This is a genomic window from Bacillus sp. S10(2024) (assembly GCF_050473865.1).
Lineage (GTDB): Bacteria > Bacillota > Bacilli > Bacillales > Bacillaceae_G > Bacillus_A.
Genome location: NZ_JBFLUR010000002.1, coordinates 3400001 through 3456527 on the forward strand (window position 1 = coordinate 3400001; position 56527 = coordinate 3456527).

The following is a 56527-nucleotide window of genomic DNA, read 5'->3' on the forward strand; positions in this document are numbered from 1 at the left end:
TACTTTTTAATGAAAAATTCTTTTTCTTATATACCTTGTACAATCTTCAGGTGGAGCTATTTTTGTAAATAAAATAAACAACAATTTATATCGCTCTTCCATCGTCTTTTTTACAACATGATGAATTCGCTTATCTGCGAAGTCAAATAACAATTCGTCTAATTCTCTTTTTAATACATATTCTAGCTCCTTTTGTTCCTGAGCTGTAATCAGCAATCCAATCATTCCGTCACCTCAGCTGTTTTCTTATCTACATACCGTTCAGTATATCCTTTTCTTACGATGTTAATCGTTTAGTTCTCTTTTCTTCTTTTTCTGCATATAAGTAACTGAAACGGATTGGACAAAGGGGCGGAGAAACGATGTTTTTCTTCTTTATAACGAGTAAACATAAGTTTAAACAAATTAGTCTTATTATTGTGCTTTCCCTTTTTACGGCATGGCTGCTTTTTGTAAAAACATATTCTTATCAATCAGTTTTTTCAACAGCTACTGGTCCAAAAGCAATTTATAAAGGAGACACGACAAAAAAACAGGTTTCTTTAACATTCGATATTAGTTGGGGAGATGAGAAAGCTTTACCTATACTAGATACATTAAAAGAAAAAAAAATTAAAAACGCTACCTTCTTCCTTTCTGCTGCATGGGCAGAACGTCACCCTGATATTGTAGAACGTATTATAAAAGACGGGCACGAAATTGGGAGCATGGGATACAATTATAAAGACTATACGTCTTTAGAGGCTAACGAAATTCGAAGAGACCTCCTAAAGGCACAGGACATATTTACAAAACTTCAAGTAAAACAAGTTCAACTCCTACGTCCTCCTAATGGTAGCTTTAATAAAACGGTATTAAAAATCGCTGAATCTCTTGGATACACAATTGTACATTGGAGCAATAATTCAAATGATTGGAAAAACCCTGGAGTCAATAAAATTATTACCACTGTTTCAGAAAACTTGCACGAAGGAGATATCATTTTACTTCACGCTTCTGATTCAGCACTACAAACAAATCAAGCATTACCGATGCTACTTCAAAAATTAAAAACAGATGGATTTGAAAACGTCCCTGTCTCCCAGCTCATCTCAAATACAAAAGCCAAAAGTAAAGACATAGATTAAATTCATTCTTATCCACTAAATAAAAGCTGATTCCAATATAGGAATCAGCTTTTTTGTCCTATTAAACGATGCAATATCAAAACCTGATATGCATTGCAAATGAGCAACGGAACAACCATTAAATATAACCAATTCGTATCATTAATACGTAACGCCGGAACCCATTCAATAATCGTTACAACAATCATAAAGAATAACGCTGGAACAAACGCCTTCTTGTTCGTCTCTTTGCTTTTTATATAAGCAACAATTACTCCAAACAAAAAGAGAGCCGCGGCCACAAAAATATTCATACCCAGTGATTCGTTCCGATTGGCAATTATTACAGAGCGTAAATATACAAAATCGAATAATACAAAAGCAATTAAGAACATTTGTATTGCATTCCAAAGAGTGGGAGAACGAAACATCCCTAGTCCAAATCGATGAATTGTTAAATATGCAAAGAACCCCATCTGACTGATTACACTAAAAATAAAACCGACTCCAAGCAACCAAAAAGAAATCATTAAGATTTCCTTTCCGTCGAAATTTTGAAAAAATTTATTGTACTTGTCCCACTCTAAAACAAAACCGATAAAGATTGTACTGCTTCCCCCAAGAAATAAAGTCGTCAAAAAGAGTCGTACCCAATTTCGGCTATTCACAGACATATCCCCCATTATATATATTTCTAATTAAATTGTAACAATGTCAATTTTAAAAAGCTAGCCATCAATATGTATAAATTCTCCTAAGAGATTTATATTAAAAAAGAGAAACACGTGAAAGGAGCCCCGGCTGATGAAACGGATTCTACTCATTTCGGTCTCTTTCATCCTTTTTATCGGAATCGTTGCATGCGCACAGGAAAAAGAAGCGAAATCCCAATTAGATTATGATCAAACGAAAAAAATGATTATTGATATTTTAAAAACGGATCAAGGAAAAAAAGCGATTCAAGATGTACTAACCGATGAAAAAATGAAACAAGCTCTTATTTTAGACGAATCTGTAGTAAAAAAAACGATTGAAGATACTATGATATCAGAGAAAGGACAGCAATTTTGGGAAAAAGTATTTAAAGACCCTGAGTTTGCCACTAAATTTGCAAAAAGCATCGAGAAGGAACAAACAAATTTAATGAAAACTTTATTAAAAGATCCTGATTATCAAGCTGGTGTTATAGAAATCATGAAAAATCCAGAAGTGGGAAAAATCATGATGCAAACAATGAAAAGCAAAGAGTACCGTCAATATTTACAGCAAGTCTTAACTGAAACTGCCGAAAGCCCATTATTTCAAGCAAAAATGATTGATATTATTAGTAAAGGTGTTGAAAAGGCACAAAAAAGTGGTAGTGAACAGAAAAAAGAAGGCGGATCAGAAGAAGGCAAGAAAGAACAAAAATAACCCTCGTACTGAGGGTTATTTTTGTGCAATTGCCGCTCTCTCAATTACTTGCTGAGCAATTTGTTTATAGATTACTCCATTTTTATGATCTTCATCGTATACAGATGGAGCAAATTCTTCTGTATTCCAATCTGGTTGCTGAAGCGGAATTTGACCCAGTACTTCTGTCTGTAATTCTGTTGCTAATTTTTCCCCTCCGCCTTTTCCGAATACATATTCCTTTTCACCAGTTACTTTACTTTCGAAATAAGCCATATTTTCTACAACACCAATAATCTCATGTTCTGTACGAAGTGCCATTGCACCAGCTCTAGCTGCTACAAAAGCTGCTGTTGGATGCGGCGTTGTTACAATAATTTCTTTACATGCCGGAAGCATTGAATGCAAATCTAATGCTACGTCACCTGTACCTGGAGGTAAATCTAATACTAAGTAATCTAAGTCCCCCCACTCTACTTCTGTGAAGAAATGATTTAACATTTTGCCAAGCATAGGACCTCTCCAAATAACAGGCGCATTATCTTCTACAAAAAACCCCATAGAAATAACCTTCACACCAAAACGTTCTACCGGAATGATTTTATCACCGCGTACAATAGGACGTTTTTCAATTCCCATCATATCCGGTACACTAAATCCGTATATATCAGCATCAATAATCCCAACCTTTTTTCCTAAACGGGCAAGAGAAATTGCTAAGTTTACAGAAACCGTTGATTTTCCAACACCGCCTTTCCCACTCGCTACTGCTAAGAAAGTTGTTTTCGAATGTGGTGATAATAAAGATTCACTCTGTTCTTCTTGCGGAGTAAATTGTAATCGTTCCTCTTCAGTAAATTCTGTAAAGCGCAATCCTACTGTCACTGCTCCTAGTTCTTTCACTAATTTTACAATTGTTGCTTGCAATTGCATTTGCTCCGCTGTTCCTGTTTTCACAATTGCAACTTTAATGCTAACATGTTCTTTTTCCGGTTTTACTGTCACTTCTTTAATAGCGTTTGTTTCTTTTAATGTTTTATTTAGAAACGGATCTATTATCCCTTCAAGTGCTTCCATTACTTGTTCTTTCGTTACCATAATCTGTCCCGCCCCCTGGATAAAATTAAGTTCTTACGAGCATGTAATTGCCTTTAAAACAAAATAAATGCGTTTTCATTGTAAGTATAGCATATTTTCGGAAAACTCCGTTACAAAGAAACCCTCCTTAATTAGGAGGGTTTCCTTTTTCAGTAAAATATCGCAAAACCCCGCGATATATAGCAGCAGCAACCTTTTGCTGATATTTCTCGGAGTTCAATAAATATCTTTCATTTACATTTGATAAAAACCCAGCTTCAACTAATGCACCTGGCGTTTTTGCATACTTTAATAAGTAAACATGCGAAATTGTTTTCGCCGACCGGTTCGTATTCTCAAGACTTGTTCGTAATTCAGCTTGAAGAAATTTCGCCGCTCGTTCGTTTTCTACTAAAGAACGATAATAAAATGTTTGTGCTCCTTTTGAGCTACCACTTGGGAGGGCATTCAAATGCACACTAACAAAAAAATCAACATCGGGCTTATTAATAATCTCTACGCGTTTTTTTAAATCCTCTGCTTTACGGCGACTATATCCCTTCGTGCTTTTGTCAGCTAGATCATAATCTCCATTGCGCGTTAAAATAACAAGTGCTCCTTGTTCCTGCAAATAGTCTCGTACCTTTTTGGTAATTTCCAGTGTAATATCTTTTTCAATAATGTCGTCCCCGCCAACCGCGCCTCCATCCGGGCCACCATGACCAGCATCTAACACAATAATTTTTCCAGACAAAGGCAAATTCCATGCTCTCCATGATTTTGTAATTTGAAATTCCTGCTTTACTAAAAAAAAGAGTATCACCGCTGCTAACATAAAAGAAATAATCCGAATTTTTTTCATACCTTCCCCCCTTCAGCTAGTCCCTCTACTTACTTATATGGGACAAGAGGAAAGTTTATGATTTTCTTAATGCAGCTTCATGCGATATCTTTTCTCCCCCTTCTCATATCCTTGTTGCCACCAAGCACTAATAAAGTGCTGGCACGATTGATATAGTTGCTCATCTTCACTTTCTTCCAAAGTACGTAAAGGCACACTTGTCAAAAAATGAAATAGCATTTCCGTTAATTGAACTTCTTCATGAGATGCTCTGTTTTTTACATCTAAAAGCGATTCTCCATAATATCCAAACTTACTATACCTAGCTCCTAATAAATAAGACTCAATGCCCAGTTCTATACAATAATCTTCATAATGACGATGAAATGTATCCATACAAAAGCAATTACGAATATTTTCTCTAAGTGTTTGTAATGATAATTCACGCAATATTTTACGTTCATACTTCAGTTGCTTTTCTCTTTGTTTTTCTTTCAGACTCACAATAACATTCATAGTACTTAAAACCTCCCTATGTACGTATTAGTCTAAACTTCTCAGTAGGAAGCATACACAAGAAGGTAGCACTAAAATATTCCAAGGAAGAGGATGCTAACAGAAGCTATTGAAGAACATAAAAAAACCCCAGCCAAAAGGCTGGGGTTTGAAGTTCGCAAAAATTAACGTTTTGAGAACTGAGGTGCACGACGAGCACCTTTAAGACCGTATTTTTTACGCTCTTTCATACGTGCGTCACGAGTTAATAGACCTGCACGTTTTAATGTTAAACGGTATTCTGGATCAGCTTTTAATAAAGCGCGAGAAATACCGTGACGGATAGCACCAGCTTGACCAGTGTATCCACCGCCATGTACGTTTACAAGTACATCGTAGTTACCTAAAGTTTCTGTTGCAACTAGAGGTTGTTTCACTACTTCACGTAATGCAGCAAATGGGATATAGTTTTCAAATTCACGACCGTTAATGATAACGCGTCCTTCGCCTGGAACTAGGCGTACGCGTGCTACTGAACTCTTACGACGTCCAGTACCATTGTATTGTACCTGTGCCAAAGTAAGCCCTCCTTTAATTAATTATCCGCGAAGTTCGTAAACTTCTGGTTTTTGTGCTTGATGTGGATGCTCAGATCCAGCATACACATTTAATTTTTTAGACATTTGACGTCCTAAACGTCCTTTTGGAAGCATGCCTTTAATAGCAAGCTCTAACATTTGTACAGGGTAGTTTGTACGCATTTCTAGAGCTGTTCTTTGCTTAAGTCCACCTGGGTGGTTAGTGTGACGGTAGTAAATTTTATCGTTTAATTTATTACCTGTTAAGTGAATTTTCTCAGCGTTAATAATAATTACATGATCACCCGTGTCAACGTGTGGTGTAAATGTTGGTTTGTTTTTACCACGTAAAATGGATGCTACTTCACTAGCAAGGCGACCTAAAGTTTGACCTTCAGCGTCAACCACATACCATTTACGCTCAACTTCGTTAGCTTTTGCCATAAAAGTCGTACGCATTTGTTTCCCTCCTACTCGTTATCTTTTCCATAGAAAAAATCTATTGTTTATCTTAAACACGATTTCCTTCCGGGGCTAATCGTGGTTTTAGAAACAATACCATATGTTATGATATACTTTTGAGTTTCTAATGTCAAGCGAATGTTACACCAGGATTAGTTGTTATAGTTTACCTCCCATAAATAAAGGCCTTGCCCCGGTACCATCTTCCCAGCAAAACGGCGGTCTTGTTTTTGTAAAATGTCTGAAATGCTTTCAGGAGCAATTTTCCCTTGACCGACGCTAAGCAGCGTACCGACAATAATTCGAACCATGTTATATAAAAAACCATTTCCAACAAAGCGAAAGACTAACTCATCGCCCTGTTCTATTAAATCTATTTCATAAATTGTTCGCACTTTATCTTTTTTATCAGTTTTTGCCGAACAAAATGAAGTAAAATCATGTGTTCCAATAAAATAAGGAATTGCTTTTCGGATAGATTCTATATCTAATGCATACGGATACTGATATACGTAATTTCTACGGAATACATCAGCTTTTTTAGATAATAATACCCGATAACGATATTCTTTTTTCACAACGCCATACCTTGCGTGAAAGTCTAACGTTTTTTGCTCAGCCTGCTCCACAACAATATCATCTGGCAGCATTGTATTCAAAGCCGCCATCCACTGCTCTCCTGTTAGTGATAGCGGTGTATCAAAATGAATAACTTGGCCTTTGGCATGAACGTTGGAATCTGTTCTTCCTGACGCTTGTACACGAACAGCTTCCCCTTTATGCACCTTTTGCAGTGCTTTCTCTATTTCTTGTTGAACAGTACGTTGATTCGGTTGAATTTGATATCCACAAAAGTTAACTCCATCATACGAAACAGTGCATTTTATTCTTTCCATACTTATACTCTCCATTACGATCGAACTAAAATTAAAATACACGCTAAAGCAAATAAGCTTAAGAGCGTTAATGTATCAATCCATTTCCATTCTAACTGCCGGAATTTCGTACGGTATCCGTTGCTTCGATAACCTCGTGCTTCCATCGCAATCGCTAAGTCTTCTGCACGTTTAAACGCACTAATAAATAGTGGTACAAGTAACGAGATAATCGCTTTCAGCCTGTCTTTCATTGGACCACCTGCAAAGTCTATACCTCGAGAAGCTTGTGCTTTCATAATTTTACTGGTTTCATCCATTAAAGTTGGAATAAAGCGTAAGGATATAGACATCATAAGTGCGATTTCGTGAACAGGAACTTTTATACGCTTTAAAGGATGCAACAATGTCTCCATGCCATCTGTAATTTCAATTGGTGTTGTCGTTAATGTTAATAGGGTTGTCATTAAAATAATGACAAAAAAACGAATAGAAATATAAATCCCCTGTTCAAGCCCTTTCTCATATATAGAAAACCATCCAAATTGAACGAGTACAGCACCTTCTTTTGTTGTAAAAATGTGCAGAAAGAACGTGAATAAAAAAATCCATAAAATAGGTTTTAACCCAGAAAGAATATAACGAATCGGCACTTTTGCAAAAAACAAAGCAATGAGTGCATACAAAAATAGCAGGCCGTATGAAATTGCATTATTTGCTAAAAATACAACAAATACATATAAAAAGACCATTAACAGTTTTGTACGAGGATCCAATCTATGAATAGCAGATTCTCCCGGAATATATCTCCCAATAATTAACTGCTGCATGCTGAATCCCCACCTTTTCTAAACAGTTGTATGACTTCATCTGCTAAATCTTCTAAAGACAAGGTGGCTTTTGGTATAGTAATTCCTAATTTCTCTTCAATTTCTCGCTTATACTTTAGCGACATCGGAAGAGATACACCAATTCGTTCAAGCTCATCTGCATGCGTAAAGACTTCCTCTGATGTTCCTTGCAAAAAGACCGTTCCTTTATGCATCACAACAATGTTGTCTGCATATTTTGCAGCATCCTCCATATTATGTGTCACAAGAATCACCGTAAGATTTTTTTGCTTGTGAAGATGATAGAACATCTCCATAAGCTCATTTTGGCCCTTAGGATCAAGTCCTGCTGTTGGTTCATCTAATACTAATACTTCAGGCTCCATCGCGAGTACACCCGCTATAGCAACGCGTCTCATTTGTCCACCGCTTAACTCAAACGGAGAACGTTCTAATAGCTCCTCTGACAGCCCAACTAACCGAATGGTATCTTTTGCCTTTTGTTTCGCCGCTTCTTCAGATACGCCAAAATTTAAAGGCCCAAAGCAAATATCCTTTTCTACTGTTTCTTCAAATAATTGATGTTCTGGAAATTGAAAAACAACTCCTACTTTTTTTCGAAGAGGTTTTAATTTTTTCGCTTTCTTTTGAGATGAAATGCTATATTCCCCAATTTGAATAGTGCCACTCGTTGGTTGCAATAAGCCATTCAAATGTTGAATCATCGTTGACTTACCCGACCCTGTATGACCGATAATGGCATAATAGCCACCACTAGGAAACGAAATATCTATATCGTAAAGGGCTCGTTTTTCAAATAGGGTTTTATATTGATAACGATGCTCTACTTTTTGGAATTTAATCTCCAAAGTTCGCTCACCAAACTTTCCATTGTAAGATGCATTGATTGTAAAGGAATTTTATTGCTTTTCAATAATTCTGCCATTTTTACTGAAAATGGTACGTCTAAACCAATTTCTTGCAACATTTTCGGTGATTGAAAAATGTGTTCAGGTGTTCCCTCTTCTAATAATTCTCCGTGATTTAAAATAATAATCCGATCGGACTGCGCTGCTTCTTCTAGGTCGTGAGTAATCGAAAGAACTGTAATTCCCTTCGTGCGAACAAGTTCTCTAACCGTTTCTACCACTTCTTTACGACCTTGAGGGTCAAGCATAGATGTTGCCTCGTCTAATACCAATATAGACGGCTGAAGTGCTAGCACGCCAGCAATTGCAACGCGCTGCTTTTGTCCACCTGATAAATAGTGAGGTTCTTCATTTTGAAACTCTTCCATTCGTACGAGCTCCAAAGCGTGTTTCATACGTTCTACCATTAGTTCTCTAGGCATTCCGACATTCTCAAGCCCAAAGACAACATCATCCTGTACAGTTGTTCCGACAAATTGATTATCTGGGTTTTGAAAAACCATTCCAATCTGTTTTCGAATATCCCATACAGTTTCTTCTGATAAAACAAGTGTTCCATTTACAGTAATTGTTCCTGCTGATGGTAAAAACAAACCATTTAATAACTTTGCAAGCGTTGATTTTCCTGACCCATTTTGTCCAATAATAGATACCCATTCCCCTTCATATAAAGAGAATGAAACGTCACGTAGGGCGTAAGAAGCAGCTTGAGGGTATTGAAATGATATGTTCTCAGCACGAAGCTTCTCTTTTTTCATTTGTGGACACCCTCTTCCATTATTCAGCCAATTAAAGTGAAATTCCCATCCACTGGAGGCGAAAAGCTCACCAATTGAGCGCATGCCAACAGTTATCTCTCACTTCTCTCTGAATCTTGAAATGTGAGTCTTACTGTTTGCAAATAATAAGATTAACGTTTTCTTCTATACTTAAAAAAAAAGGGCCATGACCAGTTACTTAAAAAGTACTGTCCTGCCCTTTTGCTTGTCATTATACTAACTCGATAATTACCATTGGTGCAGCATCACCGCGACGTGGACCAATTTTTGCAATACGAGTGTATCCGCCTTGACGCTCAGCATAGCGTGGAGCTACATCAGCGAATAATTTTTGTAATGCATCTTGACCAGTCTCAGCATTAGCAACTTCATTACGAATGTAAGCAGCTGCTTGACGACGAGCATGAAGATCTCCGCGTTTACCTAAAGTGATCATTTTTTCCACTACAGAACGAAGTTCTTTTGCACGAGTTTCTGTCGTTTGGATGCGCTCGTTGATAATTAAATCAGTAGCTAAGTCACGTAACATAGCTTTACGTTGCGCACTTGTACGGCCTAATTTTCTGTATGCCATTCGTAGTTCCCTCCTTCGTTGATGAATTTAAATCCTCAGTCGTCTTTACGTAAGCCTAAACCTAGTTCTTCCAGCTTATGCTTAACTTCTTCTAAAGATTTACGTCCTAAGTTACGAACTTTCATCATATCTTCTTCAGTTTTATTCGCAAGCTCTTGTACAGTGTTAATACCTGCACGTTTTAGGCAATTATAAGAACGAACAGAAAGATCAAGTTCTTCAATTGTCATTTCTAGAACTTTTTCTTTTTGATCTTCTTCCTTTTCGACCATAATCTCAGCATTTTGTGCTTCGTCAGTTAAACCAACAAAGATGTTTAAATGCTCTGTTAAGATTTTGGCACCTAAAGAGATAGCTTCTTTTGGCCCGATGCTTCCATCCGTCCATACATCAAGCGTAAGCTTATCATAATTTGCCACTTGTCCAACACGTGTCTTTTCCACTTGGTAAGTCACACGTGATACTGGAGTATAAATAGAATCAATAGGAATTACACCTATTGGTTGATCCTCGCTCTTATTTGCATCAGCTGGCGTATACCCACGGCCACGCTTTGCAGTTAAACGCACGCGGAAATGCGCATCCTTTGCTAACGTTGCAATGTATAAATCTGGATTTAAGATTTCAACATCACTATCGTGAGTAATATCAGCAGCTGTGACAACACCTTCGCCCTGTACATCGATTTCGAGTGTCTTCTCTTCTTCAGAGTAGATTTTGAGAGCTAACTTTTTCAAGTTTAAGATGATCGTTGTAACATCTTCTACTACACCCTCAACTGTCGAAAATTCGTGTAATACGCCATCGATTTGAATGGCAGTAACAGCGGCACCAGGGAGTGAGGATAAAAGGATACGACGTAAGGAGTTACCCAAAGTAGTACCATATCCACGCTCAAGCGGTTCAATAACGAATTTACCATACTTAGCATCTTCGTTAAGCTCAACCGTTTCGATTTTCGGTTTTTCAATTTCAATCATTAACTAAACCCTCCTTCAAAACGTCGAAACCTCGGCTAAACAAAGGAAAAACCTTTGTCTAACCGAAAGTCCCCCTTAGGCAGTTCCCGATTGTGCACAACAAGCGATGTTTCTGTACGAAATTTCTCGATAATGCATCATATCCATTATAGACAAAAGGGAAAATTCTATACAGAAAAATTAAACACGACGACGTTTTGGCGGACGACATCCATTATGAGGAACTGGAGTAACATCTCTGATTGCTGTTACTTCTAGACCTGCAGCTTGAAGCGCACGAATTGCAGCTTCACGACCAGCACCAGGACCTTTTACAGTAACCTCTAAAGTTTTTAAACCGTGCTCCATTGCAACTTTAGCAGCAGTTTCAGCAGCCATCTGTGCAGCGAATGGAGTAGATTTACGAGATCCACGGAAACCAAGTGCACCAGCACTAGACCAAGAAAGCGCGTTACCATGAGTATCTGTAAGTGTTACGATTGTGTTGTTGAAAGTAGAACGAATATGAGCTACACCAGCTTCAATATTCTTTTTCACACGTTTTTTACGAGTGTTTGTTTTACGTGCCATTGTTAGTTCAACCTCCTTTACTTATTATTTCTTTTTATTTGCTACTGTACGACGTGGACCTTTACGTGTACGAGCATTGTTTTTAGAATTTTGACCACGAACTGGTAAACCACGACGGTGACGAAGACCACGGTAAGAACCGATCTCCATTAGACGTTTAATGTTAAGGGATACTTCACGACGAAGGTCTCCTTCAACTTTGATACGATCGACGATATCACGGATACGTCCTAATTCGTCTTCAGTTAAATCGCGAACTCGTGTTTCCTCAGAAACACCAGCTTCAGCAAGAATTTTTTCAGCAGTTGTACGACCAATGCCGAATACGTAAGTTAAAGAAATAACAACGCGCTTGTCACGAGGAATATCTACACCTGCGATACGTGCCATTCCGAATGCACCTCCTTCTGATTAACCTTGTTTTTGTTTATGTTTAGGGTTTTCACAAATAACCATTACTTTTCCACGTCTACGAATAACTTTACATTTTTCGCAGATCGGCTTAACTGACGGTCTTACTTTCATGTCTCGAACCTCCTTAAAGATTACGGAGTGCTATATTATTTAAAGCGGTACGTGATACGACCACGATTTAAATCGTACGGAGATAATTCTACCGTAACTTTATCTCCTGGTAAAATACGAATGAAGTTCATACGAATTTTACCAGAAACGTGAGCCAATACAACATGCCCATTCTCTAATTCTACTTTGAACATAGCATTTGGCAACGTTTCAATAACGGTACCTTCGACTTCAATTACATCATCTTTAGCCATTCAATGTTCTCCCTTCTTCAAATCAGTAACATTCTACACTGTTCTGAAATTCCGGAGAGCCAGCTACCTATAAAGTGGTAAGGATTTCGTATCCTGCTTCTGTAAGAGCAATCGTGTGCTCGAAATGTGCACACCATTTACCATCTACCGTTACCACTGTCCAGTCATCAGATAGTGTTTTTACATATCGTCTTCCTTGGTTCACCATCGGCTCAACACAAATGACCATTCCCGGTTTTAATCTAGGCCCTTGATTTGGTGGGCCATAGTGCGGGATTTGTGGGTCTTCATGTAAGTCTTGCCCGATTCCGTGACCGACATACTCCCTAACGATCGAGAATCCACTATCTTCAACATACGTTTGAATCGCATGTGAAATATTAGATAATCGCTCGCCCGGTTTTGCGTGTTCTAGACCAAGATACAACGATTTTTCTGTGACATCAAGTAGCTTTTGAACAGATTCAGAAATGTTTCCTACTGGATATGTCCATGCAGAGTCTCCATGGTATCCATTGTATTTCGCACCAATATCGATACTAATAATATCGCCTTCTTGGAGCTTGCGCTTTCCTGGAATCCCGTGTACAAGCTCTTCGTTTACCGAAGCACAAATGCTTCCCGGAAATTCGTTATATCCTTTAAAAGATGGCATAGCACCATATTTTAGAATCGTTTTTTCCGCTATTTGATCGAGCTCTTTCGTTGTAATTCCTGGGGCAATATGCTTTTTTAACTCTTGATGAGTTAAAGCAACAATCTTGCCAGCTTCTCGCATAATCTCGATTTCGCGAGGAGTTTTGCAAATAATCATTACGCTAAGCCTCCGATGAGAAGATCGACATCAGCAAATACTTTATCGATATCTTGCTCACCATTAATGCTTTTTAAGTAACCAAGCTCTTCGTAGAAATCAAGCAACGGCTTTGTCTGCTTAATATTCACTTCTAAACGATTTGCTACAGTTTCTTCGTTGTCATCAGAACGCTGATATAACTCGCCACCACATTTATCGCACACGCCCTCTTTTGCTGGCGGATTGAATTCTAAGTGGTAAGTCGCACCGCACTCTTTACAAATGCGACGGCCTGTTAAACGTTTTAACAGTAATCCTGAATCCACATTAATGTTTAAAACATAATTGATCTTTTTGCCAAGATCTTTCATGATTTCTTCAAGAGCTGAAGCTTGTGCAACTGTTCGTGGAAAACCATCTAATAAGAAGCCTTTTACACAGTCTTCTTGACTCAAACGCTCACGCACGATTCCGATTGTAACTTCATCTGGTACAAGTGCTCCTTTATCAATAAAGGACTTAGCTTGTAAACCAAGTTCAGTTTCATCTTTCATAGCAGCACGAAACATATCTCCTGTTGAAATGTGAGGGATGTTATACTTGGCAACAATCTTTTCGGCCTGTGTACCTTTACCGGCACCTGGAAGCCCCATTAAAATTAAGTTCATCTGTATTCCCCCTCATGAATGAGCATATAGGGAAGATGAATCTTCCCGCTTACTCACTGTTTGATAAACCCTTTGTAATGGCGTTTTACTAATTGACTTTCGAGCTGCTTCATTGTTTCTAAAGCAACACCGACAACAATTAGTAAACTTGTTCCACCTATCTGTGCAGATTGTGGCAGGTTTGCAAATTTAATAAATAAAACAGGCAGGATTGCAATCGCTGCTAAGAAAATTGCACCTACAAAGGTCAAGCGATACAAGATCTTTGTTAGATACTGTTCTGTATTCTTACCCGGACGAATACCAGGAACATATCCACCTTGTTTATTTAAGTTCTCAGCCATCTGTTCAGGATTTACTTGAACAAATGCATAGAAATATGCAAAGGCAACAATTAGTGCAACATATACGATCATACCTACTGGATGAGAATAGTTAAAGTTTTTAATAATCCACTGCGATATTTCATGTTTCGGGAAAAACTGTGCAATAGTCGGAGGCGTAATTAAGAATGAGACAGCAAAAATTACTGGAATAACACCAGCACTATTTACCTTAAGTGGCAAATGAGTGTTTTGTGCTCCAGTATAACCACCGTTTCCAGTTACGCGCTTCGCATATTGAATCGGGATTTTTCTAACAGCTTGTTGAATGTAAATAACACCAACAATAACCGCTAACACAGCTAACAAAATTAAACCGACTTTTACGATACGAATGAACAATTGATCTCCGGCATCTTGGAACTGCTGTGCGTACACTTGATTTATAGTATTTGGGATAGCTGCGGTAATACCTGCAAAGATGATAATGGAAATACCATTTCCTACTCCCTTTGCTGTAATTAACTCACCTAACCACATTAAAAATGCAGTTCCGGCAGTTAGTACCGTAGCAATATATAAATAAGTTGACCAGCTAGGATCCAAAATTAATTGCCCACCTGCCATACCGTTAAAACCGATTGACATACCAATTGCTTGAATAAAAGCAAGAACAATTGTAAAGTAGCGGGTAAACTGAGCTAGTTTACGACGACCCATTTCACCTTGTTTTGACCACTCCGTAAATTTAGGAACAACATCCATCTGCAATAATTGCACGATGATGGATGCTGTAATGTACGGCATGATTCCCATCGCGAAGATGGAAAAGTTTTTTAAGGCTCCGCCGCCAAATGTATTCAGAATGCCCAATACATTCAACTGGTCTTGCGCTCTCAGTACATCTGCATTTGTATGAGGCACTGGGATGAACGTGCCAAGTCGAAACACGATTAACATCGCTAAAGTGAATAATATTTTATTTCTTATCTCAGCAACGCGCATAAAGTTGGAGATTGTGCGAAACATTAGATCACCTCAACTGTTCCGCCAGCTGTTTCAATAGCTTCTTTTGCACTTGAAGAGAACTTATGAGCTTTAACAGTAAGCTTTTTCTCTACAGCGCCGTTTGCAAGAATTTTAACACCGTCGTTTAATTTGCTGATAACGCCAGTCTCAAGCAATAATTCAGGTGTTACTTCTGTACCGTCTTCAAAACGATTTAATGTTGTTAAGTTAACGATAGCAAATTCTTTACGGTTGATGTTTGTGAAGCCGCGTTTTGGTAAACGACGGAATAATGGAGTTTGACCGCCTTCAAAACCAAGACGAACACCGCCACCAGAACGTGCGTTTTGTCCTTTATGACCTTTTCCAGCAGTTTTACCGTTACCAGAACCGATACCACGACCTACACGATTACGAACTTTACGAGAACCTTCTGCAGGTTGTAATTCATGAAGTTTCATTCCCAGGCACCTCCTTATATTGATAAGTTATCATTAAGCTTCTTTTACAGTTACAAGGTGAGAAACTTTGTTGATCATACCGCGAATAGCAGGAGTTTCTTCCTTAACTACAGTTGAATTCAACTTCTTAAGACCTAAAGCTTCTACAGTCGCACGTTGATCTTGCGGACGACCAATTACACTACGAGTGAGGGTAATTTCTAACTTTTTCGCCATTATGTTTTCCCTCCTTCTTAACCTAGTAGCTCTTCTACAGATTTACCGCGTAATTTTGCTACATCTTCAGCACGCTTAAGATCTTTTAATCCGTTCACAGTAGCACGAATCATGTTAATTGGTGTGTTAGAACCAAGAGATTTAGAAAGAATATCTTGTACACCAGCTAATTCAAGAACCGCACGAACTGGACCACCAGCGATAACTCCAGTACCTTCTGCAGCAGGTTTTAAGAATACTTCACCTGCTCCAAAGTTACCGATAATTTCGTGTGGAATTGTTGTACCAACTAATGGTACTTCGATTAAGTTTTTCTTAGCATCTTCGATAGCCTTGCGGATTGCATCTGGCACCTCTTGCGCTTTACCAGTACCGAATCCAACATGACCGTTTTTATCACCAACTACAACCAGTGCAGCGAAGCGGAAACGACGACCACCCTTAACAACCTTCGCAACACGGTTTATCGTAACTACACGTTCTTCAAGTTCAAATTTACTTGGGTCAATGCGACGCATCTATTTTCCCTCCTTTGACCATTAAAATTGTAAGCCAGCCTCACGAGCAGCTTCAGCTAAAGCTTTAACACGACCATGGTATAAGTAACCGCCGCGATCAAATACTACTTCTTTAACGCCTTTCTCTACAGCACGTTTAGCAACGATTTCGCCAACTTTAGTAGCAGCTTCGATGTTGCTTGTACCGTTAAGAGTAAGTTCTTTATCAAGAGTAGACGCGCTTGCTAATGTTACACCGTTTACATCATCAATTACTTGAGCGTAAATGTGTTGGTTAGAACGGAACACGTTTAAACGTGGACGCTCAGCAGTACCAGCAAGCTTTGCACGTACACGTGCATGTCTTTTCTTACGAACCGCATTTTTATCAGGTTTAGTGATCATTCTTGTCACTCCTTTCTTTCACCTAACGGGTTTACTTAGCAGTTTTACCTTCTTTACGACGTACAACTTCGCCTTCGTAACGAATACCTTTGCCTTTATATGGCTCTGGAGCACGTACAGCGCGAACGTTAGCAGCGAATTCGCCAACACGTTGCTTGTCGATACCTTTAATTACGATCTTCGTAGGAGCAGGAACTTCAACTTCAAGACCAGCTTCTGGAGTCATCTCAACTGGGTGAGAATAACCTACGTTTAATACAAGTTTGTCACCTTGTTTTTGTGCACGGTAACCAACACCGATTAATTCAAGTCCGCGAGCGAAACCTGTTGTTACACCTTCAACCATGTTTCCAAGAAGAGCACGAGTTGTTCCGTGTAATGCACGGTGTTCCTTCTGTTCAGTAGGACGTTCTACTGTTAAGATATTTTCTTCAATTTTGATAACCATATCAGCATTGAAAGTACGAGTTAATTCACCTTTAGGGCCTTTTACAGTTACTGTATTATTTTCTGCTACTGTAACTGTAACACCTGCAGGAATTTCAAGAATCTTTTTACCAATACGAGACATGTGGTCACACCTCCGTTCGTTTTAAATATATATTACCAAACGTATGCTACTACTTCTCCACCAGTTTGTAATTGACGAGCATCTTTGTCTGTCATTACGCCCTTAGATGTAGAAACAAGTGCAATACCTAATCCGTTAAGTACACGTGGTACTTCATCAGCTTTTGCATAAACGCGTAAGCCAGGCTTACTAATACGTTTTAATCCAGTGATTACACGCTCGTTGTTTACACCGTATTTTAGGAAAATACGAAGGATACCTTGTTTGTTATCCTCGATGTATTCCACATCACGAATGAAACCTTCACGTTTTAGGATTTCAGCGATTTCTTTTTTGATTTTAGAAGCAGGAACTTCTAATTTCTCATGACGTACCATGTTCGCATTACGGATGCGAGTAAGCATATCTGCAATTGGATCTGTCATCACCATGTGTTTTACCTCCTTCCCATTTGTGGGTTTTACCAACTAGCTTTTTTAACACCAGGAATTTGACCTTTATATGCAAGTTCACGGAAACAAATACGGCAAAGTTTAAATTTGCGGTATACAGAATGCGGACGACCGCAGCGCTCGCAACGTGTATAGTCTTGTACTTTAAACTTAGGAGTACGCTTTTGTTTCGCAATCATAGATTTTTTAGCCACGTTTTCGCCTCCTCTACTTAGCGTTGGCTTCCATTATTTTTGGAATGGCATACCGAATTGTGTTAAAAGTTCACGAGCTTCTTCATCAGTTTTCGCTGTAGTAACGATTACGATGTCCATACCACGAACTTTGCTTACTTTATCATAATCAATCTCAGGGAAAATTAATTGCTCTTTAACACCTAATGTGTAGTTACCACGACCATCGAAAGATTTCTTAGAAACACCACGGAAATCACGTACGCGTGGTAAAGAAACTGATACTAATTTGTCGAAGAACTCATACATTTGCTCGCCGCGTAAAGTAACCTTTGCACCGATAGGCATACCCTCACGAAGACGGAAACCTGCGATAGATTTTTTAGCGCGAGTTACAACAGGTTTTTGACCTGCGATTTGAGTTAATTCTTCTACAGCACTGTCTAATGCTTTAGAATTGGATACCGCGTCACCAACACCAGTGTTGATTACGATCTTTTCGATTTTCGGTACTTCCATTACAGATTTATAGTTAAACTTGCTCATAAGAGCAGGAGTAATTTCTTTTTGGAATTTCTCTTTAAGGCGATTCAATGAAGGGACCTCCTTTCATATAGAACTTATTTATCTAATGATTCACCAGATTTTTTTGCAACACGAACTTTTTTACCATCTTCCACTTTATAACCTACGCGAGTAGGTACACCTGTTTTAGGATCTAATGGCATAACATTAGATACGTGGATAGCTGCTTCTTTCGTGATAATTCCACCTTGTGGATTTAATTGAGATGGCTTAGAGTGCTTCTTAACGATGTTAACACCCTCAACGATAACACGGCTTTCTTTTGGAAAAGCTGCAAGGACAACACCTTGTTTCCCTTTGTCTTTACCACTGATTACCTGTACTTTATCACCTTTTTTTACATGCATCTTACTTCTGCACCTCCTTAGCAAGGCAATACCTTAAATTATAGAACTTCTGGAGCTAAAGAAACGATCTTCATGAAGTTGTTATCACGTAATTCACGAGCTACTGGTCCGAAGATACGAGTACCACGTGGGCTCTTATCGTCTTTAATGATAACCGCTGCGTTTTCATCAAATTTGATATAAGAACCGTCTGGACGACGAGCACCGCTCTTCGTACGTACTACTACTGCTTTAACAACGTCACCTTTTTTAACAACGCCACCTGGTGTTGCTTGTTTTACCGTAGCAACGATAATATCACCGATGTTTGCGTATTTACGACCAGAGCCGCCTAATACTTTAATTGTTAAAAGTTCACGTGCGCCAGAGTTGTCAGCTACTTTCAAACGAGATTCTTGTTGGATCATGTTATGAAACCTCCCTTCGGACTTAAAATTCCGATTCGTCTATTTAGATAATAACCGCTTCTTCAATGATTTCAACTAAACGGAAACGCTTAGTAGCAGAAAGCGGGCGAGTTTCCATGATTTTTACGATATCGCCAACTTTTGCTTGGTTTTGCTCATCATGCGCTTTGTATTTCTTAGAATACTTAACGCGTTTTCCGTACAAGGAATGAGTTTTGTAAGTTTCAACTAAAACTGTAATCGTTTTGTCCATTTTGTCAGAAACAACACGACCAGTATAAACTTTGCGTTGGTTACGTTCGCTCACTTTGCAAACCTCCCCTCAATTTATCGATTAATTCCGATCTCTCTTTCACGAACTACAGTTTTCATACGAGCAATCGCTTTACGCACTTCACGGATGCGTGTTGGATTCTCTAATTGTCCTGTAGCAAGTTGGAAGCGAAGATTAAACAACTCTTCCTTTAAAGCTTTAACTTTTGTTTCGATTTCAGCAGTGGTTAACTCACGAATATCATTAGTTTTCATTAGATTCACCACCATTTTCTTCACGTTTTACGAATTTACATTTCACTGGTAATTTGTGAGCTGCAAGACGTAATGCTTCGCGTGCTACCTCTTCAGATACACCCGCAATTTCAAACATAACCTTTCCAGGTTTTACAACTGCTACCCAACCTTCAGGAGCCCCTTTACCGGAACCCATACGTACTTCTAGAGGTTTAGCAGTGTAAGGTTTAGAAGGGAAAATTTTAATCCAAACTTTACCGCCACGTTTCATATAACGAGTCATTGCACGACGAGCTGCTTCGATTTGACGGTTTGTAATCCAAGATGCTTCTTGAGATTGTAAACCAAACTCACCAAAATGTACTTCAGCGCCACCTTTTGCACGACCACGCATTTTACCACGATGCTCTCTACGATATTTTACGCGTTTAGGCATTAACATATTATTTTCCTCCTTCCTCAGAAGCTTTCTTTTTTGTAGGAAGGACTTCTCCACGGTAGATCCATACTTTTACACCTAATTTACCGTACGTTGTATCAGCTTCAGCTGTTGCATAGTCAATATCAGCGCGAAGTGTATGAAGTGGAACAGTTCCTTCACTGTAAGATTCTGCACGAGCGATATCAGCTCCGCCAAGACGACCAGAAACCTGTGTTTTAATACCTTTAGCTCCTGCACGCATAGCACGTTGAATTGCTTGCTTTTGTGCACGACGGAAAGATACACGGTTTTCTAATTGACGAGCAATGTTTTCGCCTACTAATTTAGCGTCAAGATCAGCTCTCTTAACTTCTAAAATGTTGATGTGTACACGTTTACCTGTTAATTGGTTAAGAGCTTTACGAAGTGCTTCAACTTCTGTACCACCTTTACCAATTACCATACCAGGTTTTGCCGTGTGAATTGTAACATTTACACGATTTGCCGCACGCTCGATTTCTACTTTAGAAACAGCAGAATCTTTTAAGCGAACGTTAATGTATTCACGAATTTTGATGTCTTCATGTAAGAATGTAGCGTAGTCTTTTTCAGCGTACCAACGAGATTCCCAATCGCGAATAATACCGACGCGAAGACCAACTGGACTAACCTTTTGACCCATCGATTATCCCTCCTTCTTTTCTGATACCACAACTGTGATGTGGCTTGTGCGCTTGTTAATTTGGCTAGCACGACCCATTGCACGTGGACGGAAACGTTTTAACGTTGGACCTTCGTCAACGAAAACTTTCTCAACAACTAAGTTGTTTACATCCATTTCGTAGTTATGTTCTGCATTTGCAATTGCAGATTTCAAAACTTTTTCTACAACTGGAGAAGCAGTTTTTGGTGTGTGGTTAAGGATAGCAATCGCTTCACCCACTTGCTTACCTCGGATTAAGTCTACTACTAAACGAACTTTACGAGGAGCAATACGAACTGTTCTCGCTACTGCTTTAGCTTGCATTGAAGTGCCTCCTCTCATTATCTTCTAGTTTTCTTATCGTCAGCATCATGACCTTTGTACGTACGAGTTGGTGCGAACTCACCTAACTTGTGGCCTACCATATCTTCAGTTACGTATACAGGAACGTGTTTACGACCATCATATACAGCGATTGTATGACCAATAAACTGTGGGAAGATCGTTGAACGACGAGACCAAGTTTTTACAACTTGCTTTTGCTCAGTTTCATTTAACTTTGCAATTTTGTTCATTAAATGATCATCAACAAATGGTCCTTTTTTCAAGCTACGAGCCATTTTGGTGCCTCCCTTCGTGATTGCGGTACGGTTCTAGAGATGAACCGTACTACAACCCCATTATTTTTTACGACGACGAACGATGAATTTGTCAGACGCTTTATTTTTCTTACGAGTTTTGAATCCAAGAGTTGGTTTACCCCATGGAGACATTGGAGACTTACGTCCGATTGGTGAGCGACCTTCACCACCACCGTGTGGGTGATCAACTGGGTTCATTACAGAACCACGAACAGTTGGGCGCTTGCCTAACCAGCGAGAACGACCCGCTTTACCAATTTTAATAAGTTCATGGTGCTCATTACCTACTTGACCTACTGTAGCGCGACAAGTAGATAGGATTAAGCGTACTTCACCAGAAGTTAAACGTACAAGTACGTATTTACCTTCTTTACCAAGTACTTGAGCAGATGTACCAGCAGAACGAACTAATTGTCCACCGCGACCTGGTTTAAGCTCGATGTTATGAACAACTGTACCTACTGGAATGTTGATTAATGGTAATGCGTTACCGATTTTAATGTCCGCTTCTGGGCCAGACATGATTTCCATACCTACTTCTAAGTTTTTAGGAGCAAGGATGTAACGTTTTTCACCGTCAACATAGTTAATTAATGCGATATTCGCAGAGCGGTTCGGATCGTATTCGATCGTAGCAACGCGTCCAGGAATTCCATCTTTGTTACGTTTGAAGTCGATGATACGGTATTGACGCTTATGTCCGCCACCTTGGTGACGTACAGTAATTTTACCTTGGTTATTACGTCCAGCCTTTTTACTTAAAGGCGCAAGTAATGATTTTTCCGGTCTATCAGTCGTGATTTCAGCGAAATCATTCGTAGTCATGTTACGACGACCGTTAGTAGTTGGATTATACTTTTTGATTGCCATCTGATTTTCCCTCCTTCTTTAGTAAGAATTAAACTCCTTGGAAGATCTCGATTTCTTTGCTGTCAGCAGTAAGCTTAACGATTGCTTTACGACGACGGTTAGTGAAACCAGCGTGACGACCCACACGTTTTGCTTTTGGTTTGTAGTTCATGATATTTACTTTCTCAACTTCAACACCAAAGATCGCTTCTACAGCATCTTTAACTTCCGTTTTATTAGCTTTAACGTCCACATCGAACGTGTATTTTTTTTCAGCCATCATTTCCATAGAACGTTCAGTGATAACTGGGCGCTTAATGATATCACGAGGATCTTTCATTATGCAAGCACCTCCTCTACTTTTTCCACTGCCGCTTTTGTCATGATTAGCTTATCATGATGAAGCACGTCTAAAACGTTTACGCCATCAGCAGTGATTACTGTTACTCCAGGAATATTGCGAGCAGATAACTCAACTGCTTCGTTTACATCAGCAGTTACGATAAGAGCTTTCTTCTCAACAGTTAATCCTTTAAGAACTGCTACCATGTCTTTTGTTTTTGGTGCATTTAACACTAAGTCTTCAAGAACTACGATGTTGTTCTCAACTACTTTAGTAGCTAATGCAGATTTAATAGCTAAGCGACGAACTTTTTTAGGTAGTTTGTATGCATAGCTTCTTGGTGTAGGTCCGAATACCGTACCACCACCACGCCATTGAGGAGAGCGGATAGAACCTTGACGAGCACGTCCAGTTCCTTTTTGACGCCATGGTTTGCGACCTCCACCACGCACTTCAGAGCGAGTTTTTACTTTATGTGTACCTTGACGTAAAGATGCACGTTGCATCATTACTGCTTCAAAAAGTACAGCTTCGTTTGGTTCGATACCGAAAACAGTTTCAGCTAATTGGATTTCACCAACTTCAGAACCAGTTTGGTTAAATAACTTTACTTTTGGCATTGGGGTTCCTCCTTTCTTATAGAGAATTATTTGCTAGCCTTAACAGCACTACGAACAACTACAAGAGATTTCTTAGCGCCAGGAACGTTGCCTTTTACTAACAGTAAGTTGCGTTCAACATCAACTTGAACGATTTCTAAGTTTTGAATAGTCACTTGGTCTCCACCCATACGTCCAGCAAGTTTTTTGCCTTTGAATACACGGTTCGGAGCAACAGGGCCCATTGAACCAGGACGACGGTGATAACGAGAACCGTGAGACATAGGTCCGCGAGATTGTCCGTGGCGTTTAATAGCACCTTGGAAACCTTTACCTTTAGAAATACCTGTTACGTCTACAGTTTCACCTGCAGCAAAAACTTCTACTTTTACCTCTTGACCAACTTCTTGTCCTTCAACGTCTGCATCGCGAAGTTCGCGAATGAAGCGCTTAGGAGCAGTAGTTGCTTTAGCAACGTGACCTTGTTCAGGTTTGTTAGCTAATTTTTCGCGTTTGTCATCAAAACCTAACTGAATTGCATTGTAGCCATCAGTTTCAACAGTTTTCTTTTGAAGGATAACGTTTGGAGTCGCTTCGATAACAGTTACAGGAATTAGCTCGCCGTTTTCAGCAAATACTTGAGTCATACCGATCTTTTTTCCTAAGATTCCTTTGGTCATGAGTTACACCTCCTACATTTTAACTTATATAAATTATAGTTTGATTTCGATATCTACACCAGATGGTAAGTCTAAACGCATTAAAGAGTCTACTGTTTGTGGAGTAGGGCTCACGATGTCGATTAGACGTTTGTGCGTGCGCATTTCGAATTGCTCACGAGAATCTTTGTATTTATGAACCGCACGAAGAATCGTGTAAACAGTTTTTTCAGTTGGTAATGGGATTGGACCTGAAACTGTCGCCCCAGAACGTTTAGCTGTTTCTACAATTTTCTCAGCTGACTGATCAAGAATACGGTGATCGTAAGCTTTTAAACGAATACGAATTTTTTCTTTTGCCATTATTTTCCCTCCTTCGTTCGCCTATTTTAAAAATAGACATTCTCCATGGAAATTTCCACACACTCGCCATGGCAAAGCGGCCGGGTGTGTCAGCAACCTTCCACTTCATCGCAGTCAAAGACCAACATTGTTTATTATACAATGTTTCTAGCCTAGATGCAACACTTTATTTGTGCACATCATCATTTACTGTACTTTTGCTATTATACATTGTACTTTAACGAATTTCAAGTTTTGATCTCTCGTAATTCTTTTTACAGTTTTTGGTTGTGCAGTTTTGCAATTTATATATTATAGAAGAAACTCGTCAAAACTTAAAAATAGATAGTATCTATTATAAATAAAAAACCCAAGGGAAATCCCTTGGGTTTCATATATCAACTAAGATTACTCAACGATAGTTGCAACTACGCCGTAACCTACTGTACGTCCACCTTCACGAATAGAGAACTTAGTTCCTTCTTCGATCGCGATTGGAGCGATAAGCTCGATAGTCATTTCAATGTTATCGCCAGGCATTACCATTTCAGTACCTTCTGGTAATTGGATGATACCAGTTACGTCAGTTGTACGGAAATAGAATTGCGGGCGGTAGTTAGCGAAGAATGGAGTGTGACGTCCACCTTCTTCTTTAGATAAAACGAAAACTTCAGCTTTGAATTTAGCGTGAGCTTTTACAGAGCCAGTTTTAGCAAGAACTTGTCCACGTTGGATCTCTTCACGAGCAACCCCACGAAGTAAAGCACCGATGTTGTCACCAGCTTGAGCTTGGTCAAGAAGCTTACGGAACATTTCTACACCAGTTACAGTTGTAGATTTGTTTTCTTCAGTGAAACCGATGATTTCTACTACGTCACCAACTTTAACTACACCGCGCTCTACACGACCTGTAGCAACTGTACCACGACCTGTGATAGAGAATACGTCCTCAACAGGCATTAAGAATGCTTTTTCAGTGTCACGTTCTGGAGTTGGGATGTAAGCGTCAACTTCGTTCATTAGTTCGATGATTTTTGCTTCCCACTCAGCATCTCCTTGAAGAGCTTTAAGAGCAGAACCTTTAATTACAGGGATATCATCGCCTGGGAAGTCGTATTCAGATAATAGATCGCGAACTTCCATTTCTACTAATTCTAATAATTCTTCGTCATCAACCATGTCGCATTTGTTTAAGAATACAACGATGTAAGGAACACCTACTTGACGAGAAAGAAGGATGTGCTCACGAGTTTGAGGCATTGGACCATCAGCAGCAGATACTACTAAGATACCACCGTCCATTTGAGCAGCACCAGTGATCATGTTTTTAACATAGTCAGCATGGCCTGGGCAGTCAACGTGTGCATAGTGACGAGTTTCAGTTTCGTACTCAACGTGTGCAGTTGAGATTGTGATACCGCGCTCTCTTTCTTCTGGAGCAGCATCGATTTGGTCGTAACCTTTTGCTTCAGCACCACCAGCTTTTGCAAGAACTGTAGTGATAGCAGCAGTTAATGTAGTTTTACCATGGTCAACGTGGCCGATTGTACCAATGTTAACATGTGGTTTAGAACGTTCGAATTTAGCTTTTCCCATTCTAAATTCCTCCTTGATTATATAGATTATTTTATATTTAGACTAGAAAGCAAGGGGCCTAAGCCCCGCTTTCTAAGCTTACATAAGTAGTTATACTTGAACAATCGATAAAAATCAATTATTCACCTTTATTTTTTTTAATAATTTCTTCCGAAACAGACTTCGGTACTTCTTCATAATGATCGAATGTCATTGAGAATGTTCCGCGTCCTTGTGTGTTAGAACGTAATGACGTTGCATAACCGAACATTTCAGAAAGTGGAACCATCGCACGAACAACTTGTGCGTTACCACGAGCTTCCATACCTTCTACACGTCCACGGCGAGAAGTTACGTCACCCATAATGTCACCCATGTACTCTTCAGGAATTACAACTTCAACTTTCATCATTGGCTCAAGAATTACTGGGTTACATTTAGAAACCGCAGCCTTAAGTGCCATAGATGCAGCAATTTTGAACGCCATCTCAGAGGAGTCAACATCATGGTAAGATCCGTCAACTAATGCAGCTTTAATGTCTACTACAGGATATCCTGCAAGTACACCATTTTTAAGTGCATCTTCAAGACCTGCTCCAACAGCTGGGATGTATTCACGTGGAACTACACCACCGACGATCTTGTTTTGGAACTCGAATCCTTTACCTTCTTCGTTAGGTTCGAACTCAATCCAAACGTGACCGAATTGTCCACGACCACCAGATTGACGAGCGAACTTACCTTCAACTTTCGCTGAAGCGCGGAAAGTTTCACGGTATGCTACCTGAGGAGCACCAACGTTTGCTTCTACTTTGAATTCACGGCGCATACGGTCAACGATGATATCAAGGTGAAGTTCACCCATACCAGCGATGATTGTTTGGCCAGTTTCTTGGTCAGTGTGAGCACGGAATGTTGGATCTTCTTCAGAAAGCTTAGATAATGCTGTACCCATTTTATCTTGGTCAGCTTTAGATTTTGGTTCGATAGCTACAGAGATAACTGGCTCTGGGAATTCCATAGACTCAAGGATAACAAGACTCTTCTCGTCACAAAGAGTGTCACCAGTTGTAGTATCTTTTAAACCTACAGCAGCAGCGATGTCACCAGCGTAAACTGTTGAAATCTCTTCACGGCTGTTTGCGTGCATTTGTAGGATACGACCTACACGCTCACGCTTACCTTTAGTTGAGTTTTTCACGTATGATCCAGAGTTTAACACACCAGAGTACACACGGAAGAATGTTAACTTACCAACATAAGGGTCAGTCATGATTTTAAATGCTAATGCTGCGAAAGGCTCTTCATCGCTAGAATGACGTTCTACTTCTTCATCTGTATCTGGAAGAGTACCTTTAATAGCAGGTACGTCTAATGGAGATGGTAGGTAGTCGATAACTGCATCTAACAGAATTTGAACACCTTTATTTTTGAATGCAGAACCACAGATTACTGGGAAGAATTCTACAGAAGTTGTAGCCTTACGGATACCAGCTTTAAGCTCTTCTACAGTGATTTCTTCACCTTCTAGGTACTTCATCATCATTTCTTCATCAAGCTCTGCTACCGCTTCGATAAGTTTTCCACGGTATTCATCAGCTAATTCTTTATGTTCTGCAGGAATTTCAATGCGTTCGATATCTGTTCCTAAGTCGTTTGCATACATGTATGCACACTCTTCAACTAGGTCGATAATTCCCGTAAACTCATCCTCAGCACCGATTGGCAACTGAATTGGATGTGCGTTTGCTTGTAAACGGTCATGAATTGTTCCTACAGAGTATAAGAAGTCTGCACCGATCTTGTCCATTTTGTTAACGAACACGATACGTGGTACACCGTAAGTAGTAGCTTGACGCCAAACAGTTTCTGTTTGTGGTTCTACACCAGATTGCGCATCAAGTACTGCTACCGCACCATCAAGTACGCGTAAAGAACGTTCTACTTCTACAGTGAAATCTACGTGTCCTGGAGTGTCAATGATGTTTACACGATGACCTTTCCATTGTGCTGTAGTTGCCGCAGAAGTAATTGTGATACCACGCTCTTGTTCTTGCTCCATCCAGTCCATCTGAGATGCACCTTCGTGAGTTTCACCGATTTTGTGAATGCGGCCTGTGTAGTACAGGATACGCTCAGTTGCTGTTGTTTTACCAGCATCGATGTGAGCCATGATACCAATATTACGAGTGTTTTCTAAGGAGAACTCTCTTGTCATTTGGTGTCTTTCTCCTTCCTAATATGGATTGGATTTTTTTATTTTAAGTAGCAAAAAAGCCACTTTATTTTGTTACATATGTCAGTATGTCTAGTACTCTCATTATGTAAAACGAGCGCCCATTGAAAGGGAGAGGCATTCTCCCTCTCCACACTTCCATAAGCGACAAATAAAGCGGTTTATGCTTATAGTTATTTTTCGTTGTATCCTACCAACGGTAATGAGCAAATGCTTTGTTAGCTTCTGCCATTTTGTGAGTGTCTTCACGTTTCTTAACAGATGCACCAGCGTTGTTAGCTGCATCTAAGATTTCGTAAGCTAAACGCTCTTCCATAGTTTTTTCACCACGAAGACGAGCGTAGTTTACTAACCAGCGAAGACCTAAAGTTGTACGGCGTTCTGGACGAACCTCAACTGGAACTTGGTAGTTAGCACCACCAACACGACGAGCGCGTACTTCAAGAACAGGCATAATGTTCTTAAGAGCTTGCTCGAATACTTCCATTGGTTCATTACCAGTACGTTCACGAACGATGTCGAACGCATTATAAAGAATTGTTTGAGATTTACCTTTTTTACCGTCAACCATCATTTTGTTGATTAGGCGTGTTACAAGCTTAGAATTGTACATTGGATCTGGTAACACGTCACGTTTCGCAACAGGTCCTTTACGAGGCATATTGAGTTCCTCCTTTCAGTTCAAATTAATTATTTCTTAGCCGCTTTTGGCTTCTTAGTACCGTATTTAGAACGGCTTTGCATACGCTTGTCAACACCAGCTGTATCAAGCGCACCACGAACGATGTGATAACGTACCCCTGGTAAGTCTTTTACACGACCACCGCGAATTAATACTACGCTGTGCTCTTGTAAGTTATGACCAATACCTGGGATGTATGCTGTTACCTCAATACCATTTGTTAAACGTACACGAGCGTATTTACGTAACGCTGAGTTCGGTTTCTTTGGAGTCATTGTACCAACACGAGTACATACACCACGTTTTTGAGGTGCAGAGATATCAGTTGCTTTTTTCTTTAAAGAGTTGAAACCTTTGTTTAACGCAGGTGATTTAGATTTCCATACTTTATCAGTACGACCTTTTCTCACTAATTGGTTAATAGTAGGCATTAATTTATCCTCCCTTCACACGTTTGTATGACCACATATCCAGGTGGTTCATTATTAGTTGAAAACAAAGTTTTTGCAAGGAAGAGCAAAAGCTCTCCTCACAAAAACAGTTTTAACTTGTTATTTCTATCACTGAAGCTCCTACTTGCATCTCACTCATTTCCATGCTGAGATCCAGTTTTGAAAAAGTATGTTATATTGCATTGCTAAAAGCTATGACAACGTTCTAACTATACCGTGTTGAATTATCTTCAACGTTTATTAAGGAGCAACCTTGCTTATATTAACATTTTGCATTGCATCATGTCAACTAAGATTATCTTTTTTATGCAAAATTTACGACGGAAAATTTTAGTTTTCTACGTAAACCTCATCATTTTCTACATTTATTTCTTCTTGTGCTGTTTTTACAAGATCTACTCTGCGGTAACGATTCATACCTGTACCAGCTGGAACAAGTTTACCGATAATAACATTTTCTTTCAGACCAAGAAGTTCGTCACGCTTACCTTTAATTGCTGCATCAGTTAACACACGAGTTGTTTCCTGGAATGATGCTGCAGATAAGAACGAATCTGTTTCAAGTGAAGCCTTCGTAATACCAAGAAGGATTGGACGCGCTGTTGCTGGTTGTTTGCCTTGAAGCAACACTTTCGCATTTGCATCTGTAAATTGGTGGATATCAAGTAATGTTCCTGGTAATACATCTGTTTCACCAGCATCGATTACACGAACTTTACGAAGCATTTGGCGAACCATTACTTCTACGTGTTTATCACCAATTTCTACCCCTTGCATACGGTATACTTTTTGTACTTCACGAAGCAAGTATTCTTGAACTGATGTAATATCTGTTACTTTCAGTAATTCTTTCGGATCGATAGAACCTTCAGTAAGTTCTTTACCATGTTCGATGCGATGTCCTGGAGCTACTTTTAAACGAGCACCATAAGGAATTGCATACGTACGAGCTTCTACATCACCTTGTACAACAACTTCTTGGCGATCTTTCACATCGTTAATCGCTGCAACAACACCATCGATTTCACTGATAACCGCTTGCCCTTTCGGATTACGCGCTTCGAAAATCTCTTGAATACGCGGTAAACCTTGAGTGATATCGTCTCCAGCAACCCCACCTGTATGGAATGTACGCATCGTTAACTGTGTACCTGGCTCACCGATAGATTGAGCTGCGATAATACCAACCGCTTCGCCCACTTCTACGTCTGTACCAGTAGCTAAGTTACGACCGTAACACTTCTTACATACACCGTGACGCGTGTTACATGTAAATGCAGAACGGATGTACAGTTGTTCAACGCCTGCTTTTTCGATGATATGAGCGATATCTTCTGTAATTAGTTCATTTTCACGAACTAACACTTCACCTGTTTCTGGATGTTTCACAGTTTTTCTTGCGAAACGGCCTACAAGGCGATCATATAAAGATTCGATAATTTCGTTTCCTTCTTTAATCGCACCAATTAATAGACCTCGATCTGTTCCACAATCGTCTTCACGAACGATAACATCTTGTGCAACGTCAACAAGACGACGTGTTAAGTAACCAGAATCCGCAGTCTTAAGCGCTGTATCGGCAAGACCTTTACGCGCACCATGCGTAGAGATGAAGTACTCAAGTACCGTTAAACCTTCACGGAAACTTGATTTGATTGGAAGTTCGATGATACGTCCAGATGGGTTGGCCATCAAACCACGCATACCAGCAAGCTGAGTAAAGTTCGATGCGTTACCACGGGCACCAGAATCACTCATCATGAAGATCGGGTTACGCTTATCTAGAGTTTTCATCAGTTTTCCTTGGATAACGTCTTTTGCATTACTCCAAATAGAGATAACGCGATCATAACGTTCTTCTTCCGTAATTAAACCACGACGGAATTGTTTAATAACTGTATCTACTTTTGCTTGCGCTTCAAGCAAGATTTCTTCTTTTTCACCTAATACAAGGATATCCGCTACCCCAACTGTAATACCAGCTTTTGTAGAGTATGAAAATCCTAGGTTTTTCATACGATCAAGCATACGAGACGTTTCTGTAATCTTGAAACGTTTAAATACTTCAGCAATGATATTACCAAGAATTTTCTTGCTAAATGGCGCCACTTCCTCGCGACTAGCAATAATTTCTCTTACGTTAGCACCTTTTTCAACAAAGTATTCCACTGGAGTTTCTTTCTCCAAGTTTGTCTTCGTTGGTTCGTTAATGTAAGGGAAAGACTTCGGTAAAATTTCGTTGAAGATTAACTTACCAACTGTCGTTAACAACAGCTTGCTGTTTTGCTCTTCTGTAAATGTTTCGTTGTTTACAGAGCTTGCTGCAACAGCAACACGAGTATGCAAGTGTACATATCCGTTTTGGTATGCAAGTATTGCTTCGTTTGTATCTTTGAAAATCATACCTTCACCAATCGCACCTTTGCGCTCAAGTGTTAAGTAGTAGTTACCTAATACCATATCCTGAGACGGTGTAACAACTGGTTTTCCATCTTTCGGGTTCAAGATGTTTTGTGCAGCTAACATAAGAAGACGAGCTTCCGCCTGTGCTTCTGATGATAACGGAACGTGAACCGCCATTTGGTCACCGTCAAAGTCCGCATTGTATGCAGTACATACAAGTGGATGCAGACGAATTGCACGACCTTCTACCAATGTAGGTTCAAACGCTTGAATACCAAGACGGTGAAGCGTTGGAGCACGGTTTAAAAGTACAGGGTGTTCTTTAATTACAGACTCTAAAACATCCCAAACTTCAGGTTGTACTCGTTCAATTTTACGTTTAGCACTCTTAATGTTGTGCGCTAAACCTTTTCCTACTAACTCTTTCATAACGAAAGGTTTGAACAGTTCCAGCGCCATTTCTTTTGGCAGGCCGCATTGGTACATTTTTAAGTTCGGTCCTACAACGATAACGGAACGACCAGAGTAGTCAACACGTTTACCTAATAAATTTTGACGGAAGCGTCCTTGCTTACCTTTTAACATATGTGAAAGAGATTTTAACGGACGGTTACCAGGTCCAGTAACTGGACGGCCACGACGACCGTTATCAATTAAAGCATCTACTGCTTCTTGTAACATACGCTTTTCGTTTTGGACGATAATGCTTGGTGCACCTAAGTCTAATAAACGTTTTAAACGATTGTTACGGTTAATTACACGACGATATAGGTCGTTTAAGTCAGAAGTTGCAAAACGTCCACCATCTAACTGTACCATTGGACGAAGTTCTGGTGGGATAACTGGAAGAACATCTAGAATCATCCAAGATGGTTCGTTTCCAGAGTTACGGAATGCTTCTAATACTTCTAGACGTTTAATAGCACGAGTACGACGTTGTCCTTGCGCTGTTTTTAACTCTTCCTTTAAGAAGTCTACTTCTTTATCTAAATCGATATCTTGTAATAACTTCTTAATTGCTTCCGCGCCCATAGCAGCTTGGAAAGAGTTTCCGTATCTGTCACGATACGCACGGTATTCTTTCTCCGAAAGAAGTTGCTTCTTATCAAGCGGTGTATCGCCGCTTTCTGTTACTACATATGAAGCGAAATAAATTACTTCTTCAAGCGCGCGAGGGGACATGTCTAAGACAAGTCCCATGCGGCTTGGGATACCTTTGAAATACCAAATATGAGATACTGGAGCAGCTAATTCAATATGACCCATACGTTCACGACGAACTTTCGCACGCGTTACTTCAACGCCACATCGATCACAAACTACACCTTTATAACGGACACGTTTATATTTACCACAATGACATTCCCAGTCTTTTGTTGGACCGAAAATACGCTCACAGAACAAACCGTCTTTCTCTGGCTTCAATGTACGATAGTTAATCGTCTCGGGTTTTTTCACTTCCCCATATGACCAAGAGCGAATTTTGTCTGGTGATGCAAGTCCAATCTTCATATATTCAAAGTTGTTTACATCTATCAAGGGGCCTACCTCCCTTTTAGTCTACAGGTTATCCCAATTATTCCTTCGTTGTCTCAACTTCGACATTTAATTTCTCTGCTGACTGATGATCATCATCGTCATCAGTATCACGCATTTCAATTTCAGTATCGTCGCTAGACATCATCTTAACATCCATACCTAAACTTTGTAATTCCTTAATCAATACTTTGAATGATTCAGGAACACCTGGTTCTGGAACGTTTTCGCCTTTTACAATCGATTCGTACGTTTTCACACGCCCAACAACATCATCCGACTTAACTGTTAAGATTTCTTGAAGAGTATATGCAGCACCGTAAGCTTCAAGTGCCCAAACCTCCATCTCACCGAAACGCTGTCCACCGAACTGCGCTTTACCTCCAAGAGGCTGCTGCGTTACAAGTGAGTATGGTCCAGTAGAACGAGCATGAAGTTTATCGTCAACCATATGTGCAAGTTTAATCATATACATAACACCAACAGATACACGGTTGTCGAACGGTTCACCAGTACGTCCATCATAAAGAATCGTCTTCGCATCACGCGCCATACCAGCTTCTTCGATTGTTCCCCATACATCTTCCTCACGAGCGCCATCGAATACTGGTGTTGCAACGTGGATACCAAGATACCTTGCTGCCATACCAAGATGAAGCTCTAACACCTGACCGATATTCATACGAGATGGTACCCCTAATGGGTTTAACATGATATCGATTGGTGTACCGTCTGGTAAGTAAGGCATATCTTCTTCCGGTAAAATACGGGAGATAACACCTTTATTACCGTGACGACCGGCCATCTTGTCACCTTCAGAAATTTTACGTTTTTGAACGATATATGCACGTACAAGTTGATTTACACCCGGTGGCAATTCATCGCCATCTTCACGGTTGAATACTTTTACGTCTAAGATAATACCGCCACCACCGTGTGGTACACGTAGTGATGTATCACGTACTTCACGAGCTTTCTCACCAAAGATTGCATGTAATAGACGCTCTTCAGCTGTTAACTCTGTTACACCTTTTGGCGTTACTTTACCAACAAGCAAGTCTCCGTCTTTTACCTCTGCACCGATGCGGATAATACCGCGCTCGTCAAGGTTACGAAGCGCATCTTCACCAACGTTTGGAATGTCTCGTGTAATTTCTTCTGGTCCTAGCTTTGTATCACGAGCTTCAGATTCATATTCTTCAATATGAATTGAAGTATACACATCATCTTTTACAAGGCGCTCACTCATAATGATCGCATCCTCGTAGTTATAACCATCCCACGTCATAAAGCCAACAAGCACGTTACGACCAAGTGCAAGTTCACCTTTTTCCATAGAAGGACCGTCTGCAAGAATCTCACCTTTTACAACTTCATCGCCAACACTTACGATTGGACGTTGGTTGTAACAAGTTCCTTGGTTAGAACGGATGAATTTCAACATTTTGTAGCGATCTAAGTCACCTTTTACTTTTTGACCGTCTACTTCGATATAACGACGTACCCAAACTTCGCGAGCTTCTACACGTTCAACGATACCAGGATGTTTACAAATTACTGCAGCACCTGAATCTTTCGCTGATACGTACTCCATACCAGTACCTACAATTGGAGATTCTGGATTCATAAGTGGAACTGCTTGACGTTGCATGTTCGCACCCATTAGCGCACGGTTCGAGTCATCATTTTCTAAGAACGGGATACAAGCTGTCGCAGCAGACACAACCTGTTTTGGAGAGATATCCATGTAGTCAATACGTTCACGTTTTACTACAACGTTCTCGTCGCGGAAACGTGCTACAACGTCTTCATCAAGGAAATCTCCATCTTCAGATAAACGTGCATTTGCTTGGGCAACAACATAGTTATCTTGTTCATCAGCTGTTAAGTAATCTACACGTGTTGTTACACGTCCAGTTTCTGGATCAACACGGCGATATGGTGTTTCAATGAAACCAAATTCATTTACTTTCGCAAACGAAGATAGAGAGTTAATCAAACCGATGTTTGGTCCCTCTGGCGTTTCGATTGGACACATACGACCATAGTGAGAGTAGTGAACGTCACGCACTTCAAAGCCTGCGCGTTCACGCGTTAAACCACCAGGTCCTAATGCAGATAGTCTTCGTTTATGTGTTAACTCTGCTAATGGGTTTGTTTGATCCATAAACTGAGATAACTGAGAACTACCGAAGAACTCTTTAATAGATGCAATAACCGGGCGAATGTTAATTAACGCTTGCGGTGTAATTGCATTTGTATCTTGAATTGACATTCTCTCACGAACAACACGTTCCATACGAGAAAGACCGATACGGAATTGGTTTTGTAACAATTCCCCTACAGAACGTAGGCGGCGGTTCCCTAAATGGTCAATATCGTCTGTGTCCCCTACTTTATATAGAAGATTAAAGAAATAGCTAATAGATGCAATAATATCGCCTGGTGTAATATGTTTTACATCGCGATCGATGTTCGCATTACCAATAATATTGATAGAACGCTCTCCATCTGCATCTGGAGCATAAATCTTAATAGATTGCAATTCAACATCGCCTTCTACCACTCCGCCCATTGGCTTCGCTGTTTTAAAACCAATGTTCTTTTCTAAGTAAGGTAAAATACGATCTAATGTACGACGATCTAAGATTGTTCCTTCTGCTACTAAAATTTCACCTGTCTCAGGATCCACTAAAGTTTCAGCTAAACGTTGGTTAAACAATCTGTTTTTGATGTGTAATTTCTTATTAATTTTGTAGCGACCTACATTCGCTAGATCATAACGTTTTGGATCAAAGAAGCGAGAAACAAGCAGACTCTTCGCATTTTCTACTGTTGGTGGTTCACCTGGACGTAGACGCTCATAAATTTCAAGCAATGCTTTTTCTGTGCTATCCGTGTTATCTTTTTCTAGCGTATTACTTAAGTATTCGTTATCACCTATTAATTCGGTGATTTCTTGATCAGAACCAAACCCTAATGCGCGTAACAAAACAGTTACAGGCAGTTTACGCGTACGATCGATACGCACATAAACAACATCCTTAGCATCTGTTTCATACTCCAACCAAGCTCCGCGGTTTGGAATTACAGTAGCAGTAAATCCACGTTTTCCGTTTTTGTCCACTTTTCCGCTGTAGTATACACTTGGTGAACGAACTAACTGAGAAACAATAACGCGTTCTGCACCGTTAATTACAAATGTTCCAGTCTCTGTCATGAGCGGGAAATCCCCCATGAACACATCTTGCTCTTTTACTTCACCAGTTTCTTTATTGATTAGACGCACTTTTACACGAAGTGGTGCTGCATACGTCACATCACGCTCTTTACACTCTTCTACAGAATATTTCGGTTCACCTAAACTGTAGTCGATAAACTCAAGCGATAAATTTCCCGTAAAGTCTTCAATCGGAGAAATGTCTTGGAACATTTCTCGCAAACCCTCATCAAGAAACCACTGATAAGAAGAGGTTTGAATTTCGATAAGATTTGGTAATTCTAATACCTCACTAATACGGGCATAACTTCTTCGTTGGCGGTGTCGTCCGTATTGAACTAGTTGACCTGTCAACTGCTTCACCCCTCAAATCAAGAGTATTATAAACGCACAAAAATGTGCAAAATCACAACTAAATACGACTAACGCAAATTACGTAGTCTTTTTCTCTAAAAAGATAGATACGTTGAGTGTTTCTACCTGCTCAAAAAGAAAAATGGCTTCTATAAGAAAACCATCATTCTGTTTCATAATCTGCTGATTTTACTATCTTTTCCAAGAGAAGCAAAAATATACATCATTCTCAACGCAGAAAATCATATATAGGCATTTTATAATGTTAACACAACCAAAAATAACCGTCAACGTTTTTTTGATTTTATGATATAATAGCCTTTTTTCTTTTCTACGACTTCCACTTCATCAAATACTTCTTCTAATCTTTTCATCGCGGATGGCGCACCTTGTTTTTTCTGGATTACAATCCACAACTCACCGCCCGGCACAAGATGATCCACCGCTTTTTCTAGAATCTCATGCACCACGTGCTTCCCAGCTCGTATTGGCGGATTAGATAGAATAGCAGCGTATTCTCCACTCACATTTTCATATACACTACTTTGATAAATTCGAACATTTCCAATTTGGTTATTAGCAGCGTTTTCCTTCGCAAGCCCGAGCGCCCTTTCATTTACATCCACCATATGAACTGTGCACTCTTGAAACTCTTTCGCTAAAGATAAACCTATCGGACCATATCCACACCCAACATCTAATACATCACCTTGGGCATCCGGCATTTGAAAGACTTCAATTAAAAGACGCGAACCAAAATCCACTTCATTTTTCGAAAATACTCCGTGGTCAGATAAGAAAACAAATCGAGATCCCCTGAGCGTATATTCCCAACGTTTACGATTACTTTTACTAGAAGGATCGTTAGAAAAATAATGGTCTGCCATATGGCCACCTCTTTTCTTTACAGTTAAAAAAAAAGCTCGCATGAGAGCGAGCTTTTTTTTAAAGCCTCAAAAGTTAATTACTTAACTTCTACAGCAGCGCCAACTTCTTCAAGTTTAGCTTTGATTTCTTCAGCTTCTTCTTTAGAAACGCCTTCTTTAACTGCTTTTGGAGTGTTGTCAGCTACTTCTTTAGCTTCTTTTAATCCAAGACCAGTGATTTCGCGAACAACTTTGATAACTTTGATTTTTTGAGCGCCTGCATCAGCAAGTACTACATCAAATTCAGTTTTCTCAGCAGCAGCTTCACCAGCAGCGCCACCCATTACAGCTACAGGAGCAGCAGCAGTTACGCCGAATTCTTCCTCGATAGCTTTTACTAAGTCGTTAAGTTCTAATACAGTCATATTTTTAACTGCTTCAATGATTTGTTCTTTAGTCATTGTAAATATCCTCCTTATTAAATAAGTTCATATTGTTTGATCGATAATACGTAATTATCTTTTAAAAAATTAAGCGCCTTGCTCTTCTTTTTGATCAGCAACAGCTTTTGCAGCAAGTGCAAGGTTGCGGATTGGAGCTTGAAGAACGCTAAGAAGCATAGAAAGTAAGCCTTCACGTGATGGAAGAGTAGCGATAGCTTTAACCTCATCAACAGTTACAAGTTTACCTTCAATCACACCAGCTTTAATTTCTAAAGCTTCGTGATTTTTAGCAAAATCATTTAATACCTTTGCAGGAGCAACTACATCTTCGTTACTGAACGCGATAGCGTTTGGTCCTGTTAGGAATTCGTTTAACTCAGTTAGTTCAGCAACTTCTGCAGCACGACGAGTTAAAGAGTTTTTGTAAACTTTGAACTCAACGCCAGCTTCACGTAATGCTTTACGTAATTCCGTTACTTCAGAAACTGTTAAACCACGGTAGTCAACAACGATTGTTGATTTACTTTCGCTAAGTTTACCAGCGATTTCAGTTACAACATGTTGTTTTGCTTCGATTGCTTTAGTCATGTTATTACACCTCCTGTAGATTATATAGAAGATGTACCGAAAGTGCACTAAAAAGCCTCCGTGCCCAGTTATAGACATGGAGGCATATAGTCACAGAAAAATTCCGTTCCGTATATTTACACCTCGGTAGGATATTAAGCCAAAATGGCACCTACTGTCTACGGTACACTATTAAAATTCACAACATAGATGATTATATTAGAACTTCATCATGAAGTCAACTTCCAATTTTTACGCAATAGTTGAAACGTCAACACGTACGCCAGGTCCCATTGTAGAAGCAACTGTTACGTTCTTCATGTAAGTACCTTTTGCAGCAGCTGGTTTAGCTTTTAGAAGTGCATCAGCAACCGTTTCTAAGTTTTCAACTAATTTCGCATCTTCGAAAGATACTTTACCAATTGGTACATGGATGTTACCAGCTTTATCAACGCGGTATTCTACTTTACCAGCTTTGATTTCGTTAACTGCTTTTGTTACGTCGAAAGTAACTGTTCCAGTTTTAGGGTTTGGCATTAAACCTTTAGGTCCTAATACACGACCAAGTTTACCAACTTCACCCATCATGTCAGGAGTTGCTACTACTACGTCAAAGTCAAACCAACCTTGTTGGATTTTGTTGATGTAGTCTGCATCACCTACGAAGTCAGCTCCAGCAGCTTCAGCTTCTTTTAGTTTTTCGCCTTTAGCGAATACTAATACACGTTGTACTTTACCAGTACCGTGTGGAAGAACAACTGCACCACGAATTTGTTGGTCAGCTTTCTTAGGATCAACACCTAAACGGAATGCAGCTTCTACACTTGCATCAAATTTAGCTGTGTTTGTTTTCTTTACTAATTCTACTGCCTCTGTTGCAGAGTAAGCAGTCGCGCGATCAACAAGCTTTGCAGCTTCTACGTACTTTTTACCTCTTTTAGCCATTTTTATTTCCTCCTCAATGTGGTTTTAGCGGAATAACCTCCCACGTTTACGCCTTCTTTTCGATACAATCGAGGATGTGCGCCCATCCTTTTATTTAAAAAACGACATTCATTTACGATAATAAAGGTTGCGAATTGGAACACCAGACCCGCAACCTCTTTTACAAAAAAAACAAATCGAATTAGTCTTCGATAACAATGCCCATACTGCGTGCAGTACCTTCAACCATACGCATTGCAGCTTCTACGCTAGCAGCGTTTAGGTCAGGCATTTTAGTTTCAGCGATTTCGCGAACTTTATCACGCTTAACAGTTGCCACTTTATTACGATTTGGTTCACCAGAACCAGACTCGATACCAGCTACTTTCTTAAGAAGAACAGCAGCAGGAGGAGTTTTAGTAATGAAAGTGAATGAACGGTCTTCAAATACTGTAATTTCAACAGGAATGATTAGACCAGCTTGATCTGCTGTACGAGCGTTGAACTCTTTACAGAAGCCCATGATGTTAACACCTGCTTGTCCTAATGCTGGACCAACTGGTGGAGCTGGGTTAGCTTTACCTGCAGGAATTTGAAGTTTTACCATTTTAATTACCTTTTTAGCCACGAGACACACCTCCTTAAGTCCGTGATGTGGTCAATGGGCAATTATTTTTTGCCCTCCCACTTCATATTTTATCTTTAGCGATAAAATTTTTCAAAAAACGTCTTCGTTACCGAAGACGTATTGACCTTAAAGATATTATCACTTTTTACAATTCATTTCAAGTTTGATTTTATAATTTTTCAATTTGGTGGAAGTCTAGCTCAACTGAAGTTTCGCGACCAAACATATCAACAAGTACTGTAACCCTTTGCTTTTCTAGGTCAATTTCATTAATAGCACCTGTATAGTTTGCAAATGGACCTTCATTCACACGTACTGTTTCATGAAGTTCGAAATCAAAGTCAACCACTTCATTTTCCATTCCCATGTGTTTTAAGATCACAACAACTTCTTCTTCTAACAACGGAGATGGTTTTGAACCCGATCCAGAAGAACCAACAAACCCCGTTACCCCCGGTGTATTACGAACAACATACCAAGAATCATCCGTCATGATGATTTCTACCAACACGTAGCCAGGAAATACTTTCCTCTTAGTTACTTTCTCTTTTCCGTTTTTCATTTCTACTTCTGTTTCCTCTGGAACAATAACACGGAAAATCTTATCTTGCATACCCATTGATTCTACACGTTTCTCTAGGTTCGTTTTTACTTTATTTTCATATCCAGAATAAGTATGGACAACATACCAACGTTTTTCCATTAATTTAGGACGACCGTCCTTCCCTCCCTGACGTACATTTTTTCGTGCAAATGAAAAAACCCGTTCACCGGGCTTTTACACAGTTCGTATAAATAACATTAACATTATATCATGTATAAGTGCTTCTTATTCAAGAATTAAACGAATTAAAGAAGAAATCCCCATATCCACCACTGCAAAGAAAACTGCACAGAACACAACGGTTGCAATTACAGTAAGTGTCGAACGGAATAATTCATCTTTTTTCGGCCAACTTACTTTTTTCATTTCACGGCTTACATCGCCAAAAAAGTTCGTCAAACGCATTTCCGGGACCTCCAGTGCATAATTACGATTATTTATTTTGTTTCTTTATGAATCATATGCGCATTGCATGTTTTACAAAATTTCTTTATTTCAAGACGCTCTACTGAGCTTGTATCTTTCATTGTGGAATAGTTTCGATTATTACACTTTTCACATGCGAGTACAACTTTTTTTCTCATCTGTTACACCAGCCTTGTAACATTATTTCCTTAAAAATGTATCATACAATAAAAGACAATGTCAATGACACTTCCCACCTACTCTAAAAAGAAAAGGAGAGGAAAAACCTCTCTTTTATATATTAATCAATTATTTTAATATACCTTTAAGCAGTGTCTATATAAATCCACTTTTTATTTCCCAACATACTAAGCCACTACTTTATAAAATAAAATTGCCCCGCTCGTTTTTGCCCTTTATTTTAATTCGTGTATGTGTGGCAAATGGATCTGACCACTTCTATGTATAGTCAAATACCTTCACCCATCTAAAAAGTATTCATCTTTTCAATTGGCATTTATATCTTTCTCTTAACAGAGGATGAATTAACACTTGCCGTTTCTCTCATTTCCATGTAACGTTCTAGTTTTCTTTTTACTCGTTGCAGAGCATTATCGATGGACTTCACATGACGATTCAATTGCTCTGAAATCTCCTGATACGACCTTCCGTCTAAGTACAAAGACAGTACTTTTCTTTCTAAATCGCTTAATAATTCAGATATTTTCAACTCTATATCAACATACTCTTCTTGGCTAATAATCATCTCTTCAGGATCCGTCATCTTCGCCTCAGATATAACATCTAACAGAGTGCGATCAGATTCTTCATCATAAATTGGTTTGTCTAAAGATACGTACGAATTTAAAGGAATATGTTTCTGTCTTGTCGCAGTTTTAATAGCGGTGATAATTTGACGTGTAATACATAATTCCGCAAAAGCTTTAAAGGAAGATAGCTTGTCCTCTTTATAATCACGAATTGCCTTAAATAATCCAATCATACCTTCTTGAATAATATCTTCACGATCAGCACCAACTAAAAAATAAGATCTTGATTTAGCGCGAACAAAGTTTTTGTACTTATGAATCAAATACTCTAGCGCATCTACATTCCCTTTCCTTACTAATTCAACTATCTCTTCATCCTCTAAACCACTAAATATAACATTGTTGTCGCTTACGAAGTCTACTTCCAATCTGATCCCTCCGACCGCTAGTTATTTAGCAATATTATACAGTAAGCGCAAGGAGAGCGTCAATGTTTCAACGCCCTCCTCGTCTTAATTTTTCTAATTTTTCTGCAACTTCCCCACTAAATATCGTTCGCATAGCCGGTTGCGCTTCTTTTGTTCTCTTCGTTTCATGACGTACAGTTCGCTCCATCGCCTGAACTTCTATCTCTAACTCACGCGCTGATTTACGCAGAGCTCCTTGTCCAAAAATGGCCCACTGCTCTGTGTAATCAGACGTCGCAACATAAATACGCGTATTAATATTTCGCAGTTCAATTGCGAGCTGCTCAATTTTCTCATCGGCTGTTTGGTTCTTTCTTGTAAAAATTACGTCAACACGCGCTTGCTTCATCTTCTTTTCGATTCCATAAACAGAATATGCATCAAACACAATTATAATTTGCGTGCCTGTATATCCTTGATAATCTGCCATTTTATCAATAAGTAAATCGCGTGAAGCCTGCAAGTCTACATCCCTTAGCTTTCTCAAATCTGCCCAAGCCCCAATAATATTGTAGCCATCAACGATTAAAATATCATTCATCCTTACTTACCGATTGGATGACGTTTCCGATACACTTCATACATTAACAAACTAGCAGCAACTGAGGCATTTAAGGATGTAACTTTACCAGCCATCGGCAAATGAATGAGGAAGTCGCATTTTTCACCAATAAGGCGACTCATACCTTTCCCTTCACTACCAATAACTAAGCCAATCGGCATCTTTCCATCTAAATTACGATAGTCATCTTTTCCTTTTGCATCTGTACCTGCAATCCAAAGTCCACGCTCTTTCAATTCATCAATTGTTCTCGATAAATTTGTCACACGAGCAACCGGAACATACTCAATTGCTCCCGTCGAAGCCTTTGCAACTGCCGCTGTTAAACCAACTGCTCTGCGCTTTGGAATAATAATCCCGTGAGCTCCTACCGCATCTGCCGTACGCATAATAGAACCTAAGTTGTGTGGATCTTCAATCTCATCAAGAATTAAAAAGAAAGGATCTTCATTCCGCTTCGCTGCTACTGCAAATAAATCCTCTAAGTCTGCATATTCATATGCTGCCACTTGTGCAATTACACCTTGATGATTCCCCTCTACAAGTTGATCTAATTTTTTCTTCGGTGAATTCTGTACTAAAATTTTGTTTTCTTTCGCTAATGCAATTACAATTTGCACTTGTCCTTTCGCAGCACCTTCTGCAATCCAAATCTTATTAATATCACGACCTGATCTCAGCGCTTCAATTACAGGATTACGACCAATAATATATTCACTATTCACGCTTACGCGCCCCCTTCCTTATTCTCTAATACACGAATCGCTTCATATACAATCTCTTCTATTCTCGGTTGATGATTTAATAAATAAAGATATCCAATCAACGCTTCAAAAGCAGTACTATGTCGATACGTTTGTACATCTGTATTTTTCGGAACAGAACCTGACTTTGCATTACGCCCTCTTCTTAATACAGCTTCCTCTTCCTCAGTAAGAAATGATGTCTCTAGTAAATGATAAACCACTTTTGCTTGCGCTTTTGCAGAAACAAAGCTTGTCCCCAAACGATGTAGTTGATTTGGACGAACTGTCCCTTTTTGAAGTAGGTGATAGCGGATATATTGTTCATATACCGCATCACCCATATACGCTAACGCTAAGCTATTTAATTGCTTTGCATCAATCATGTTTAGCCTCTTTTCCATCTTGTACCTTGTGGTGTATCTTCCAAAATAATGTTACGCTCTTTTAACTCATCGCGAATTTGATCAGATAATGCAAAATCACGATTTTTTCGAGCCTCAATACGTTTTTGGATTAATGCTTCAATTTCCTCATCAAGCAATTCTTCTTTCATTAATTCTAATCCTAAAATTCCAAATAACATTTCAAATTGCTTCATGTATGCTTCAATTACCACTTTTGATGTATGCTCTTCTAATAAATATTGATTTGCATGATTTGCTAAGTTGTATAGCTCTGTTACTGCGTTTGCTGTATTAAAGTCATCATCCATTGCCTCTTCAAATGCATTCTGGAATTTCTCCATCTCAGCTAACCACTTCTCATTGTGATCCGTTAAATCTGTACTACTTTCTATACGATGCTTTAAGTTACCATAAGCCGTTTTAATACGATCTAATCCATTACTTGTATGCTGCAATAATTCCTCACTAAAATTAATCGGGTGGCGATAATGCACAGATAACATAAAGAAACGAATTAATTGCGGATCGTACTGCTTAATAATATCGTGAACAAGAACAAAGTTACCTAACGATTTAGACATTTTTTCATTATTAATATTAATATATCCATTGTGCATCCAGTAGCGTGCAAATGTTTTTCCCGTCAGTGCTTCTGACTGCGCAATTTCATTTTCATGATGCGGGAATGTTAAATCTTGCCCACCAGCATGAATATCGATCGTATCACCTAAATACTTACGTGCCATTGCTGAGCATTCAATATGCCACCCTGGACGACCTTTCCCCCAAGGGCTATCCCAGAAGATTTCTCCTTCTTTCGCTGCTTTCCATAACGCAAAGTCAAGTGGATCTTGTTTCTTTTCTCCAACTTCAATGCGCGCGCCATGACGCAGGTCTGCAATTGGTTGATGTGATAATTTACCGTATCCTTCAAATTCTTTCGTTCTGTAGTACACATCACCTTCAGATTCATATGCATAACCTTTATTCACAAGTTCCTGAATAAACTCAATAATAATATCCATATTTTCTGTTACACGAGGATGAACTGTCGCATGTTTGCAACCTAGTGCAGTTACATCTTCAAAGTACGCTTCAACAAAGCGATCTGCAATTGTTGGAACATCTTCTCCTAGCTCATTCGCCGCTTTAATTAATTTATCATCTACATCAGTAAAGTTAGAAACATATTGTACATCGTATCCTTTATGTTCTAAATAACGACGTACTGTGTCGAATACCATAGGTGGTCTCGCATTCCCAATATGAATGTAATTGTATACAGTTGGTCCGCATACATACATTTTCACTTTATTTTCTTCTAAAGGAATAAACGCTTCTTTCTGACGTGTTAACGTATTATAAATGTGAATAGTCATTTTTATCCGTCCTTTCTGTTTTCAATACTAGTTGTTTTTTCAATTGCTCAAGCTCTTCTTCCATCGCTTTCAACTTATCAAAAATCGGATCCGGAAGATCACAATGATTTAATTCTTGCCCTACTTTTACACCATTTTGAATTACGACACGACCAGGAATTCCTACAACTGTGGAATGCGCAGGCACTTCTTTCAGCACAACTGAACCAGCACCAATTTTGGAATTCTCTCCAACTGTAATCGATCCAAGCACTTTCGCACCTGTTGCAATTAACACATTATCTTTAATTGTTGGATGACGTTTCCCTTTTTCTTTTCCTGTGCCACCTAACGTAACGCCTTGATATATTGTCACATTATCTCCAATTTCACACGTTTCTCCAATTACAACCCCCATACCATGATCGATAAAAAATTTACGACCAATCGTTGCCCCTGGGTGAATTTCAATACCTGTAAAAAAACGACTCATTTGCGAGATCGTACGTGCAAAAAAGAAGAATTTTCGTTTATAAAAGGCGTGCGCAATACGATGTGCCCAAATTGCGTGCAATCCAGAGTAAGTTAAAATTACTTCGATATGACTTCTCGCTGCTGGATCCTGTTCAAAGACGACTTCAATATCCTCCCGAAGCCTCTTAAACATCGGTGTTCCCCCTTTTTTGTTTAAAGTGATACTTCCCCCATACCTTTCATGTATAGAAAAAGGCGCCTCTGTCTATAGACAGAGACGCCTTACAAGCGCGGTTCCACTCTGTTTAGGCCTAAAAAGACCTCAAACTCAAACATGATAACGGTTTATACCGCTTCTGCTTACTTTCACGTTTCTCGAAGTACGCTCGTTGTTCAGCAGAAGACTCAAAGGGGCACTTCAAAAATCCGCTTTTAAACCACTTCCAGCCAAATGATGGTTTTCTCTGTGAAAAGCATGATTTTCTACTTCTCCTTCTCGTCGCTTTTGTTTATTTCATTTTGGAGTATTTTCATTATATTTCTAAATCCATAAAATGTTAACTAATTACTTTACGAACACGATTTAAAACTTTTTCTTTTCCAAGAAGTGCAATTGCATTTGGAAGTTCTGGTCCGTGCGTTTGGCCAGTTGTTGCAACACGAATTGGCATGAATAAACCTTTTCCTTTTTGACCAGTTTGTTTTTGAACCGCTTTAATCGCTGCTTTAACTGCTGCAGGTTCTACTTCTTCTAATGCTTCTAATTCTGCTGCAAACACGCGAAGAACTTCTGGTACTTGTTCACCTTTCAGTACCTCTTGTCCTTCTTCTTCATAATCTACATGATCTTTAAAGAACATATCAGATAGTTCAACAATTTCAGCACCGAAACTCATTTGATCATGATATAGAGCAATTACATCGCGAATCCAAGCTGATTCTTTTTCACTTGGGTTTTCACTTACACGGCCGGCTTTCACTAAATGCGGTAAGCTCAATTCGACAACGCGATCTAAGTCTTGCTTCTTCATATATTGGTTATTCATCCATTTTAATTTTTGCGAATCGAATAACGCTGGTGATTTCGATAAACGAGCTGCATCGAACATTTCAATAAACTCATCTTTAGAGAAAATTTCCTCTTCCCCTACTGGTGACCAACCTAATAATGCGATAAAGTTAAAAATTGCTTCTGGAAGATATCCTAGCGCTTCATATTGTTCAATAAATTGAATAATTGATTCGTCACGTTTACTTAACTTTTTACGGCTCTCATTTACGATTAACGTCATATGACCAAATTGCGGTACATCCCAACCAAATGCCTCATAAATCATCATTTGTTTTGGTGTATTCGAAATATGGTCATCACCACGAAGAACGTGTGAGATCTCCATAAAATGATCGTCTGCCGCTACCGCAAAGTTATAAGTTGGAATACCATCTTTCTTCACGATAACAAAGTCACCGAAGTCATTTGAGTTAAAGGATACTTCACCTTTTACAATATCATTAAAAACATATTCACGGTTTTCAGGTACACGGAAACGAATGCTCGGAATGCGTCCTTCTTCCTCGAATTGTTTTACTTGTTCTTCTGTTAGTTCACGGTGATTACCTGCATAACGAGGCGTTTCACCACGAGCGATTTGCCCTTCACGTTCCGCTTCTAATTCTTCTTCTGTCATATAACATTTATAAGCTAAACCACGCTCAAGTAAATCTTCATATAAATTTTTATAAATATCTAAACGCTCCATTTGACGGTACGGACCGTATTCACCACCAACATCGATGCTTTCATCCCAGTCCATGCCAAGCCATTTTAAGTACGTTAATTGGCTTTCTTCGCCGCCAGCAATATTACGCTTTATGTCTGTATCTTCAATACGGATAATAAATTTTCCGTTTTGACTACGAGCGAATAAATAGTTAAATAATGCCGTACGTGCATTTCCGATATGTAAGTGTCCTGTTGGACTTGGCGCATAGCGCACTCTCACTTGCTTTTCCATAATTGGTACACCTTCCATTCTTAATGTCAACAGATTCCTTAATTGTACACCAAAAAATTATGATTATCCATCTTACGAATTAAAAACAACTATTTTTTCTGTAACAATACAATAGCCTGTGAAGCAATGCCTTCTTCTCGTCCTGTAAAACCTAATTTTTCTGTCGTCGTTGCTTTTACATTAACATTCTCGATGTCTGTTTGTAGCAGCTCACTAATTCTCACACGCATACTTTCAATATGCGGTGCCATTTTTGGCTTTTGAGCAATAATTGTACAATCTAAGTTTCCAAGTACATATCCTTTCTCTGCAACAAACTCCCATACTTTTTTCAAAAGCACAGCTGAATCTGCATCCTTAAATGCAGGATCTGTATCTGGAAAGTGCTTACCGATATCTCCCGCAGCGATTGCTCCTAAACAAGCATCTGCAATTGTATGTAAAAGGACATCAGCATCCGAGTGTCCAAGTAAACCCTTCTCATATGGAATTGTAATCCCACCAATAATTAATGGTCTTCCTTCTGCAAATGCATGCACATCAAAACCTTGTCCAATTCGAAACATTTTCAATTCCCCCTCAAACTACACTAATAAATTTTATCCCGCTCTAACGGGCAGCTTCACATTATATTACTCGAGCGGCCCTTTACATGCCCGCTCGCCGAATTTTCCACTCTATAATAGAAAAGCTCGGTAGCTACCGAGCTTTTCTATTATAACATCGCTACTATATTTGCAAAACTCGCAAGAAGCTTTCAGCAATCACTAAATCTTCAGGTGTTGTCACCTTAATATTGTAATAACTTCCTTCTACAACGCCTACCTCTTTAGAAAGACGTTCTATCAAGCTGGCATCATCAGTCCCAAGAAAATCCGCTTGTTTTGCACTCTCGTGAGCCTCTAACAAAATAGGAACATGAAACCCTTGCGGTGTTTGAACCGCTCGCAGTTGGGAACGTTCTACTGTTTCAACAACAGCATCATGCATCACTTTTTTAATTGTATCTTTCACAGGTACCGCACAAATAGAGGCACCTTTTTCTTTCGCCATTTGCAATACATCTTCAATCATCTTTTTCGTTACAAACGGACGTGCCCCGTCATGGACAAGTACATACTCTCCTTCTCTTGCATACATCAGAGCATTATATACACTATCCTGGCGCTCATTCCCGCCTTGAACAAATTGGATATCTTTTTGAATATAATAATTTTGAAGAAGTTCTTCAAAATAAGAACGTTCGCTCTCATTAATCGCTAAAATAATCTGTCTACATTGGTCATCTTTTTCAAAAGCCCGTAATGTATGAATAATAATGGGAACATCATCAAGTTGCAAAAACAACTTATTTTTCCCCGCACCCATACGCTTACCTTGTCCTGCAGCTGGAATAATTAATGTATACATCGTTCTAACCCTCTACTTATAACGCTTTCTCTAACAATTTGCGTTTGGCAAAGATCATACGGCCTGCAGATGTTTGCAATACACTTGTAACAAGTACATCAATTTGCGAACCAACATGCTCTCTACCGTCTTCAACGACGATCATTGTACCATCATCTAAATAAGCAACACCTTGATTTTGCTCTTTCCCATCTTTTACGACATATACCCTTAACTCTTCACCTGGAAGTACAACGGGCTTTATGGCATTTGCTAAATCATTGATGTTTAAAACTGTCACACCTTGCAGTTCAGAAACTTTATTTAAGTTAAAGTCATTCGTAACAACAGTTCCACCAGTTAATTTTGCTAGTTTCACAAGCTTACTATCGACTTCCTGAATGTCTTCGAAATCACCTTCATAAATTTCTACTGGGATAGGCAACTCTTTTTGAATACGGTTTAAAATATCCAAGCCTCTTCGTCCGCGATTACGCTTTAACGCATCCGAAGAATCAGCAATATGTTGTAATTCTTCTAACACAAATTGTGGAATGACAATTGTTCCTTCCAAAAATTTCGTTTGGCAAATGTCCGCAATACGCCCATCAATAATAACACTGGTATCTAGTATTTTCCAATCGGAAGTTGACGCTTCTACTTCCTCATTTTCATTGCTTGTATTTTTTTTCTTTCCTCCGCGCTGCGGTAATGTAAACAGCCCTAACAATTCATTTCTCTTTTTAAACCCTACTTGGAATCCTAAGTAACCAAGTAATAGTGTGAAAAAGATTTGCAATACTGTACTAATGACTTGAATGGTAATTTCGCGAATCGGAATCAAGATCAAATACGCAACAATTAGTCCTGAAATTAATCCTAATGTTCCAAATAAAACATCTGTAACAGGTGCTTTTACAAGCGATTCCTCAATATGTTTAATAAGCTGAACAATATAATCTACAAGCCAAAATGTTGTTAAAAATAAAATGATTGCACCAATAATTGCACGAATATAAGAACCTTCAAGCCAAGGTACTGCACCTACACCCAACATATCAATCACTTTTGGAATAAGAAAAATCCCTAATGCTCCCCCAATAACTAAAAAGAAAAGCTGTACGATTCGTTTTAACATTCAACCACCTCCTACTCATTATTAACCATTACTTCGCCACTCAAAACCTCGAGTGCAAAAGTGGACGTGTTTTTTCATGATTTGTTTTATTTACCAATATATCATATCATATATAAAAAATCTTTGAGTGTCGTCATATTATGAAATCAATGTAATATTCTTAATTGTGTCTGCTCATATATAAGTGTTCTTGAATCCGTTTTAAACCCTCTCGTATCTTTTTCGCCCGCACTTCTCCAATTCCTTCCACATCATCCAAATCTGCAATTGTTGCGCGGCAAATTCCTTGTAAATTCTTAAAACGATTAATTAGATTTTCAATAATAAGAGGTGGAACTCTAGAAATTTTACTTGCAATTCGATACCCTCGTGGTGTAATGCTTTCTTCTAGTTTCATTTGTCCAGAATATCCAAGTAGTTTCACTAAATCACTGTCTTCTAGAAGTTGGGCATTTGCAAGATCTTGTAATTTTTTTAAAATTTGATAATGATCCTGTGTTTTTTCATGATAATAGTCTTTAATTAATAGTGCAGCTTCTGCTTCTACGTCAACAATCAATTCTGTTAACTGCAAACGAATAAGTCTTCCTTCTGTTCCTAACTCATGAATGTAACTAAAGATTTCATTTTTAATACGCAGCATCATCTCAACGCTATGCAATACATGCACAACTTCAGACATCGTAACGGCTTCTTCAAATTCCAAGATACCAAGATTTGTTATCCCTTCATTCCATACAGCCTTATATTTTTCTAATGTTTGAATTGCTTGATTTGCTTTTGTTAAAATAACCCCAATATCTTTTAATGTGTAACGTAAGTTCCCTCGGTATAGAGTAATTACGTTTCGTCTTTGTGAAATAGCAACAACAAGACTATTTGTTTGCTTCGCCACTCGCTCTGCTGTTCGGTGACGCATACCTGTTTCAATGGATTCGATAGTTGGATCCGGAACTAACTGTCCATTCGCAATTAAGATTTTACTCCCCGTTTCATTTAAAATCAGAGCTCCATCCATTTTTGCTAGTTCGTATAGACTAGCAGGTGAAAAGGCACAATTAATATGAAATCCTCCATCAACAATACTTTTAATTTGTTCGTTGTATCCGAGTACAATAAGCCCACCCGTTTGTGCGCGAAGCACATTATCAATTCCTTCTCTTAGCGGTGTCCCTGGTGCAACAAGCTGCAAAATATTAATAATACTTTTAGAACGTTGCTTGTTTTCTTCCATATCTTATCCTCCTAGTGCAAATCGAAGAGCCTCTCCTATATTTGATACGCCAACTACTTCAATCCCATCTGGAATCGTCCATCCACCCAAATTTTTCCTTGGGATAATTACACGTTGAAACCCTAATTTCGCCGCCTCTTGTACACGTTGTTCAATACGAGAGACACGGCGAACTTCTCCAGTTAAGCCCACTTCACCAATAACCGCATCTCCTGGGGAAGTCGTTTTATCACGAAAACTTGATGCGATACTTATCGCAACTGCCAAGTCTACTGCAGGTTCATCTAACTTAATTCCTCCAGCAACTTTTAAATAAGCATCTTGGTTTTGGAGCAATAACCCTGCTCTTTTTTCTAGCACTGCCATAATAAGAGAGACACGATTATGATCAATTCCCGTTGCCATTCTTCTTGGATTCCCGAAACTTGTAGGTGAAATCAATGCTTGTATTTCTACTAAAACGGGCCTTGTCCCTTCCATAGAGGCAACAACCGTTGAACCCGCAACACCCACAGGCCTTTCTTCTAGAAAGATTTCAGAAGGATTTAACACTTCTGAAAGACCAAGTTCCTTCATTTCAAAAATCCCCATCTCATTGGTTGAACCGAAGCGATTTTTTACTGCCCGCAAAATTCGATATGTATGATGACGATCCCCTTCAAAATAAAGAACAGCATCCACCATATGTTCTAACATACGAGGGCCGGCAATAGCTCCTTCTTTCGTTACATGCCCTACAATAAAAATAGGAATTCCTTTTGTTTTCGCAAGTTTCATCAATTCTGCTGTACATTCACGTACTTGTGCGACACTTCCCGGTGCTGAAGTTACTTCCGGTAAATGAATCGTTTGAATAGAATCAATTACAACAAATGATGGATTCATTTCATCTATATATAATGCAATTCGTTGTAAATCTGTTTCTGATACAACAAATAAATTATCTCCATTTACATGAAGACGATCTGCCCGAAGTTTAATTTGCTTTGCGGATTCTTCCCCTGATATATATAAGACATCATAGGAAAGGTCTGCTAGTTGTGATGATATTTGCAACAGCAATGTAGATTTCCCAATACCAGGATCCCCTCCTATAAGTACGAGAGAACCATCTACAATTCCTCCTCCAAGAACCCGGTTAAATTCTTGAAAATTCGTTTCAATACGCGCTTCTGTTTTCGTTTCCACTTCTTTCAAACGACGAGGCTTCGTTACTTCAGTTTGAATTGCATTTGCATAATTAAGTCGACGTGATGATACAACCGGTTCCATCTCCTCGACTAAGGTATTCCATTGTCCACATCCTGGACACCTTCCCATGTACTTCGGTGACTGATAACCACATTCTTGACATGTAAATTTTGTTTTCTTTTTAGCCATCGTTTTTTACACTTCACTTTCATGTGTAACAAAAATATTTCTTTCTTGTACAAGAAAGAGGGCTATTGTTTAGCCCCCTTTTGTTTGTCTATGTTTATTTTACCTTTTCTGCACTGCGAATGACAAATGTTTCCCCTTCTGTATCAAAAACAACTTTTTGACCTTTCTCAACAACTCCCTTAAGAAGTTCTTCCGATAATCGATCTTCAACATGTTTTTGAATCGCACGACGTAGTGGACGGGCACCATACTCTGGATCAAATCCTTTATCAGCAATCGCTTCAATCGCAGCATCTGTTAACTCTAAATCAATCTCTTGTTCTTTTAAACGTTTAACTAACTGTTCTACCATAAGAGTCACAATTTCTTTAATATGTTTCTTCTCTAATGTATGGAACACAATAATTTCATCAATACGGTTTAAGAACTCAGGACGAAATGCTTTTTTCAACTCATCCATTACTTTACCCTTCATATCTGCATAATCACGACTTTCATCTTGCACATTAAATCCAAGATGTTTATTTCGTTTTAATGCATCTGCACCGACGTTGGAAGTCATAATCACAATTGTATTACGGAAATCGACTGTACGGCCTTTTGAATCAGTTAAACGACCATCTTCTAGTACTTGCAGTAAAATATTGAATACATCTGGATGCGCCTTTTCTACCTCGTCAAGTAAAACAACAGAGTATGGTTTTCTGCGAACCTTTTCTGTTAATTGGCCACCTTCTTCATATCCAACATAGCCTGGAGGAGATCCAACTAAACGAGAAGTAGAATGTTTCTCCATGTACTCCGACATGTCAATACGAATCATTGCATCCTCATCACCAAACATAGATTCCGCTAATGCCCGTGCAAGTTCTGTTTTACCAACTCCAGTTGGTCCTAAGAAAATAAAGGAACCGATTGGACGTTTTGGATCTTTTAAACCTGCTCTTGCACGGCGCACTGCTTTTGCAACCGCAACTACAGCTTCATCCTGTCCGATTAAACGATCATGTAAAATATTTTCTAAGTTCAATAGTTTGTCTGTTTCTGTTTGAGCTAGCTTTGAAACTGGAATTCGCGTCCATGTTGAAACAACATTTGCAATATCTTCTACTGTCACTTCTGAGTTCTCTTTACCTTGCTGCTCTTTCCATTGACGCTTCGTATCCTCTAATTTCTCACGTAGACGTTGTTCCATATCACGTAAAGAAGCTGCTTTCTCAAATTCTTGACTTTGCACCGCTGCATCTTTTTCTTTTCTTACCTCTTCTAGTTTCAATTCAAGCTCTTTTAAATTTGGTGGTGTTGTATAAGAACGTAATCGAACCTTTGAAGCTGCTTCATCAATTAGATCAATTGCTTTATCGGGTAGGAAACGATCTGTAATGTAACGATCAGATAATTTTACAGCTGCATCAATCGACTCATCTGAAATAGAAACGCGATGATGCGCTTCATAACGATCACGTAATCCCTTTAAAATTTGAATTGATTCTTCTAAACTTGGTTCATCCACATGGATTGGTTGAAAACGTCGTTCTAATGCCGCATCTTTCTCAATATATTTACGATACTCATCTAGCGTTGTTGCTCCAATACATTGCAGTTCCCCGCGTGCTAATGATGGTTTTAGAATATTGGATGCATCAATTGCTCCTTCTGCACCGCCCGCACCTATTAATGTATGAAGCTCATCAATGAATAAAATAATATTACCAGCTTGACGAATTTCATCCATAACTTTCTTTAAGCGGTCTTCAAACTCACCGCGATATTTCGTACCGGCAACTACAGTCCCCATATCTAATGTCATAACACGCTTATCACGCAAAGTTTCTGGAACTTCATTGTTTACAATTTGTTGTGCTAATCCTTCAGCAATCGCTGTTTTACCAACACCAGGTTCTCCGATTAATACAGGATTATTTTTTGTTCTTCTACTTAATACTTCAATTACACGTTGAATCTCTTTGCTGCGGCCAATCACTGGATCTAAACGTCCTTCACGAGCTACAGCTGTTAAATCGCGAGCTAAACTATCAAGTGTCGGTGTACTTGCATTAGCAGAACCACCACCTTGATGGCCAGATGCTGTCTCATTACTACCAAGAAGCTGAAGTACTTGTTGACGTGCTTTATTTAAACTTACACCTAAATTATTTAAAACACGGGCTGCAACCCCTTCTCCTTCGCGAATAAGACCAAGTAAAATATGCTCCGTTCCCACGTAAGAATGACCTAGTTTACGCGCTTCATCCATAGACAACTCTATCACTTTTTTTGCACGTGGCGTATAGTGAACTGTTTGAGACATCTCCGTACCACGCCCAATTAGCGCCTCTACTTCCTTTTGAACTTTCTCCGGGCTTAATCCAAGTGCGACTAATGCTTTCGCAGCAATTCCTTCTCCTTCTCGTACAAGACCGAGTAAAATATGCTCCGTACCAATATTATTATGACCAATGCGAATTGCTTCTTCTTGGGATAACGCTAATACTTTTTGTGCTCGTTCTGTAAATCTTCCAAACATCATATAAATCACACTCCTACTTCGCTCGATTTTGTTCAATTTGTAATCTTTCACGAATAAGTGCTGCTCTGCGGTAATCTCTTTCATCAGGTTGCAGTGGACCACCAGCATATTGCTGCAAAATTCCCGGCTGTGTAAGTATCATTAACTCTGTTAAAATATTTCTGGATATATTTTCGATATATCCAATATCAATGCCAAGTCGCACATCCGATAAACATGTTGCAGCCTCAGCTGATTCAATTAAGCGACTATTTGCCAATACACCATACGAACGATATACCTTATCCTCAAGCTCTACGCTTGAGTTTTTCATGATTGATTCTCTCGCTGCTCGCTCTTGTTGAATAAGTTGCTGAACAACACTTTTTAAATCTTCTACAATATCTTCTTCAGGTTTTCCTAGTGTCATTTGATTCGAAAGTTGAAATATATTTCCTAACGCTTCACTACCTTCACCATATATTCCTCTTACCACTAAACCAAGTTGATTAATCGCTTGAACGATACGGTTCATTTGTCCTGTTAAAACAAGAGCGGGCAAATGTATCATCACTGAAGCTCGTAAACCCGTTCCTATATTTGTAGGACAACTCGTTAAATAACCAACTTGTTCATCAAATGCGTACTCAACCTGACTTTCTATCCAATCATCAATGCGATTTGCACTATGCAGCGCTTCTGATAACTGTAATCCTGGAAATAAACATTGAATGCGAATATGATCTTCTTCATTAATCATAATGCTTACTTGTTCATTCTCAGATAATAAACAAGCACCATATTCTGTTCCCACTAAATCCGGGCTTACAAGGTGCTTTTCTACTAATACTCTACGCTGCAACGGCTGAATGCTATTCATTTGTAAAAGTTCAAATATCCCAAAAGGTTCAACTATTTGATTAGTAAACCTTTCTTGAAACAC

71 protein-coding genes and 2 other annotated features (1 of these 73 only partly in view) are annotated in these 56527 nt (G+C 39.1%); of the genes, 2 read left to right on the forward strand and 69 right to left on the reverse strand.

Features of this window, described 5'->3' with window-relative positions; all coding sequences use genetic code 11:
* Window positions 1-6 precede the first annotated feature (6 nt).
* Window positions 7-225 carry a hypothetical protein gene (locus AB1280_RS17260; RefSeq protein WP_272191005.1) on the reverse strand — a complete coding sequence of 73 codons (219 nt, stop codon included), beginning with the start codon at window positions 223-225 and terminating at the stop codon, window positions 7-9.
* 137 nt (window positions 226-362) lie between these two features.
* Between AB1280_RS17260 and pdaB the strand changes: the two genes are divergently transcribed.
* Complete coding sequence (pdaB, locus tag AB1280_RS17265; RefSeq protein ID WP_429756558.1) at window positions 363-1127, forward strand: polysaccharide deacetylase family sporulation protein PdaB; 765 nt, start codon at window positions 363-365, stop codon at window positions 1125-1127.
* Window positions 1128-1171: 44 nt separating this feature from the next.
* On the opposite strand, the gene AB1280_RS17270 is transcribed toward pdaB, so the two are convergent.
* Complete coding sequence (locus AB1280_RS17270) at window positions 1172-1774, reverse strand: KinB-signaling pathway activation protein (protein ID WP_429756559.1); 603 nt, start codon at window positions 1772-1774, stop codon at window positions 1172-1174.
* Window positions 1775-1910: 136 nt separating this feature from the next.
* On the opposite strand from AB1280_RS17270, the gene gerD reads away from it, so the two are divergent.
* Entirely contained in the window at window positions 1911-2519 is a 609-nt protein-coding gene (gene gerD / locus AB1280_RS17275; protein WP_272191002.1) for a spore germination lipoprotein GerD, read from the forward strand.
* Between the two features lie 15 nt (window positions 2520-2534).
* On the opposite strand, the gene AB1280_RS17280 is transcribed toward gerD, so the two are convergent.
* The 67 genes from AB1280_RS17280 to AB1280_RS17610 form a co-directional block, all read right to left on the reverse strand.
* Complete coding sequence (locus AB1280_RS17280; RefSeq protein ID WP_272191001.1) at window positions 2535-3596, reverse strand: Mrp/NBP35 family ATP-binding protein; 1062 nt, start codon at window positions 3594-3596, stop codon at window positions 2535-2537.
* 127 nt (window positions 3597-3723) lie between these two features.
* Window positions 3724-4437 carry an N-acetylmuramoyl-L-alanine amidase CwlD gene (gene cwlD / locus AB1280_RS17285; protein ID WP_272191000.1) on the reverse strand — a complete coding sequence of 238 codons (714 nt, stop codon included), beginning with the start codon at window positions 4435-4437 and terminating at the stop codon, window positions 3724-3726.
* Window positions 4438-4503: 66 nt separating this feature from the next.
* A complete protein-coding gene (locus AB1280_RS17290; protein WP_272190999.1) occupies window positions 4504-4932 on the reverse strand; it encodes a DUF2521 family protein in 429 nt (142 codons plus the stop codon).
* A 164-nt stretch (window positions 4933-5096) separates the two neighbouring features.
* Window positions 5097-5489 (reverse strand): 30S ribosomal protein S9, encoded by a 393-nt coding sequence (gene rpsI / locus AB1280_RS17295; RefSeq protein ID WP_035434683.1) that lies wholly within the window; start codon window positions 5487-5489, stop codon window positions 5097-5099.
* Between the two features lie 21 nt (window positions 5490-5510).
* Window positions 5511-5948: a 50S ribosomal protein L13 gene (rplM, locus tag AB1280_RS17300; RefSeq protein ID WP_020063210.1), complete on the reverse strand. Its 438-nt coding sequence runs from the start codon at window positions 5946-5948 to the stop codon at window positions 5511-5513.
* A gap of 155 nt (window positions 5949-6103) precedes the next feature.
* Window positions 6104-6847, reverse strand: coding sequence for a tRNA pseudouridine(38-40) synthase TruA (gene truA / locus AB1280_RS17305; protein ID WP_334313778.1), 744 nt, complete (start codon window positions 6845-6847; stop codon window positions 6104-6106).
* A 14-nt stretch (window positions 6848-6861) separates the two neighbouring features.
* Entirely contained in the window at window positions 6862-7656 is a 795-nt protein-coding gene (locus AB1280_RS17310) for an energy-coupling factor transporter transmembrane component T family protein (protein WP_272190997.1), read from the reverse strand.
* Entirely contained in the window at window positions 7644-8525 is an 882-nt protein-coding gene (locus AB1280_RS17315) for an energy-coupling factor ABC transporter ATP-binding protein (RefSeq protein ID WP_429756560.1), read from the reverse strand. Before AB1280_RS17315 ends, AB1280_RS17310 begins: the two co-directional genes overlap by 13 nt.
* Window positions 8501-9343, reverse strand: a complete 843-nt coding sequence (locus AB1280_RS17320; protein WP_272190995.1) for an energy-coupling factor ABC transporter ATP-binding protein — start codon at window positions 9341-9343, stop codon at window positions 8501-8503. Before AB1280_RS17320 ends, AB1280_RS17315 begins: the two co-directional genes overlap by 25 nt.
* Window positions 9344-9575: 232 nt before the next feature.
* Window positions 9576-9938 carry a 50S ribosomal protein L17 gene (gene rplQ / locus AB1280_RS17325; RefSeq protein ID WP_020063215.1) on the reverse strand — a complete coding sequence of 121 codons (363 nt, stop codon included), beginning with the start codon at window positions 9936-9938 and terminating at the stop codon, window positions 9576-9578.
* A gap of 35 nt (window positions 9939-9973) precedes the next feature.
* A complete protein-coding gene (locus AB1280_RS17330) occupies window positions 9974-10918 on the reverse strand; it encodes a DNA-directed RNA polymerase subunit alpha (protein ID WP_242224055.1) in 945 nt (314 codons plus the stop codon).
* Window positions 10919-11098: 180 nt separating this feature from the next.
* A complete protein-coding gene (rpsK, locus tag AB1280_RS17335; RefSeq protein WP_000101801.1) occupies window positions 11099-11488 on the reverse strand; it encodes a 30S ribosomal protein S11 in 390 nt (129 codons plus the stop codon).
* A 24-nt stretch (window positions 11489-11512) separates the two neighbouring features.
* On the reverse strand, window positions 11513-11878 hold the full coding sequence (gene rpsM / locus AB1280_RS17340) for a 30S ribosomal protein S13 (RefSeq protein ID WP_035433696.1): 366 nt from the start codon (window positions 11876-11878) through the stop codon (window positions 11513-11515).
* A gap of 21 nt (window positions 11879-11899) precedes the next feature.
* Window positions 11900-12013, reverse strand: a complete 114-nt coding sequence (rpmJ, locus tag AB1280_RS17345) for a 50S ribosomal protein L36 (protein WP_000868344.1) — start codon at window positions 12011-12013, stop codon at window positions 11900-11902.
* Between the two features lie 35 nt (window positions 12014-12048).
* The gene (infA, locus tag AB1280_RS17350; protein ID WP_020062312.1) at window positions 12049-12267 is read right to left on the reverse strand and encodes a translation initiation factor IF-1; all 219 of its coding nucleotides are present in this window, start codon (window positions 12265-12267) and stop codon (window positions 12049-12051) included.
* A 67-nt stretch (window positions 12268-12334) separates the two neighbouring features.
* The gene (gene map, locus AB1280_RS17355) at window positions 12335-13081 is read right to left on the reverse strand and encodes a type I methionyl aminopeptidase (RefSeq protein WP_429756561.1); all 747 of its coding nucleotides are present in this window, start codon (window positions 13079-13081) and stop codon (window positions 12335-12337) included.
* Window positions 13081-13731 carry an adenylate kinase gene (locus AB1280_RS17360; protein WP_035433699.1) on the reverse strand — a complete coding sequence of 217 codons (651 nt, stop codon included), beginning with the start codon at window positions 13729-13731 and terminating at the stop codon, window positions 13081-13083. Before AB1280_RS17360 ends, map begins: the two co-directional genes overlap by 1 nt.
* A 53-nt stretch (window positions 13732-13784) precedes the next feature.
* Window positions 13785-15083, reverse strand: a complete 1299-nt coding sequence (gene secY / locus AB1280_RS17365; RefSeq protein WP_272190993.1) for a preprotein translocase subunit SecY — start codon at window positions 15081-15083, stop codon at window positions 13785-13787.
* Window positions 15083-15523, reverse strand: a complete 441-nt coding sequence (gene rplO, locus AB1280_RS17370; protein WP_272190991.1) for a 50S ribosomal protein L15 — start codon at window positions 15521-15523, stop codon at window positions 15083-15085. Before rplO ends, secY begins: the two co-directional genes overlap by 1 nt.
* 33 nt (window positions 15524-15556) lie before the next feature.
* A complete protein-coding gene (gene rpmD / locus AB1280_RS17375; protein WP_020062307.1) occupies window positions 15557-15739 on the reverse strand; it encodes a 50S ribosomal protein L30 in 183 nt (60 codons plus the stop codon).
* A gap of 17 nt (window positions 15740-15756) precedes the next feature.
* Window positions 15757-16257: a 30S ribosomal protein S5 gene (rpsE, locus tag AB1280_RS17380; protein ID WP_272190990.1), complete on the reverse strand. Its 501-nt coding sequence runs from the start codon at window positions 16255-16257 to the stop codon at window positions 15757-15759.
* 21 nt (window positions 16258-16278) lie between these two features.
* Complete coding sequence (gene rplR, locus AB1280_RS17385) at window positions 16279-16641, reverse strand: 50S ribosomal protein L18 (protein WP_272190989.1); 363 nt, start codon at window positions 16639-16641, stop codon at window positions 16279-16281.
* Between the two features lie 31 nt (window positions 16642-16672).
* Complete coding sequence (gene rplF, locus AB1280_RS17390) at window positions 16673-17212, reverse strand: 50S ribosomal protein L6 (protein ID WP_020062304.1); 540 nt, start codon at window positions 17210-17212, stop codon at window positions 16673-16675.
* A 32-nt stretch (window positions 17213-17244) separates the two neighbouring features.
* Complete coding sequence (gene rpsH, locus AB1280_RS17395; protein WP_020062303.1) at window positions 17245-17643, reverse strand: 30S ribosomal protein S8; 399 nt, start codon at window positions 17641-17643, stop codon at window positions 17245-17247.
* Between the two features lie 29 nt (window positions 17644-17672).
* Window positions 17673-17858 carry a 30S ribosomal protein S14 gene (rpsN, locus tag AB1280_RS17400; RefSeq protein WP_020062302.1) on the reverse strand — a complete coding sequence of 62 codons (186 nt, stop codon included), beginning with the start codon at window positions 17856-17858 and terminating at the stop codon, window positions 17673-17675.
* 33 nt (window positions 17859-17891) lie between these two features.
* On the reverse strand, window positions 17892-18431 hold the full coding sequence (gene rplE / locus AB1280_RS17405; protein ID WP_020062301.1) for a 50S ribosomal protein L5: 540 nt from the start codon (window positions 18429-18431) through the stop codon (window positions 17892-17894).
* A gap of 26 nt (window positions 18432-18457) precedes the next feature.
* Window positions 18458-18769 (reverse strand): 50S ribosomal protein L24, encoded by a 312-nt coding sequence (gene rplX, locus AB1280_RS17410; RefSeq protein ID WP_272190987.1) that lies wholly within the window; start codon window positions 18767-18769, stop codon window positions 18458-18460.
* Between the two features lie 38 nt (window positions 18770-18807).
* Window positions 18808-19176, reverse strand: coding sequence for a 50S ribosomal protein L14 (gene rplN / locus AB1280_RS17415; RefSeq protein ID WP_035433708.1), 369 nt, complete (start codon window positions 19174-19176; stop codon window positions 18808-18810).
* Window positions 19177-19219: 43 nt separating this feature from the next.
* A complete protein-coding gene (rpsQ, locus tag AB1280_RS17420) occupies window positions 19220-19483 on the reverse strand; it encodes a 30S ribosomal protein S17 (RefSeq protein WP_429756562.1) in 264 nt (87 codons plus the stop codon).
* 20 nt (window positions 19484-19503) lie between these two features.
* The gene (gene rpmC, locus AB1280_RS17425) at window positions 19504-19704 is read right to left on the reverse strand and encodes a 50S ribosomal protein L29 (RefSeq protein WP_000855718.1); all 201 of its coding nucleotides are present in this window, start codon (window positions 19702-19704) and stop codon (window positions 19504-19506) included.
* Window positions 19694-20128 carry a 50S ribosomal protein L16 gene (gene rplP / locus AB1280_RS17430; protein WP_020062298.1) on the reverse strand — a complete coding sequence of 145 codons (435 nt, stop codon included), beginning with the start codon at window positions 20126-20128 and terminating at the stop codon, window positions 19694-19696. The genes rpmC and rplP overlap by 11 nt, the downstream gene beginning before the upstream one ends.
* 1 nt (window position 20129) lies before the next feature.
* Window positions 20130-20789, reverse strand: a complete 660-nt coding sequence (rpsC, locus tag AB1280_RS17435) for a 30S ribosomal protein S3 (RefSeq protein WP_020062297.1) — start codon at window positions 20787-20789, stop codon at window positions 20130-20132.
* 3 nt (window positions 20790-20792) lie between these two features.
* Window positions 20793-21134, reverse strand: coding sequence for a 50S ribosomal protein L22 (rplV, locus tag AB1280_RS17440; RefSeq protein WP_011983250.1), 342 nt, complete (start codon window positions 21132-21134; stop codon window positions 20793-20795).
* 17 nt (window positions 21135-21151) lie between these two features.
* Window positions 21152-21430: a 30S ribosomal protein S19 gene (gene rpsS / locus AB1280_RS17445; protein ID WP_020062296.1), complete on the reverse strand. Its 279-nt coding sequence runs from the start codon at window positions 21428-21430 to the stop codon at window positions 21152-21154.
* 60 nt (window positions 21431-21490) lie between these two features.
* Window positions 21491-22321, reverse strand: coding sequence for a 50S ribosomal protein L2 (gene rplB, locus AB1280_RS17450; RefSeq protein ID WP_098917211.1), 831 nt, complete (start codon window positions 22319-22321; stop codon window positions 21491-21493).
* A gap of 28 nt (window positions 22322-22349) precedes the next feature.
* Window positions 22350-22640: a 50S ribosomal protein L23 gene (rplW, locus tag AB1280_RS17455; RefSeq protein WP_035433713.1), complete on the reverse strand. Its 291-nt coding sequence runs from the start codon at window positions 22638-22640 to the stop codon at window positions 22350-22352.
* Window positions 22640-23263, reverse strand: a complete 624-nt coding sequence (gene rplD, locus AB1280_RS17460) for a 50S ribosomal protein L4 (RefSeq protein WP_154710857.1) — start codon at window positions 23261-23263, stop codon at window positions 22640-22642. The genes rplW and rplD overlap by 1 nt, the downstream gene beginning before the upstream one ends.
* Window positions 23264-23289: 26 nt before the next feature.
* Window positions 23290-23922, reverse strand: a complete 633-nt coding sequence (gene rplC, locus AB1280_RS17465; protein ID WP_272190986.1) for a 50S ribosomal protein L3 — start codon at window positions 23920-23922, stop codon at window positions 23290-23292.
* Window positions 23923-23955: 33 nt separating this feature from the next.
* The gene (gene rpsJ, locus AB1280_RS17470; protein WP_001040596.1) at window positions 23956-24264 is read right to left on the reverse strand and encodes a 30S ribosomal protein S10; all 309 of its coding nucleotides are present in this window, start codon (window positions 24262-24264) and stop codon (window positions 23956-23958) included.
* 387 nt (window positions 24265-24651) lie between these two features.
* Window positions 24652-25839: an elongation factor Tu gene (gene tuf / locus AB1280_RS17475; RefSeq protein ID WP_272190985.1), complete on the reverse strand. Its 1188-nt coding sequence runs from the start codon at window positions 25837-25839 to the stop codon at window positions 24652-24654.
* A gap of 118 nt (window positions 25840-25957) precedes the next feature.
* Window positions 25958-28036, reverse strand: coding sequence for an elongation factor G (gene fusA / locus AB1280_RS17480; protein ID WP_272190984.1), 2079 nt, complete (start codon window positions 28034-28036; stop codon window positions 25958-25960).
* A 208-nt stretch (window positions 28037-28244) separates the two neighbouring features.
* A complete protein-coding gene (gene rpsG / locus AB1280_RS17485) occupies window positions 28245-28715 on the reverse strand; it encodes a 30S ribosomal protein S7 (protein WP_020062289.1) in 471 nt (156 codons plus the stop codon).
* Between the two features lie 29 nt (window positions 28716-28744).
* Window positions 28745-29167 carry a 30S ribosomal protein S12 gene (gene rpsL / locus AB1280_RS17490; protein WP_429756563.1) on the reverse strand — a complete coding sequence of 141 codons (423 nt, stop codon included), beginning with the start codon at window positions 29165-29167 and terminating at the stop codon, window positions 28745-28747.
* 351 nt (window positions 29168-29518) lie between these two features.
* Entirely contained in the window at window positions 29519-33130 is a 3612-nt protein-coding gene (gene rpoC / locus AB1280_RS17495; protein ID WP_272190983.1) for a DNA-directed RNA polymerase subunit beta', read from the reverse strand.
* Window positions 33131-33167: 37 nt separating this feature from the next.
* Window positions 33168-36701 carry a DNA-directed RNA polymerase subunit beta gene (gene rpoB, locus AB1280_RS17500; RefSeq protein ID WP_272190981.1) on the reverse strand — a complete coding sequence of 1178 codons (3534 nt, stop codon included), beginning with the start codon at window positions 36699-36701 and terminating at the stop codon, window positions 33168-33170.
* 287 nt (window positions 36702-36988) lie between these two features.
* The gene (locus AB1280_RS17505) at window positions 36989-37588 is read right to left on the reverse strand and encodes a class I SAM-dependent methyltransferase (protein ID WP_272190980.1); all 600 of its coding nucleotides are present in this window, start codon (window positions 37586-37588) and stop codon (window positions 36989-36991) included.
* 77 nt (window positions 37589-37665) lie between these two features.
* Entirely contained in the window at window positions 37666-38028 is a 363-nt protein-coding gene (gene rplL, locus AB1280_RS17510; RefSeq protein ID WP_090918586.1) for a 50S ribosomal protein L7/L12, read from the reverse strand.
* A 69-nt stretch (window positions 38029-38097) separates the two neighbouring features.
* A complete protein-coding gene (rplJ, locus tag AB1280_RS17515) occupies window positions 38098-38598 on the reverse strand; it encodes a 50S ribosomal protein L10 (protein ID WP_035433733.1) in 501 nt (166 codons plus the stop codon).
* A gap of 40 nt (window positions 38599-38638) precedes the next feature.
* Window positions 38639-38780, reverse strand: a sequence feature (ribosomal protein L10 leader region).
* 49 nt (window positions 38781-38829) lie between these two features.
* Window positions 38830-39522 carry a 50S ribosomal protein L1 gene (rplA, locus tag AB1280_RS17520; RefSeq protein WP_035433734.1) on the reverse strand — a complete coding sequence of 231 codons (693 nt, stop codon included), beginning with the start codon at window positions 39520-39522 and terminating at the stop codon, window positions 38830-38832.
* A 181-nt stretch (window positions 39523-39703) separates the two neighbouring features.
* The gene (gene rplK / locus AB1280_RS17525; protein ID WP_001085872.1) at window positions 39704-40129 is read right to left on the reverse strand and encodes a 50S ribosomal protein L11; all 426 of its coding nucleotides are present in this window, start codon (window positions 40127-40129) and stop codon (window positions 39704-39706) included.
* Between the two features lie 169 nt (window positions 40130-40298).
* Window positions 40299-40832, reverse strand: coding sequence for a transcription termination/antitermination protein NusG (gene nusG / locus AB1280_RS17530; RefSeq protein ID WP_272190978.1), 534 nt, complete (start codon window positions 40830-40832; stop codon window positions 40299-40301).
* Between the two features lie 126 nt (window positions 40833-40958).
* On the reverse strand, window positions 40959-41138 hold the full coding sequence (gene secE, locus AB1280_RS17535) for a preprotein translocase subunit SecE (protein ID WP_020062280.1): 180 nt from the start codon (window positions 41136-41138) through the stop codon (window positions 40959-40961).
* Window positions 41139-41170: 32 nt separating this feature from the next.
* Window positions 41171-41317, reverse strand: a complete 147-nt coding sequence (rpmG, locus tag AB1280_RS17540; RefSeq protein ID WP_081625682.1) for a 50S ribosomal protein L33 — start codon at window positions 41315-41317, stop codon at window positions 41171-41173.
* A gap of 338 nt (window positions 41318-41655) precedes the next feature.
* Entirely contained in the window at window positions 41656-42336 is a 681-nt protein-coding gene (locus AB1280_RS17545; protein ID WP_429756564.1) for an RNA polymerase factor sigma-70, read from the reverse strand.
* 67 nt (window positions 42337-42403) lie between these two features.
* Complete coding sequence (locus AB1280_RS17550) at window positions 42404-42916, reverse strand: NYN domain-containing protein (protein WP_272190977.1); 513 nt, start codon at window positions 42914-42916, stop codon at window positions 42404-42406.
* Window positions 42917-42918: 2 nt separating this feature from the next.
* Window positions 42919-43662 carry a 23S rRNA (guanosine(2251)-2'-O)-methyltransferase RlmB gene (rlmB, locus tag AB1280_RS17555; protein WP_272190976.1) on the reverse strand — a complete coding sequence of 248 codons (744 nt, stop codon included), beginning with the start codon at window positions 43660-43662 and terminating at the stop codon, window positions 42919-42921.
* A 2-nt stretch (window positions 43663-43664) separates the two neighbouring features.
* A complete protein-coding gene (locus AB1280_RS17560) occupies window positions 43665-44066 on the reverse strand; it encodes a Mini-ribonuclease 3 (RefSeq protein ID WP_272190975.1) in 402 nt (133 codons plus the stop codon).
* Between the two features lie 2 nt (window positions 44067-44068).
* A complete protein-coding gene (gene cysS, locus AB1280_RS17565) occupies window positions 44069-45466 on the reverse strand; it encodes a cysteine--tRNA ligase (RefSeq protein WP_272190973.1) in 1398 nt (465 codons plus the stop codon).
* Window positions 45447-46112, reverse strand: a complete 666-nt coding sequence (cysE, locus tag AB1280_RS17570) for a serine O-acetyltransferase (RefSeq protein WP_272190971.1) — start codon at window positions 46110-46112, stop codon at window positions 45447-45449. Before cysE ends, cysS begins: the two co-directional genes overlap by 20 nt.
* Window positions 46113-46189: 77 nt before the next feature.
* Window positions 46190-46428: a binding site (T-box leader), on the reverse strand.
* Between the two features lie 48 nt (window positions 46429-46476).
* Window positions 46477-47934 (reverse strand): glutamate--tRNA ligase, encoded by a 1458-nt coding sequence (gltX, locus tag AB1280_RS17575; protein ID WP_272190970.1) that lies wholly within the window; start codon window positions 47932-47934, stop codon window positions 46477-46479.
* Between the two features lie 89 nt (window positions 47935-48023).
* On the reverse strand, window positions 48024-48500 hold the full coding sequence (gene ispF, locus AB1280_RS17580) for a 2-C-methyl-D-erythritol 2,4-cyclodiphosphate synthase (RefSeq protein ID WP_272190969.1): 477 nt from the start codon (window positions 48498-48500) through the stop codon (window positions 48024-48026).
* Window positions 48501-48663: 163 nt separating this feature from the next.
* Window positions 48664-49344, reverse strand: a complete 681-nt coding sequence (gene ispD, locus AB1280_RS17585) for a 2-C-methyl-D-erythritol 4-phosphate cytidylyltransferase (RefSeq protein WP_272190968.1) — start codon at window positions 49342-49344, stop codon at window positions 48664-48666.
* Between the two features lie 16 nt (window positions 49345-49360).
* Complete coding sequence (locus AB1280_RS17590) at window positions 49361-50461, reverse strand: PIN/TRAM domain-containing protein (protein ID WP_272190967.1); 1101 nt, start codon at window positions 50459-50461, stop codon at window positions 49361-49363.
* Between the two features lie 160 nt (window positions 50462-50621).
* On the reverse strand, window positions 50622-51695 hold the full coding sequence (gene disA / locus AB1280_RS17595; RefSeq protein WP_272190966.1) for a DNA integrity scanning diadenylate cyclase DisA: 1074 nt from the start codon (window positions 51693-51695) through the stop codon (window positions 50622-50624).
* Window positions 51696-51698: 3 nt separating this feature from the next.
* Window positions 51699-53075 (reverse strand): DNA repair protein RadA, encoded by a 1377-nt coding sequence (gene radA / locus AB1280_RS17600; RefSeq protein ID WP_272190965.1) that lies wholly within the window; start codon window positions 53073-53075, stop codon window positions 51699-51701.
* 94 nt (window positions 53076-53169) lie between these two features.
* The gene (clpC, locus tag AB1280_RS17605) at window positions 53170-55605 is read right to left on the reverse strand and encodes an ATP-dependent protease ATP-binding subunit ClpC (protein WP_272190964.1); all 2436 of its coding nucleotides are present in this window, start codon (window positions 55603-55605) and stop codon (window positions 53170-53172) included.
* 13 nt (window positions 55606-55618) lie between these two features.
* A protein-coding gene (locus AB1280_RS17610; RefSeq protein WP_272190963.1) for a protein arginine kinase crosses the window boundary here: on the reverse strand, window positions 55619-56527 show its 3' portion. Its footprint extends 165 nt past the window's final position; 909 of the gene's 1074 nt are visible here — the last part of the coding sequence; the start codon falls outside the window, past its right edge; its stop codon occupies window positions 55619-55621.

What these genes read in the sequence shown, in the direction of transcription:
- AB1280_RS17260 (WP_272191005.1), bottom strand. Translation starts at nt 225, where the DNA reads ATGATTGGATTGCTGATTACAGCTCAGGAACAAAAGGAGCTAGAATAT.
- pdaB (WP_429756558.1), top strand. Translation starts at nt 363, where the DNA reads ATGTTTTTCTTCTTTATAACGAGTAAACATAAGTTTAAACAAATTAGT.
- gerD (WP_272191002.1), top strand. Translation starts at nt 1,911, where the DNA reads ATGAAACGGATTCTACTCATTTCGGTCTCTTTCATCCTTTTTATCGGA.
- AB1280_RS17280 (WP_272191001.1), bottom strand. Translation starts at nt 3,596, where the DNA reads ATGGTAACGAAAGAACAAGTAATGGAAGCACTTGAAGGGATAATAGAT.
- cwlD (WP_272191000.1), bottom strand. Translation starts at nt 4,437, where the DNA reads ATGAAAAAAATTCGGATTATTTCTTTTATGTTAGCAGCGGTGATACTC.
- AB1280_RS17290 (WP_272190999.1), bottom strand. Translation starts at nt 4,932, where the DNA reads ATGAATGTTATTGTGAGTCTGAAAGAAAAACAAAGAGAAAAGCAACTG.
- rplM (WP_020063210.1), bottom strand. Translation starts at nt 5,948, where the DNA reads ATGCGTACGACTTTTATGGCAAAAGCTAACGAAGTTGAGCGTAAATGG.
- truA (WP_334313778.1), bottom strand. Translation starts at nt 6,847, where the DNA reads ATGGAAAGAATAAAATGCACTGTTTCGTATGATGGAGTTAACTTTTGT.
- AB1280_RS17310 (WP_272190997.1), bottom strand. Translation starts at nt 7,656, where the DNA reads ATGCAGCAGTTAATTATTGGGAGATATATTCCGGGAGAATCTGCTATT.
- AB1280_RS17320 (WP_272190995.1), bottom strand. Translation starts at nt 9,343, where the DNA reads ATGAAAAAAGAGAAGCTTCGTGCTGAGAACATATCATTTCAATACCCT.
- rplQ (WP_020063215.1), bottom strand. Translation starts at nt 9,938, where the DNA reads ATGGCATACAGAAAATTAGGCCGTACAAGTGCGCAACGTAAAGCTATG.
- AB1280_RS17330 (WP_242224055.1), bottom strand. Translation starts at nt 10,918, where the DNA reads ATGATTGAAATTGAAAAACCGAAAATCGAAACGGTTGAGCTTAACGAA.
- rpsK (WP_000101801.1), bottom strand. Translation starts at nt 11,488, where the DNA reads ATGGCACGTAAAACAAACACTCGTAAAAAACGTGTGAAAAAGAATATT.
- rpsM (WP_035433696.1), bottom strand. Translation starts at nt 11,878, where the DNA reads ATGGCACGTATCGCAGGTGTAGATATTCCTCGTGACAAGCGCGTTGTT.
- rpmJ (WP_000868344.1), bottom strand. Translation starts at nt 12,013, where the DNA reads ATGAAAGTAAGACCGTCAGTTAAGCCGATCTGCGAAAAATGTAAAGTT.
- infA (WP_020062312.1), bottom strand. Translation starts at nt 12,267, where the DNA reads ATGGCTAAAGATGATGTAATTGAAGTCGAAGGTACCGTTATTGAAACG.
- map (WP_429756561.1), bottom strand. Translation starts at nt 13,081, where the DNA reads ATGATTATTTGCAAAACTCCTCGCGAAATCGAGATTATGCGAGAAGCT.
- AB1280_RS17360 (WP_035433699.1), bottom strand. Translation starts at nt 13,731, where the DNA reads ATGAACTTAATTTTAATGGGGCTTCCAGGTGCCGGTAAAGGTACACAG.
- secY (WP_272190993.1), bottom strand. Translation starts at nt 15,083, where the DNA reads ATGTTTCGCACAATCTCCAACTTTATGCGCGTTGCTGAGATAAGAAAT.
- rplO (WP_272190991.1), bottom strand. Translation starts at nt 15,523, where the DNA reads ATGAAACTTCATGAATTACAACCTGCAGAAGGTTCTCGTAAAGTTCGT.
- rpmD (WP_020062307.1), bottom strand. Translation starts at nt 15,739, where the DNA reads ATGGCGAAAAAGTTAGAAATTACCCTCACTCGTAGTGTAATTGGTCGT.
- rpsE (WP_272190990.1), bottom strand. Translation starts at nt 16,257, where the DNA reads ATGCGTCGCATTGACCCAAGTAAATTTGAACTTGAAGAACGTGTAGTT.
- rplR (WP_272190989.1), bottom strand. Translation starts at nt 16,641, where the DNA reads ATGATCACTAAACCTGATAAAAATGCGGTTCGTAAGAAAAGACATGCA.
- rplF (WP_020062304.1), bottom strand. Translation starts at nt 17,212, where the DNA reads ATGTCTCGTATTGGTAAAAAGATTCTTGAAATTCCTGCAGGTGTTACA.
- rpsH (WP_020062303.1), bottom strand. Translation starts at nt 17,643, where the DNA reads ATGGTGATGACAGATCCAATTGCAGATATGCTTACTCGCATCCGTAAT.
- rplX (WP_272190987.1), bottom strand. Translation starts at nt 18,769, where the DNA reads ATGCATGTAAAAAAAGGTGATAAAGTACAGGTAATCAGTGGTAAAGAC.
- rplN (WP_035433708.1), bottom strand. Translation starts at nt 19,176, where the DNA reads ATGATCCAACAAGAATCTCGTTTGAAAGTAGCTGACAACTCTGGCGCA.
- rpmC (WP_000855718.1), bottom strand. Translation starts at nt 19,704, where the DNA reads ATGAAAACTAATGATATTCGTGAGTTAACCACTGCTGAAATCGAAACA.
- rplP (WP_020062298.1), bottom strand. Translation starts at nt 20,128, where the DNA reads ATGTTAATGCCTAAACGCGTAAAATATCGTAGAGAGCATCGTGGTAAA.
- rpsC (WP_020062297.1), bottom strand. Translation starts at nt 20,789, where the DNA reads ATGGGTCAAAAGGTTAGTCCAGTTGGTCTTCGCGTCGGTATTATTCGC.
- rplV (WP_011983250.1), bottom strand. Translation starts at nt 21,134, where the DNA reads ATGCAAGCTAAAGCAGTAGCGAGAACAGTTCGTATTGCTCCTCGTAAA.
- rpsS (WP_020062296.1), bottom strand. Translation starts at nt 21,430, where the DNA reads ATGGCTCGTAGCTTGAAAAAAGGACCATTTGTTGATGATCATTTAATG.
- rplB (WP_098917211.1), bottom strand. Translation starts at nt 22,321, where the DNA reads ATGGCAATCAAAAAGTATAATCCAACTACTAACGGTCGTCGTAACATG.
- rplW (WP_035433713.1), bottom strand. Translation starts at nt 22,640, where the DNA reads ATGAAAGATCCTCGTGATATCATTAAGCGCCCAGTTATCACTGAACGT.
- rplD (WP_154710857.1), bottom strand. Translation starts at nt 23,263, where the DNA reads ATGCCAAAAGTAAAGTTATTTAACCAAACTGGTTCTGAAGTTGGTGAA.
- rplC (WP_272190986.1), bottom strand. Translation starts at nt 23,922, where the DNA reads ATGACCAAAGGAATCTTAGGAAAAAAGATCGGTATGACTCAAGTATTT.
- rpsJ (WP_001040596.1), bottom strand. Translation starts at nt 24,264, where the DNA reads ATGGCAAAAGAAAAAATTCGTATTCGTTTAAAAGCTTACGATCACCGT.
- tuf (WP_272190985.1), bottom strand. Translation starts at nt 25,839, where the DNA reads ATGGGAAAAGCTAAATTCGAACGTTCTAAACCACATGTTAACATTGGT.
- fusA (WP_272190984.1), bottom strand. Translation starts at nt 28,036, where the DNA reads ATGACAAGAGAGTTCTCCTTAGAAAACACTCGTAATATTGGTATCATG.
- rpsG (WP_020062289.1), bottom strand. Translation starts at nt 28,715, where the DNA reads ATGCCTCGTAAAGGACCTGTTGCGAAACGTGACGTGTTACCAGATCCA.
- rpsL (WP_429756563.1), bottom strand. Translation starts at nt 29,167, where the DNA reads ATGCCTACTATTAACCAATTAGTGAGAAAAGGTCGTACTGATAAAGTA.
- AB1280_RS17505 (WP_272190980.1), bottom strand. Translation starts at nt 37,588, where the DNA reads ATGGCAGACCATTATTTTTCTAACGATCCTTCTAGTAAAAGTAATCGT.
- rplL (WP_090918586.1), bottom strand. Translation starts at nt 38,028, where the DNA reads ATGACTAAAGAACAAATCATTGAAGCAGTTAAAAATATGACTGTATTA.
- rplJ (WP_035433733.1), bottom strand. Translation starts at nt 38,598, where the DNA reads ATGACTAAAGCAATCGAAGCAAAACAACATGTTGTAACTGAAATCGCT.
- rplA (WP_035433734.1), bottom strand. Translation starts at nt 39,522, where the DNA reads ATGGCTAAAAGAGGTAAAAAGTACGTAGAAGCTGCAAAGCTTGTTGAT.
- nusG (WP_272190978.1), bottom strand. Translation starts at nt 40,832, where the DNA reads ATGGAAAAACGTTGGTATGTTGTCCATACTTATTCTGGATATGAAAAT.
- secE (WP_020062280.1), bottom strand. Translation starts at nt 41,138, where the DNA reads ATGCGTTTGACGAACTTTTTTGGCGATGTAAGCCGTGAAATGAAAAAA.
- rpmG (WP_081625682.1), bottom strand. Translation starts at nt 41,317, where the DNA reads ATGAGAAAAAAAGTTGTACTCGCATGTGAAAAGTGTAATAATCGAAAC.
- AB1280_RS17550 (WP_272190977.1), bottom strand. Translation starts at nt 42,916, where the DNA reads ATGAATGATATTTTAATCGTTGATGGCTACAATATTATTGGGGCTTGG.
- AB1280_RS17560 (WP_272190975.1), bottom strand. Translation starts at nt 44,066, where the DNA reads ATGATTGATGCAAAGCAATTAAATAGCTTAGCGTTAGCGTATATGGGT.
- cysS (WP_272190973.1), bottom strand. Translation starts at nt 45,466, where the DNA reads ATGACTATTCACATTTATAATACGTTAACACGTCAGAAAGAAGCGTTT.
- cysE (WP_272190971.1), bottom strand. Translation starts at nt 46,112, where the DNA reads ATGTTTAAGAGGCTTCGGGAGGATATTGAAGTCGTCTTTGAACAGGAT.
- gltX (WP_272190970.1), bottom strand. Translation starts at nt 47,934, where the DNA reads ATGGAAAAGCAAGTGAGAGTGCGCTATGCGCCAAGTCCAACAGGACAC.
- ispF (WP_272190969.1), bottom strand. Translation starts at nt 48,500, where the DNA reads ATGTTTCGAATTGGACAAGGTTTTGATGTGCATGCATTTGCAGAAGGA.
- ispD (WP_272190968.1), bottom strand. Translation starts at nt 49,344, where the DNA reads ATGTATACATTAATTATTCCAGCTGCAGGACAAGGTAAGCGTATGGGT.
- AB1280_RS17590 (WP_272190967.1), bottom strand. Translation starts at nt 50,461, where the DNA reads ATGTTAAAACGAATCGTACAGCTTTTCTTTTTAGTTATTGGGGGAGCA.
- disA (WP_272190966.1), bottom strand. Translation starts at nt 51,695, where the DNA reads ATGGAAGAAAACAAGCAACGTTCTAAAAGTATTATTAATATTTTGCAG.
- radA (WP_272190965.1), bottom strand. Translation starts at nt 53,075, where the DNA reads ATGGCTAAAAAGAAAACAAAATTTACATGTCAAGAATGTGGTTATCAG.
- clpC (WP_272190964.1), bottom strand. Translation starts at nt 55,605, where the DNA reads ATGATGTTTGGAAGATTTACAGAACGAGCACAAAAAGTATTAGCGTTA.